The organism is Endozoicomonas acroporae (genome assembly GCF_002864045.1).
Lineage (GTDB): Bacteria > Pseudomonadota > Gammaproteobacteria > Pseudomonadales > Endozoicomonadaceae > Endozoicomonas > Endozoicomonas acroporae.
Window position 1 is genome coordinate 1 of record NZ_PJPV01000061.1, and the last position, 57,671, is coordinate 57,671.

General features: G+C 49.3%; 61 protein-coding genes (1 of these 61 running past the window's edge). 15 read left to right on the forward strand and 46 right to left on the reverse strand.

The window, feature by feature from the left end; all coding sequences use genetic code 11:
- Together CX664_RS26995 and CX664_RS27000 are read left to right on the forward strand one after the other, a co-directional pair.
- Positions 1-551 (forward strand): IS1/IS1595 family N-terminal zinc-binding domain-containing protein (locus tag CX664_RS26995; RefSeq protein WP_219622167.1); only part of this gene is annotated, 551 nt, incomplete at its 5' end.
- Positions 493-975 carry an IS1595 family transposase gene (locus CX664_RS27000; protein ID WP_219622168.1) on the forward strand — a complete coding sequence of 161 codons (483 nt, stop codon included), beginning with the start codon at positions 493-495 and terminating at the stop codon, positions 973-975. The genes CX664_RS26995 and CX664_RS27000, both read left to right, overlap by 59 nt.
- A gap of 113 nt (positions 976-1,088) precedes the next feature.
- Here the strand turns inward: CX664_RS27000 and CX664_RS10960 are convergent, their stop codons facing one another.
- The 5 genes from CX664_RS10960 to CX664_RS10985 form a co-directional block, all read right to left on the reverse strand.
- Positions 1,089-1,643, reverse strand: a complete 555-nt coding sequence (locus CX664_RS10960) for a reverse transcriptase domain-containing protein (RefSeq protein ID WP_163372259.1) — start codon at positions 1,641-1,643, stop codon at positions 1,089-1,091.
- 216 nt (positions 1,644-1,859) lie between these two features.
- Positions 1,860-2,084 (reverse strand): hypothetical protein, encoded by a 225-nt coding sequence (locus tag CX664_RS10965; RefSeq protein ID WP_101746772.1) that lies wholly within the window; start codon positions 2,082-2,084, stop codon positions 1,860-1,862.
- A gap of 885 nt (positions 2,085-2,969) precedes the next feature.
- Positions 2,970-5,171 carry a GumC family protein gene (locus tag CX664_RS10975; RefSeq protein WP_101746774.1) on the reverse strand — a complete coding sequence of 734 codons (2,202 nt, stop codon included), beginning with the start codon at positions 5,169-5,171 and terminating at the stop codon, positions 2,970-2,972.
- Between the two features lie 152 nt (positions 5,172-5,323).
- Positions 5,324-5,893, reverse strand: a complete 570-nt coding sequence (locus CX664_RS10980; protein ID WP_174783929.1) for a polysaccharide biosynthesis/export family protein — start codon at positions 5,891-5,893, stop codon at positions 5,324-5,326.
- A 173-nt stretch (positions 5,894-6,066) separates the two neighbouring features.
- Positions 6,067-7,293, reverse strand: coding sequence for an outer membrane beta-barrel protein (locus CX664_RS10985; RefSeq protein WP_101746775.1), 1,227 nt, complete (start codon positions 7,291-7,293; stop codon positions 6,067-6,069).
- A gap of 308 nt (positions 7,294-7,601) precedes the next feature.
- Here CX664_RS10985 and CX664_RS10990 point away from each other — a divergent pair, with 308 nt between their 5' ends.
- Both CX664_RS10990 and uppS read left to right on the forward strand, forming a co-directional pair.
- Positions 7,602-8,162 (forward strand): hypothetical protein, encoded by a 561-nt coding sequence (locus CX664_RS10990; RefSeq protein WP_101746776.1) that lies wholly within the window; start codon positions 7,602-7,604, stop codon positions 8,160-8,162.
- A 138-nt stretch (positions 8,163-8,300) separates the two neighbouring features.
- Positions 8,301-9,035 (forward strand): polyprenyl diphosphate synthase, encoded by a 735-nt coding sequence (gene uppS, locus CX664_RS10995; RefSeq protein ID WP_241693431.1) that lies wholly within the window; start codon positions 8,301-8,303, stop codon positions 9,033-9,035.
- Between the two features lie 11 nt (positions 9,036-9,046).
- On the opposite strand, the gene CX664_RS11000 is transcribed toward uppS, so the two are convergent.
- The 11 genes from CX664_RS11000 to CX664_RS27770 all read right to left on the reverse strand — a co-directional run bounded on the left by CX664_RS11000 (position 9,047) and on the right by CX664_RS27770 (position 19,144).
- A complete protein-coding gene (locus CX664_RS11000; RefSeq protein ID WP_145999945.1) occupies positions 9,047-9,295 on the reverse strand; it encodes an RNA-binding protein in 249 nt (82 codons plus the stop codon).
- 127 nt (positions 9,296-9,422) lie between these two features.
- Positions 9,423-10,751, reverse strand: a complete 1,329-nt coding sequence (locus CX664_RS11005) for an IS701 family transposase (RefSeq protein WP_180966457.1) — start codon at positions 10,749-10,751, stop codon at positions 9,423-9,425.
- Positions 10,752-11,331: 580 nt separating this feature from the next.
- On the reverse strand, positions 11,332-12,243 hold the full coding sequence (locus CX664_RS11010) for a flagellar motor protein MotB (RefSeq protein WP_101746779.1): 912 nt from the start codon (positions 12,241-12,243) through the stop codon (positions 11,332-11,334).
- A 21-nt stretch (positions 12,244-12,264) separates the two neighbouring features.
- A complete protein-coding gene (gene motA / locus CX664_RS11015; RefSeq protein ID WP_101746780.1) occupies positions 12,265-13,119 on the reverse strand; it encodes a flagellar motor stator protein MotA in 855 nt (284 codons plus the stop codon).
- A gap of 1 nt (position 13,120) precedes the next feature.
- Positions 13,121-13,870, reverse strand: coding sequence for a sigma-70 family RNA polymerase sigma factor (locus tag CX664_RS11020; RefSeq protein WP_101746781.1), 750 nt, complete (start codon positions 13,868-13,870; stop codon positions 13,121-13,123).
- A 12-nt stretch (positions 13,871-13,882) separates the two neighbouring features.
- Positions 13,883-14,362 carry a flagellar basal body-associated FliL family protein gene (locus CX664_RS11025; protein ID WP_101746782.1) on the reverse strand — a complete coding sequence of 160 codons (480 nt, stop codon included), beginning with the start codon at positions 14,360-14,362 and terminating at the stop codon, positions 13,883-13,885.
- Positions 14,363-14,407: 45 nt separating this feature from the next.
- A complete protein-coding gene (locus CX664_RS11030; protein WP_101746783.1) occupies positions 14,408-15,703 on the reverse strand; it encodes a flagellar hook-length control protein FliK in 1,296 nt (431 codons plus the stop codon).
- Positions 15,703-16,035 (reverse strand): hypothetical protein, encoded by a 333-nt coding sequence (locus CX664_RS11035; protein ID WP_101746784.1) that lies wholly within the window; start codon positions 16,033-16,035, stop codon positions 15,703-15,705. Before CX664_RS11035 ends, CX664_RS11030 begins: the two co-directional genes overlap by 1 nt.
- A gap of 2 nt (positions 16,036-16,037) precedes the next feature.
- Positions 16,038-16,448 (reverse strand): flagellar export chaperone FliS, encoded by a 411-nt coding sequence (gene fliS / locus CX664_RS11040; protein WP_101746785.1) that lies wholly within the window; start codon positions 16,446-16,448, stop codon positions 16,038-16,040.
- Between the two features lie 13 nt (positions 16,449-16,461).
- A complete protein-coding gene (gene fliD, locus CX664_RS11045) occupies positions 16,462-17,811 on the reverse strand; it encodes a flagellar filament capping protein FliD (protein WP_101746786.1) in 1,350 nt (449 codons plus the stop codon).
- Positions 17,812-17,929: 118 nt separating this feature from the next.
- Positions 17,930-19,144 (reverse strand): flagellin, encoded by a 1,215-nt coding sequence (locus tag CX664_RS27770; protein ID WP_101746787.1) that lies wholly within the window; start codon positions 19,142-19,144, stop codon positions 17,930-17,932.
- Between the two features lie 219 nt (positions 19,145-19,363).
- Between CX664_RS27770 and CX664_RS11055 the strand changes: the two genes are divergently transcribed.
- The 7 genes from CX664_RS11055 to fliP (CX664_RS11085) all read left to right on the forward strand — a co-directional run bounded on the left by CX664_RS11055 (position 19,364) and on the right by fliP (CX664_RS11085) (position 25,942).
- Positions 19,364-19,633: a flagellar biosynthetic protein FliQ gene (locus CX664_RS11055; RefSeq protein ID WP_101746788.1), complete on the forward strand. Its 270-nt coding sequence runs from the start codon at positions 19,364-19,366 to the stop codon at positions 19,631-19,633.
- Entirely contained in the window at positions 19,633-20,406 is a 774-nt protein-coding gene (fliR, locus tag CX664_RS11060) for a flagellar biosynthetic protein FliR (protein WP_101746789.1), read from the forward strand. Before CX664_RS11055 ends, fliR (CX664_RS11060) begins: the two co-directional genes overlap by 1 nt.
- A 16-nt stretch (positions 20,407-20,422) precedes the next feature.
- Positions 20,423-21,571: a flagellar biosynthesis protein FlhB gene (gene flhB, locus CX664_RS11065; protein ID WP_101746790.1), complete on the forward strand. Its 1,149-nt coding sequence runs from the start codon at positions 20,423-20,425 to the stop codon at positions 21,569-21,571.
- Positions 21,572-21,597: 26 nt separating this feature from the next.
- Positions 21,598-23,697: a flagellar biosynthesis protein FlhA gene (gene flhA, locus CX664_RS11070; protein ID WP_101746791.1), complete on the forward strand. Its 2,100-nt coding sequence runs from the start codon at positions 21,598-21,600 to the stop codon at positions 23,695-23,697.
- Positions 23,698-23,820: 123 nt separating this feature from the next.
- Positions 23,821-24,813: a flagellar motor switch protein FliM gene (locus CX664_RS11075; protein WP_101746792.1), complete on the forward strand. Its 993-nt coding sequence runs from the start codon at positions 23,821-23,823 to the stop codon at positions 24,811-24,813.
- Positions 24,806-25,183, forward strand: a complete 378-nt coding sequence (gene fliN / locus CX664_RS11080; RefSeq protein ID WP_101746793.1) for a flagellar motor switch protein FliN — start codon at positions 24,806-24,808, stop codon at positions 25,181-25,183. Before CX664_RS11075 ends, fliN begins: the two co-directional genes overlap by 8 nt.
- Positions 25,184-25,942 (forward strand): flagellar type III secretion system pore protein FliP, encoded by a 759-nt coding sequence (gene fliP, locus CX664_RS11085; protein WP_206679359.1) that lies wholly within the window; start codon positions 25,184-25,186, stop codon positions 25,940-25,942.
- A gap of 30 nt (positions 25,943-25,972) precedes the next feature.
- On the opposite strand, the gene CX664_RS11090 is transcribed toward fliP (CX664_RS11085), so the two are convergent.
- The 22 genes from CX664_RS11090 to flgB form a co-directional block, all read right to left on the reverse strand.
- Positions 25,973-27,778, reverse strand: a complete 1,806-nt coding sequence (locus tag CX664_RS11090) for an N-6 DNA methylase (RefSeq protein ID WP_101746794.1) — start codon at positions 27,776-27,778, stop codon at positions 25,973-25,975.
- 175 nt (positions 27,779-27,953) lie between these two features.
- Positions 27,954-28,682 carry a flagellar basal body P-ring formation chaperone FlgA gene (flgA, locus tag CX664_RS11095; RefSeq protein WP_101746795.1) on the reverse strand — a complete coding sequence of 243 codons (729 nt, stop codon included), beginning with the start codon at positions 28,680-28,682 and terminating at the stop codon, positions 27,954-27,956.
- Between the two features lie 68 nt (positions 28,683-28,750).
- On the reverse strand, positions 28,751-29,164 hold the full coding sequence (locus CX664_RS11100) for a hypothetical protein (protein ID WP_101746796.1): 414 nt from the start codon (positions 29,162-29,164) through the stop codon (positions 28,751-28,753).
- A complete protein-coding gene (locus CX664_RS11105; RefSeq protein ID WP_101746797.1) occupies positions 29,157-30,500 on the reverse strand; it encodes a FliI/YscN family ATPase in 1,344 nt (447 codons plus the stop codon). Before CX664_RS11105 ends, CX664_RS11100 begins: the two co-directional genes overlap by 8 nt.
- Positions 30,497-31,291, reverse strand: coding sequence for a FliH/SctL family protein (locus CX664_RS11110; protein WP_101746798.1), 795 nt, complete (start codon positions 31,289-31,291; stop codon positions 30,497-30,499). The genes CX664_RS11105 and CX664_RS11110 overlap by 4 nt, the downstream gene beginning before the upstream one ends.
- Before the next feature lie 15 nt (positions 31,292-31,306).
- On the reverse strand, positions 31,307-32,326 hold the full coding sequence (fliG, locus tag CX664_RS11115) for a flagellar motor switch protein FliG (protein WP_101746799.1): 1,020 nt from the start codon (positions 32,324-32,326) through the stop codon (positions 31,307-31,309).
- Positions 32,319-33,977 carry a flagellar basal-body MS-ring/collar protein FliF gene (fliF, locus tag CX664_RS11120; protein WP_101746800.1) on the reverse strand — a complete coding sequence of 553 codons (1,659 nt, stop codon included), beginning with the start codon at positions 33,975-33,977 and terminating at the stop codon, positions 32,319-32,321. The genes fliG and fliF (CX664_RS11120) overlap by 8 nt, the downstream gene beginning before the upstream one ends.
- 19 nt (positions 33,978-33,996) lie before the next feature.
- Complete coding sequence (fliE, locus tag CX664_RS11125; RefSeq protein WP_101746801.1) at positions 33,997-34,314, reverse strand: flagellar hook-basal body complex protein FliE; 318 nt, start codon at positions 34,312-34,314, stop codon at positions 33,997-33,999.
- Between the two features lie 133 nt (positions 34,315-34,447).
- Positions 34,448-35,296, reverse strand: a complete 849-nt coding sequence (locus CX664_RS11130) for a MotY family protein (protein ID WP_101746802.1) — start codon at positions 35,294-35,296, stop codon at positions 34,448-34,450.
- Positions 35,296-35,862 carry a flagellar protein FlgN gene (locus tag CX664_RS11135; protein WP_180966458.1) on the reverse strand — a complete coding sequence of 189 codons (567 nt, stop codon included), beginning with the start codon at positions 35,860-35,862 and terminating at the stop codon, positions 35,296-35,298. Before CX664_RS11135 ends, CX664_RS11130 begins: the two co-directional genes overlap by 1 nt.
- Positions 35,834-36,142 (reverse strand): flagellar biosynthesis anti-sigma factor FlgM, encoded by a 309-nt coding sequence (gene flgM / locus CX664_RS11140; RefSeq protein WP_145999946.1) that lies wholly within the window; start codon positions 36,140-36,142, stop codon positions 35,834-35,836. Before flgM ends, CX664_RS11135 begins: the two co-directional genes overlap by 29 nt.
- Positions 36,143-36,250: 108 nt before the next feature.
- Positions 36,251-37,162: a flagellar hook-associated protein FlgL gene (flgL, locus tag CX664_RS11145; RefSeq protein ID WP_180966459.1), complete on the reverse strand. Its 912-nt coding sequence runs from the start codon at positions 37,160-37,162 to the stop codon at positions 36,251-36,253.
- Between the two features lie 55 nt (positions 37,163-37,217).
- The gene (gene flgK / locus CX664_RS11150) at positions 37,218-38,855 is read right to left on the reverse strand and encodes a flagellar hook-associated protein FlgK (protein ID WP_101746806.1); all 1,638 of its coding nucleotides are present in this window, start codon (positions 38,853-38,855) and stop codon (positions 37,218-37,220) included.
- Between the two features lie 262 nt (positions 38,856-39,117).
- A complete protein-coding gene (locus CX664_RS11155; RefSeq protein ID WP_101746807.1) occupies positions 39,118-39,411 on the reverse strand; it encodes a rod-binding protein in 294 nt (97 codons plus the stop codon).
- A gap of 35 nt (positions 39,412-39,446) precedes the next feature.
- The gene (locus CX664_RS11160) at positions 39,447-40,598 is read right to left on the reverse strand and encodes a flagellar basal body P-ring protein FlgI (RefSeq protein WP_101746808.1); all 1,152 of its coding nucleotides are present in this window, start codon (positions 40,596-40,598) and stop codon (positions 39,447-39,449) included.
- Positions 40,599-40,622: 24 nt separating this feature from the next.
- Positions 40,623-41,336: a flagellar basal body L-ring protein FlgH gene (locus tag CX664_RS11165; RefSeq protein ID WP_101746809.1), complete on the reverse strand. Its 714-nt coding sequence runs from the start codon at positions 41,334-41,336 to the stop codon at positions 40,623-40,625.
- Positions 41,337-41,350: 14 nt separating this feature from the next.
- On the reverse strand, positions 41,351-42,136 hold the full coding sequence (gene flgG / locus CX664_RS11170; RefSeq protein ID WP_101746810.1) for a flagellar basal-body rod protein FlgG: 786 nt from the start codon (positions 42,134-42,136) through the stop codon (positions 41,351-41,353).
- A 38-nt stretch (positions 42,137-42,174) separates the two neighbouring features.
- Positions 42,175-42,912 (reverse strand): flagellar basal body rod protein FlgF, encoded by a 738-nt coding sequence (locus CX664_RS11175; RefSeq protein ID WP_101746811.1) that lies wholly within the window; start codon positions 42,910-42,912, stop codon positions 42,175-42,177.
- 16 nt (positions 42,913-42,928) lie between these two features.
- Positions 42,929-44,170, reverse strand: coding sequence for a flagellar hook protein FlgE (gene flgE / locus CX664_RS11180; protein ID WP_101746812.1), 1,242 nt, complete (start codon positions 44,168-44,170; stop codon positions 42,929-42,931).
- Between the two features lie 65 nt (positions 44,171-44,235).
- A complete protein-coding gene (locus CX664_RS11185) occupies positions 44,236-44,874 on the reverse strand; it encodes a flagellar hook assembly protein FlgD (protein WP_101746813.1) in 639 nt (212 codons plus the stop codon).
- Positions 44,875-44,917: 43 nt separating this feature from the next.
- Positions 44,918-45,334 (reverse strand): flagellar basal body rod protein FlgC, encoded by a 417-nt coding sequence (flgC, locus tag CX664_RS11190; protein ID WP_101746814.1) that lies wholly within the window; start codon positions 45,332-45,334, stop codon positions 44,918-44,920.
- A 1-nt stretch (position 45,335) separates the two neighbouring features.
- Positions 45,336-45,797 (reverse strand): flagellar basal body rod protein FlgB, encoded by a 462-nt coding sequence (gene flgB, locus CX664_RS11195; protein ID WP_276328480.1) that lies wholly within the window; start codon positions 45,795-45,797, stop codon positions 45,336-45,338.
- A gap of 93 nt (positions 45,798-45,890) precedes the next feature.
- Between flgB and CX664_RS11200 the strand changes: the two genes are divergently transcribed.
- The gene (locus tag CX664_RS11200; protein ID WP_101746815.1) at positions 45,891-46,832 is read left to right on the forward strand and encodes an ADP-ribosylglycohydrolase family protein; all 942 of its coding nucleotides are present in this window, start codon (positions 45,891-45,893) and stop codon (positions 46,830-46,832) included.
- Positions 46,833-47,098: 266 nt separating this feature from the next.
- Here the strand turns inward: CX664_RS11200 and CX664_RS11205 are convergent, their stop codons facing one another.
- The 8 genes from CX664_RS11205 to CX664_RS11240 form a co-directional block, all read right to left on the reverse strand.
- The gene (locus CX664_RS11205; RefSeq protein WP_101746836.1) at positions 47,099-48,052 is read right to left on the reverse strand and encodes a DUF1186 domain-containing protein; all 954 of its coding nucleotides are present in this window, start codon (positions 48,050-48,052) and stop codon (positions 47,099-47,101) included.
- A gap of 163 nt (positions 48,053-48,215) precedes the next feature.
- A complete protein-coding gene (locus CX664_RS11210) occupies positions 48,216-50,351 on the reverse strand; it encodes a flagellar biosynthesis protein FlhA (RefSeq protein WP_101746816.1) in 2,136 nt (711 codons plus the stop codon).
- Positions 50,351-51,514: an EscU/YscU/HrcU family type III secretion system export apparatus switch protein gene (locus CX664_RS11215; RefSeq protein ID WP_101746817.1), complete on the reverse strand. Its 1,164-nt coding sequence runs from the start codon at positions 51,512-51,514 to the stop codon at positions 50,351-50,353. Before CX664_RS11215 ends, CX664_RS11210 begins: the two co-directional genes overlap by 1 nt.
- A 3-nt stretch (positions 51,515-51,517) precedes the next feature.
- Positions 51,518-52,279 carry a flagellar biosynthetic protein FliR gene (gene fliR, locus CX664_RS11220; protein WP_101746818.1) on the reverse strand — a complete coding sequence of 254 codons (762 nt, stop codon included), beginning with the start codon at positions 52,277-52,279 and terminating at the stop codon, positions 51,518-51,520.
- Positions 52,280-52,284: 5 nt separating this feature from the next.
- On the reverse strand, positions 52,285-52,551 hold the full coding sequence (locus CX664_RS11225; protein WP_101746819.1) for a flagellar biosynthetic protein FliQ: 267 nt from the start codon (positions 52,549-52,551) through the stop codon (positions 52,285-52,287).
- 250 nt (positions 52,552-52,801) lie between these two features.
- Complete coding sequence (fliP, locus tag CX664_RS11230) at positions 52,802-53,638, reverse strand: flagellar type III secretion system pore protein FliP (RefSeq protein ID WP_101746820.1); 837 nt, start codon at positions 53,636-53,638, stop codon at positions 52,802-52,804.
- A complete protein-coding gene (locus CX664_RS11235; RefSeq protein WP_101746821.1) occupies positions 53,610-54,185 on the reverse strand; it encodes a FliM/FliN family flagellar motor switch protein in 576 nt (191 codons plus the stop codon). Before CX664_RS11235 ends, fliP (CX664_RS11230) begins: the two co-directional genes overlap by 29 nt.
- Complete coding sequence (locus tag CX664_RS11240; protein WP_163372192.1) at positions 54,182-55,225, reverse strand: FliM/FliN family flagellar motor C-terminal domain-containing protein; 1,044 nt, start codon at positions 55,223-55,225, stop codon at positions 54,182-54,184. Before CX664_RS11240 ends, CX664_RS11235 begins: the two co-directional genes overlap by 4 nt.
- Before the next feature lie 128 nt (positions 55,226-55,353).
- Between CX664_RS11240 and CX664_RS11245 the strand changes: the two genes are divergently transcribed.
- From CX664_RS11245 to fliF (CX664_RS11255), 3 genes are all read left to right on the forward strand, one after another.
- Positions 55,354-56,403 (forward strand): MotY family protein, encoded by a 1,050-nt coding sequence (locus CX664_RS11245; protein ID WP_101746823.1) that lies wholly within the window; start codon positions 55,354-55,356, stop codon positions 56,401-56,403.
- Positions 56,404-56,529: 126 nt separating this feature from the next.
- The gene (fliE, locus tag CX664_RS11250) at positions 56,530-56,847 is read left to right on the forward strand and encodes a flagellar hook-basal body complex protein FliE (protein ID WP_101746824.1); all 318 of its coding nucleotides are present in this window, start codon (positions 56,530-56,532) and stop codon (positions 56,845-56,847) included.
- Between the two features lie 151 nt (positions 56,848-56,998).
- Positions 56,999-57,671, forward strand: partial view of a flagellar basal-body MS-ring/collar protein FliF gene (gene fliF / locus CX664_RS11255; RefSeq protein ID WP_180966460.1) — the start only. The gene runs 986 nt beyond the window's last position; 673 of the gene's 1,659 nt are visible here — the first part of the coding sequence; the start codon lies at positions 56,999-57,001; its stop codon lies off the right edge, out of view.

The window sequence follows — 57,671 nt, forward strand, 5'->3', positions numbered from 1 at the left end:
CCTTTGCTGGAAAAGTAGCAGCAGCAGGGTTATTCATGAATATAGGACGAATTTCCGATCTCATCAGCAATGAAACCTGTTATGAAATGATCCGCGAGAACCGATGGCCTGATGATATTGTTCGCTGCCCGCACTGTGATTCTGACCATATCAAAAAGAATGGACACGACAATGTACAAATAGAGTGCCAGCATTATTACTGCAAAAACTGTAAGCGTTATTTTGATGACCTGACAAACACGGTTTTCTCTGGACATCACCAGCCGCTCAAGGTCTGGGTTGCCTGCCTCTATTTAATGGGGCTGAATGTCTCCAACAATCAGATTGCTCAGGAACTCGATCTGTGCCCCAGCGATACACATCACATGACCACGGTACTACGAACAGGTGTGGTTGATCGAAAGCCTGAGGTCACTCTTGAGGGGGAGGTTGAGTTTGACGAGGTTTACATTGTTGCTGGTCACAAGGGCCACCCTGAAGCATTAAAAAAATCTGGAGCGTCCACCAAGAAAAAGGAGGCTCAAAGGCGCTCCAGGTCGTGGCACACTTGAAAAGGATAAGCCGCCAGTACTGGGCATGATTCAAAGGGGTGGCCAGGTTATTATTAACATGTTGTCGAATGTTAAGAAGGCGACTATCGAACCCTTTATCAAGAAGCACGTAGTCTTGGAAAGCCAGGTTTATACCGATGAATATAATATCTACAATGACCTTGAAACATGGGGCTACAAGCATAAAACCGTCTGTCACGGCAAAGGAGAGTACGCCCGCGATGACGACAAAGACGGTATTTACGAGGTTCATGTGAACACCATGGAGGGATTTTGGTCATTACTCCGTTCGTGGCTAAGGCCTCACAGGGGAATATCTCAGGAGGCTTTGCCCATCTACCTTGGCTTTTTTGAGTTTTTGCATAATATTGGTCGAAGAGGTAAGAGCATCCTTCAGCCCTTGGTCAATTTGCTGGTTACATAGCAGTCTGGAATCCGAAAAGAGCCTTAAAAAAACTCCGTGTCTGTCGAGTCGCCCAAGGTAACCTCCCCCTCAGGACCGGGTAGAAGGAACTGCCAATTGCAACTCCAACCCCCTCAATGAGTAAATCCAAGAAAGTAGACCGTTTCTGGCCGCTTCTTTTGCCGATGAGCAAATCGTCCGAACTCAACCAACCGGGTTTTATCCGGCTCCAGCTTCAGACCAAATTTGCCCAACCGCCTTGGCAGCACATTCATGAAACGTTCCGCATCACTGCGGTGCTGAAAGCACACCACAAAATCGTCAACATACCTGATTAACCAGGCTTCCCCTTTTAAACAGGGCTTAACCTTGCGCTCAAACCAAAGGTCGAGCACGTAATGCAGATACAGGTTACTTAAGATGACACTGACAGGCCCTCCTTGCAGCGTACCCTCCTCACTCTCATGCAGATCCCCTGTTTCCATTACTCCCGCCTTTAACCAACGACGGGTCAAGTTCAGGATTCTGGGATCACCGACCCGGTGTTCAACAAAACGAAGCAGCCATCCATGATCAAGACTTCCAAAGAAATTCTTCAGATCAGCCTCAAACACCCAACTCACTTTGCGACCTGACACCACCTCATTAAAGGTGGATAGCGCATTGTGCGCTCCTAAGTAGTTGGCCAAATGGAATCGTATATTTCTGGCTAAGTGGGCAGTTACTATGCAAGGCGCAACGTAGGGAGCATAGCCGTAGCTATGTGACCGGAGTTGCAACGCCGCAGAGTGACTGCCCACTTAGTCAGAAATATATGATTTCATTTGGTTAACTACTTATGCCCGACCTGCCTCCCATGGAACAGGGCAGAAAATCCTGTTCATAGATGGCATTCAATACATCGGCTAAGCCTGTCGATGAATAGACGTCAGCGTTTGTTCAAGCCATTGCCTGAAGCCTTTCTTTGTCTCTTCCATTGTCAGCCCATCAACGCCGGGTGATGTCTTGCCGGGAATTTTATGCAGATTCATGCAAAGACTTTCCGGTGTGATGTGATGAGCCAAACTGGTGAAGCGAAGTTTCGGATTACTCCGGGCTTTTGCTGCTACCCTTTCCAGTTTCGTTGCCATAGCTGGTTTACCTTCTCACTGTGTAGAAGACCGTAACTCCCTCTGATGTGAAGCCCATGTTTCCCTTGGAAAGGCTCAAATACCGCCAGCCGCTTTCCCATGTGACGGGCTCTCCCCGCCTCGGAGTACTATCAGCTGGTCTGACTTCCTGAACGTCATCAAACCCTCCTTGCTTTCAGGCTTGTCAGGTTTTACAGGCCTCCGCCTGAACGTTCAGGATCTCCCTTGTTCGCTTTCACTCTCAGCCACGCTTGATAAACAAGCTGTTTCGAAATTGTGAACGGTTTTGTTTCAGTCATCAGACTCATCCCGTTTTATAAACAACGCTATAAATGACGGTTGATCTGTTGCTTCAACCGGATAAGCCAGTCCTTTCGCTCCACCTCCATTACGGAGGCTTCATCACTACACCGGACTGGTCCTCCTCTGTGCTCTGTATCGGTACTCACAGCCTGTGCAGTTCAGCTGCTTGGCTGGCTCCCTTAACACCAGAACGACAGATTCCCACGTTCCACAAAAGAGCCTGAAATCAGTTCATGCCACCTATATCCCGGACACCGCTCAGGCAGTAACTGGCTATCCCCTGAACTGGAGCAACACAACCCTCCATTTTCGATGCCATCGGACCACGTTTCGAGACGTCATCAGTTGTTTACTTGCGTTCATCTCCTGATTTCACACCTGACGCAGTCAAGCTGCGCCTTTTCCGTAACGCTCACCACGTCGGCTCTTTACCTGCGCAGCTTACGGTGGTTTGGTGGCTGCTTCCAGAAGCCGCCACCGGAGGGCCTGCCTCCATCTCAATTGCAGTTGCGAGCAGACCGACTCTGCTCTCGTGTCACACCTGTGTCTCCGTGGCAAATTTTTATCGAGCCAGTATCAATGCTATGTCGTAGAAGAGTAGTAACCGGTAGCATCGTAATACCCCTGGTTATACCCATAGGCATCTTTCTGATTCGGGTTGATTTTGTTCAATACCGCGCCGGTCACTGGAGCTCCTGCCTGCAATAATCGACCCACGGCAACCTGAACCGCATTGGTTTGCATGCGCCCGGCCTCAACCACATAGACCAGTCCATCGCAATGACGGGAGACCATCAGTACATCGCTGACACTCTGCACCGGCGGACAGTCCAGCACCACGTAGTCATACTGCTCTTTGAGCTTTTTGACCAGGGTTCCGAACTGCTCAGCAGATAGCAGCTCCTGTGGATTCGGTGGCACCAGGCCGCAGGGGATAACATCAATATCCTCAAGCTTATGCACCGCATCACTGACATTGGCCGTACCCGCCAACAGGTTCGCCAACCCGGCAGAACCGCCTTTAATATGGAAGTTTTTACCCACCACCGGACGACGCAGGTCGCAGTCCACCAACAGGGTTTTACCCAGCTGCCCAAGAGCCAGTGCCAGGTTGGAGGCCGTGGAGGATTTACCTTCGCCGGGCACGGTGGAGGTAACGGCAAATACCCGATGCTCCTTATCCATGGCGGTCAGGTTAATACTGGTGCGAATGGTGCGTACCGCCTCACCAAAACCGTGCTGTTCCTTGTCATTAAACAGGTTGAACACATGGTCGGCGAGTTTTTTGTCGGTGAGTTTGGGTAATACACCCAGCACTGGCAGATTCAGCTTCTCTTCAACGTCTTTCGTCGTACGAATGGTGTTGTTGAGCATTTCCAGCAGGAAGGCAATACCACAGGACACCATCAATCCCAACAGCGCAGCAATACCAACAATCAGCTTCTTCTTGGGCTTCACCGGAATTTCAGGGGTAAACGCCTGATCCACAATACGGGCATTGGCGGTTTGCAGGTCGCTGGTAGCCGATGTCTCCTGAATCCGTTTAAAGAAAGCGTCGTACAGGTCTTTATTGGTCTGGACTTCCCGCTCAAGGGAACGCAGGCGGAACTGTTTGCGGTTGATCTCCTGAACCGTGGCCTTCACTTTGTCTACAGCAATCTGCAGGCTTTTCTCGTTGGCTTTATCAATTTCATAGTCCCGCTCAACCCCTTCCACAATATTGCGGATTTGCATAGTCAGGTTCTGGCGGATGCTTTCCAGCTCCGAGTGGGCGGAGATCATTTTCGGGTGCTTTGGTCCGTATCGGCGGGAAAGCTCCAGCACCTGGCGTTCCAGCTTGGATTCATCCTGCTTCAGGTCCTGAATTAACGGATGTTGCAATACTGCCTGCAGGGATTGGTTATCACCTTTCTTCATCTCCCCGGAGCGTATCCGCTTATAGATGTTCTCGGAAACGGCCAGTTTGTTGCGCACCTGAACCAGGGAGTCGGTCAGTGCTTTCAATTCATTGCTGGAGACGGTCAGCACGCCTTGCAGGTCGATTAACTGTTCCTGCTCACGGTAGTCCTGCAGCTCCTGTTCGGCAATTTTCAGTTTTTCGGACAGTTCACCCAGACGACCCTGCATCCAATCGGTGGCATTGAGCGTGAGGGATAGTTTCGATTCCATATAGGATTCGATATAGGCATTGGCAATGGCGTTGGCGATTTTGGCGGCCAGTTGTGGGTTTTCAGACTCGGCATGAATTTTTACGATCTGGGTTTTACGCACCGGTTCAATGGTGACATGTTCGCTCAGCACATTGATGGTGTCCCGCATAATGAGGGTGGCATCGTCGGCTTCTTCCGGCTCCTGCAGGCCAAACCAGCTGCGCCAGTCCAGCAATCCTGAGTACCAGGGAGCTTCCCGCAGACGGCCATTGAATTCCGGATTGTTAACCAGGTTCAGTTTATTAACCACCTTTTCCAGTACACCACGGGATTTCAATACTTCAAACTGGGTGTTCAAGTAGCTGTCATTCCCGCCTTCAATGCCGTAGATCTCTTCAATGGAGACGACTTTGGCCTGTTCCTGTTCAATCTGTAAGACTGATGTCGCCTGATAGATGGGGGTCATGGAGAACACCACCAGGATGGCAACCAGGGTTACGGCAAAAGTAAAACCGAGAATGGCCCAGCGGTGGCTGTTCAGGACATGGAATATCTGGCGCAGGTCTATAATATCATCATCTTGCAACGCTCTGGCCTGCGACGGGGGCGATGCGGGTTTGGTTTCTGTAGTCATGTTAGTGGTTAGTACCGGCAGGGTGGCAGCGTTCGTTAGATGGTGTTTTTTGGCCCCAGAGACACGGAGGCACGGAGGAAAAGATTAATTCTTTTCTCCGTGCCTTCGTGTCTCCGTGGCTACCAAAAAGAGTATTCAGTACAGAGGCCATATCAGAAGAAGCTTTCATTGATAACAATAATGTCACCGGGTAAAACGGAGTCATTCAGCGACAGTTCTCGCTCAATGGCTTTTCCATTCTCTTCACGGGTGACCATAATGCCTTTTTTGGAAGCACGCTGGGTAAATCCTCCCGCCAGGGCAACGGCTTTCTCCAGGGTCAAACCGGGTTCAAAGGAAAAACCTCCGGGGGATTTCACCTCGCCACTGACAAAAAATTTGCGATATTCCTTAATCGATACGCTGACTCGTGGATCAATAAAATAACCCTGCTTCAGTCGTTTGGTAATCAGTGCTTCCAGCTGGCCGACAGTGAGCCCCTTGGCTTTGAATTCTCCCAGGAACGGATAGGAAATGGTGCCGGCATCGGTCAGGATCAGCTCTTTCTCCATATCTTCTTCGCCGTAGACCGAAATGCTGATTTTGTCGCCGGAACCTAGCTCATAGCGGGACAGGCTCATGGGCTCGGCGGCAGACAGGAAGCCACTGAAGCTTATGATCAGGGCGAATGCCAGGAGTTCCTTCAAACGTAAAAAAGGGTTATTCAAATGGGCGGATTTCATTATCAAAACCTAACTGGCAAGTTTCCATTGAGTTGTCTTTGGCGACCCCCTGGCCATTTTGTTTCTCAGGGCTGTCTGGAAATGGGTGAAAAAAAACAGGCTGGATTTTACACCAGCCTGTCGGATATAAAAAACATTTGACGTTTTTTCAGTAAAAAAACGACCAGAATGTATTAGAGGGCGATCGTGCCTGTGAGCATGTAGGCATTACGCTTGTAGCTTTCTGCGCCGCCGTTGGCCACTTTATTGGATTCATCACGGTCGGTGAGATCATAAGAGAGTGATACGGTAGCGTTACGCATTACCTTCCAGTCAGCAGAAATGCCGAACTGGTTAATAGTACGATCTTTCTGGGTAGCGCCATCACCATCGACGATATCTTCTTTGGTAAGGCTGTATTTCGCATTCGTGCTGATTTTGCTGGTCCACTGATGGTTCCAGTTAAGAGAGCTGGTAATCCCGTCAGTGAAAAGCGGGTTGGTTGCACTTGGGTCTTCAGAGTCAAAGCCGTAGTCTTTGCTGGTGCTCAGCTGGAATACTGAGTGATCAACAGGCATGTAACTGACACCTACTTCCCAGCCGCTGGAGCTGTCTGAAGAGGTGTTAGCATTTTTGCTGTCTCGCTCACGGCGACCCACTTTAACATAGCCAGAGGTTTTGGCAGTGGCTTCCCAGTTTAAACCGACCAGATAGCTGGTGACGTCGTAGCCGTCTTTGTCGGCATCTGTGTAGTCAAGCTCACGCTGTTTGATTTCAATCAGAGCGTCGGTCTTTGGCATAAAGCGGTAGTAGCCGGTAGCACCGTATTCTGTGCTCTTGCGGTTATTACCTTCTGGATCGCCATTGGTTTCCTGGTATTTCTGCTTGCTGTAGTTACCAAACAGATCTGTGCGGAACATCGCTTCCATGGAGCCGAAGCCGTATTTCAAACCACCTTTGGTGCGGGTATATTCCGGAGCTTCTTTATTGATTGTGCTAATGGTTGAGCCGTCATCGTGGTATCGACCCAGGTCAAAATCCACATCAAGACGGTTGCGGCTGTTAAAGTCCTGGTGAATCTTACCAGTCATGCCATAGTCGATATAGTTAGCGTCGGACTCACTGGAGAAGCTGGTGTTTTTGGCTGCCAGGGTTGCTTCGTAAGTGCTCAGTCCCTGTTGAGCTTTGAATGCGGCAGAAGCATCCAGCTTATAAACGGCAGAGCCTTTATTAGCATTCGCTTTGTCACCGCCTTCACGGAAGACGTTGTCGTCATAACCCATACCCAGTGTTGCCATCGGGGTCATTTCCACCGGACCAAGATTGATATGTCCGGCATCTTCAACGGCTGCAACCGCACTGACACCATAACCCGCCAGCGCAACCGCCAGTGTGAGTTTACTTAACTGTAACCCCTTCATTTATATTACCCTGTTGTCCTGTAATGACCGCCGATAGTGGCATTTGCATAATGTATTCAGGTCGCACAGTGTGGCACCAACGGCCAGACAGCACTGTTACTAAGCATCAGGGCGATAAACGAACCCTGCCCACTATACGACACGGATTGTATTATAAAGATAATATCAATATAATTTCCAGCTGGTTATTGTACGTTTCTACGATTTTTAAAAGAACGGCAGGCCAGTACTTATCACGGCAATACTGTTTATCGGGTTTTCCTGCGGTATGGCCTACTCCTGACTCGATTGGAATCGAAAGGATATTCATGAAAAAACAATTTGTTGCAGCCACCATACTGGCGCTGTCAGCAATGACAGGAGTGGCCCGGGCGGACCTGGCCACAGACCTTACCCGTATGCCTGCTGCTGATGCGCTGGCCAAAGCCGTGCAAACCCAGGGTGTTTCTATTGATTCCCTGATTGCCGATGCGGCGGCACAGCTGGCTAATAATCCTCAGCTGCTGAGTGCCCTGGTGAGTGAAGCGATCAGAGCTTACCCTGAGCAGGCGGCACAGATCGTTTATGTTGCGGTACAGGCTGCGCCAGCTCAAAAAGCATCCATTACCAGCGCTGCAACAGCTCAGCTGGCAAATAACCCGGCTGCCCAGCAGGCCGTTCAGCAAGCTGCTGAAACTGCCGAACAGCAGGTTGCCCAGAGTGGCTATACGGGTACCAATATCCAGGCTGAGTCTGAAGCTGAAGCGGAACTGAGTGAAGCTCCAGCTGAGACGCCTGCACAGGCTCCGGCTGCGACCACACCTCCGCCTCCACCGCCTCCAGCTTCTGGCGGTTCCAGCGACAAGCCACCGGCAGTCAGCCCGAACTGATTTGTTTTTTGCTCCCGGGCTCCCGGGGGCAATCTTTGTTTTGCCTGCCAAACCCTTCTGTTAGTCTTGCATCGTTTGTTTCTTGCTACACTTCTTTTTCCCTTCCTGATAAATCATCCGTGATGATGATCTTTTGTAATGCTCTCGCTTATGGCTATTGCTGACTCTACTCTTAGACTGCCTGAACATATTGCCATTATCATGGATGGTAATAACCGCTGGGCCCGGCATAAGTTGTTACCAAGCCTGTCCGGACATCGGGCTGCATTGAATACGGTACGAGAGGTGATCAAACGGTGTCGGGAGTTGGGCATTCCATATCTTACACTTTTTGCCTTTTCCAGCGAGAACTGGCGAAGGCCCGAAGCGGAAGTGACCGGCTTGATGCAGATGCTTCTGAATGCGCTGAAGAAGGAAGCCCTGAAGCTGACGGAATATGATATCCGCCTGAAGATTATTGGTGATGTTTCGGCGCTAAGTCCGCAAATTCAAACAGCTATTCAGCAGTGCGAAACAGCGACACAGCATTGTCGTGCCATGACCCTGATGGTAGCTGTGAATTATGGAGGTCATTGGGATATTACCAGGGCATTTCGACAGCTGGCGGCCACGGTAAAAGCGCAGGACCTTGATCCGTTTTCGATTCAGTCGGAACAGATTGAAGAGAGCCTGGCCACTGGGTCAGCACCGCCGGTGGATTTGCTGATTCGCACCAGTGGCGAACAGCGGATCAGTAACTTTCTGTTGTGGCAGTGTGCGTATGCAGAGCTCTATTTCTGCGATACCCTATGGCCGGATTTCACGGCGCAGGATCTGGATGCCGCCATTGCCGATTTTCAGAAACGTAACCGCCGGTTTGGGCGCAGTGATTGAAAGGTTGTTGCCTACCCTTTAAAGCCCCCCGCTTCAGGAGATTTGATCTTTATTTCTGCACTTTGGTAATAGCTGTTTTCAAACCATTCCAGGGCTTTCTGAAAAGCTTCTTCTCCATATCTGGCAAAACTGAAACGTCGGGTATGAACTGTGCCAACGGGGTTAGCTTCGGTTGCCTGCAGTTTCGGCTTTGTCGCTGAAAAACTCACCTGCCAACCGGTCTGGCCATCTTTGAGCGTGTATTTTTCGATTCCGATCATATTGCTCGACTTTAGACTTTGCATGACACGAAAGACTGACCAGGTTTCAATAAAATAACAAGCCGACATCAGCGAACAATTTTTTCAGGTTCGCTTTTATTGCCGGTTTTTCTCTAAATGGCTGTATTTATGCAGCCTCTGCTTTATCTGTCTTCAACTGGCCGGGCAGTTCATCGAAATTGAACTCATATTTTTGATGATATCTATCCCAGCCCTTACGAATAGGGAACCTTGGAATAATTCGTGACAGGGCAATTCTCATCATGCCTGCGGTTGTTGTATCCGGAGATCTCCAGGGTATCCGGGAAATCTTCAGGCATGGCTGATTTTTGCAGACGGTCAACAACTGTAATAATGCATAACCTGCCATTTTCAAATGCATCCAGCGCAGAAGTGTTCTCAATTTTTGCTGCCACAGATGACAGCAGCCAAATGCATGTTTGAGCTGGTGAAACATAGGCTCAACTGGCCACCGCTTTGCATAGCCCCGAAGTACATCAAGCCCTTCGTGTTCTGTATTGGTTGAGATGAAAATTCTTTTTTCAGTCAGCCCCTTATCATTCTCAAAACAGCTCCAGACAACCCGAATTTCTCGCCCTTTGAGGAATTTTGCCCGACAAATCAGAGTACGATATCGTACGGTGCGAAACTTGCTATACATCCATACTACGGCTTTGTGCTCAGGGAGTTTTTCTACCTTCTCAGCAGTCATCCTGGTGCCGTATTTTCTGGGACGTCCCGGTTTTTTGACTGCGGGTAATGTCGGTAATGCATAAAGGGCCCGGTTCGATGGTATTTGACCGGGGCGGCCTTCCGCAATGACTTCTATATCCATTTCCAGTGCTGGCTGCATCAGCGTCCGATTCATGTACCAGCAGTCCGTTACCAGCCGTAGTGCCCGATCCTGTACTTCCTTGCGTACAACCTTGAGCATGGCAACAGCGATTTTGAGTTTGCTGGCGTTACCTGAAGCAGGGGCCGGAAATGAAATAATAGGGATGCCGGTGAAAACCTCGTCTGCTACCCGTTCGAATATGACGGCCAGTGACACCCAGCATTGCCCCCAAATGTACTGAGGTCGATTAGTCTTTTTGCTGTGTTGATGGTGGGTACGACAAGCAGGGGCATTGTCAGAAAACCGTTCTATCACCCAGTCATCAAGAGCAAGAGTAATCGGCTCATCTGGCGGTGCCTTTGAACAGACCAGTCGGATCAAGCGACACGCCAGGTGCTTCCATCGCCATTTACCCTGTGAGATCCAGTGGTGGTAACTGCTCCACACACAATGGAAATCAATGGATAAAAGTGCCTGTGTAACAAAGCCATCGGTTGAAAGCATACAGCCGAACAGTAGTTCGCAGAACGTTGGTACTGCGGTTGGTGATAGCGCTCCGGCAAGAAAGGTTGTATATAAAGCGAGCTCCTGAAGGATTACTCGATGATCTGATGTGAGCATGGCAACCATCTCAAATTTCATCGTTGGGGATGGTTGCTATTAATAGTTAATTAAATTTTTGTTGAACTATTGTGCTTTGAGAACTCTAAAGTCGAGATAAAAAGTCAGGTTTATATCTTCTGTAATTAAATGCAATAAACGATAGCTTTAAAATTATTTATTCGTTAATTTAGGAAAATATTCAGCACCTATGTTTTGTAAAGAAAGACAGTACATATTGAACACTCAATCTCAACCGGAAAGACTGCTGAAAAACCGATCCAGATTTCAAAAAACTAGATTTTATTAAAAATGAATTTTTTATAGCTTATTTGCCGTGACCGTTACGGCCACGGGCAAACGTGGCAGCGGCAGGGTGGGGAGGTTTCAACCACTCGATAAGTAGTTGGCCAAATGGAATCGTATATTTCTGGCTAAGTGGGCAGTTACTATGCAAGGCGCAACGTAGGGAGCATAGCCGTAGCTATGTGACCGGAGTTGCAACGCCGCAGAGTGACTGGCCACTTAGCCAGAAATATATGATTTCATTTGGTTAACTACTTACAAATCGCCCCCTTAATATCCGCACCATTTAAAACATTCAAAACCCGGGATAATCAAACTGATTTCGTTCTGCCCGCTCAAAAGCATCATGCATTTCATTGCTGTGAGTTGGATGATGCTCATGACCTTCTTCATCAATAGGCGCAAACATACGTTCAACCTGTCGTTCCATATAATCAGCCAGAACCATGATTTCAATTCTACGGTTGGCACTGGACTCAGGATGCTTTGGGTCTCGGGGCACACGGTCAGCCATGCCAAGCACCATGAGAACTTTTTCTTCAAATAGACCACCAAACAGTAACGTTTTACGAGCCACTTGTGCCCTGGCAGCAGACAACTCCCAGTTACCATAATCAGAGCGTTGAAAACCTGAGCTATCGGTATGGCCGCTGATCATCAGGCGATTATCGATATTATTAATAATTGGTGCCAGCTCAAGTAACAAGTCCTGAAAGAAAGGGTTCATTCGGGAACTTCCCCTTTCAAACATGTTGCGCTTGTTATTGTCCAGAATGACAATGCGCAAGCCTTCCTCCAGCTGCTCAAGGTAGATGAAGTCTTCGTACTTGCCTGCGGCATCATCTCCCCCAATCATTCGCTGGAGTTCATCCATAAGGTCTTTGAAGTCCGGATTTTCATTCAACGTTTCTGCATTACCATCGCCAATGATTTCAGGCCCTTCCCGACCTCGCATACTCGGGCCCGGATTAGGGACTCTTACCAGTGAATCCTGCCCACCGAAGTCAATTGGGTTCAGGCTGCTTTTATGGCGAAAAGCACCAGGGTCTTCAAAATAAGCGGCAATAGCGGACTTGGTATCATCATCGGTAGCATTCATGATCCAAAGCAACAGGAAAAGCGCCATCATGGCGATAGCAAAGTCGGCCAGGGCTACCTTCCATGACCCGCCATGATGCCCGCCTCCTCCTACACGTTTGGCTTTCACGTCAAAAGGCTCCCATATCCATTAAGCCTGGCCTTCCAGCATTTTTTCCAGCTCACCAAAGCTAGGACGACAATCGTCGTAGAGTATTTTGCGCCCCGCATCCACCGATACGATGGGTGGAAATCCGGATTTATAACTGGCTAACGAGACACGAATACAATCAAACGCCTGAAGTTCATTATTTATCGAGTGACCAATAGCCGTGGCTGCCGGACCAACCAGACCGTAGGCAAAGAAGACGCCGAGAAAGGTGCCTGTCAATGCAGCGGCAATACTGGCACCGATCTGATCCATAGGGCCATTGATGGCACTCATGGTAATGACTATTCCCAGTACCGCAGCCAGAATGCCGAACCCTGGTAAAGCATCAGAAACATTCTGAAGCGCCACAGCAGGACGCATCATCTCATGCTCTTTTGTTCCTATTTCCTGCTCAATAATTCGCTCGTATTCATGAGCCGAGATACCGTCAACTAACGACAGCCGAAGGTTTTCCACAATAAAGCCGTAGATATGTGGCGTTTTCAGAATAAGAGGAAATTTCTTAAAGATGTCACTGGTATCCGGTGATTCGATATGCTCCTCAAGAACCTTGTTCCCCCCCTTTTTTCTGGCCATCTCAAACAGGGTGTGCAACAGCATTAACAACTCATCAAAGTAGGCCCGGTTAAAGCCGGTTCCTTTGGCCATATAGGCCATATGACGTCCGGTGGCACGGACGATGACCATAGGGTTGGCGATCAGGAACGCACCAAAGGCACCGCCGGCAATTATCAGGATTTCCGCCGGTTGCCAGACTGAAATCAACTTCCCGCCGGCAATCATAAAACCGCCAAAAATACTTCCCAGCATGGCCAGCAGACCAACAGTTTTCATATCAGGGCTCCCTGCTCCACTCTTCCATAAATGAGCGCAATCTCAATAATGCCTGCTGATGGAGTTGAGAAATTCTGGCTTCAGTCAGCTCCAGTATCTGGCCAATCTCTTTCATATTGAACTCATGAACGTAATACAGGTTCATCAGTTGCTGTTCTCTCTCGGGCAACGCTTTCAGGGCTTTTGTCAGTGCTTTATTACACTCATCACCTTCCGTAATGATCTGTATGGAATCGTCATCGCTGACTTCGATGACACTGGCACTGGCTTCGCCCTGAGTGAGCGCATCCAGGCTTAACAAGGTGCCAGAGCTTCCGCCCTGCAACATCCGGTGATAACGCTCCACACTGACACCCAGTTCTGCTGCGATTTCCTGTTCTGAAGGCGACCGCCCCAGCCGGTTTTGCAACGCCTGAATGGCATCCCGAATATTGTGGCTATGTTCACGGTCGGTGCGGCTGCGCCAGTCCCAGTGTCGAAGCTCATCGATCACCGCTCCTCTGATCCGGATTCGGGCATACTGCTCAAACGGGATGTTCTTCCCCGGCTCAAAACGGCTCGCAGCATCCAGCAGGCCCATCATCCCTGCCTGCAACAGGTCATCTTTTGGCACATCGCCCCCCAATGCTCCGGCGATATGTAGCGCAACTTTTTTCACCAGTCCCAGATGCTCCCGAACAAGTTCGTCCCGGGAAGCCATTCCACTCTGTTTCTGGTAGGCATTCAGCCCTTTGCGTTGCTGTAGTGACATAGGGTCAGAACACTATTGAATTACCAGATCGGTAATAATCAGATCATCCATGGTGACCTCAACCTGCTCTTTAACCAAAAGGTCATTAACCCTGGAAATGGTCTCTGTGCGGATAGCATCAGGCGCTTCTGGCTTTAATACATCCATATATTTCAACGTATTCAAATACCGGATAATTTCATTGCGGATCATAGGGCGGTAGGTTTCCAACTGTTTCAATGCCTCAGGATCCCGGCTCATCAATGACAATTTAATCTGCAGGTAATGGGGACGGTTTTCACTCTTGAGCGAGATGATAAATGGTTCCATTTGCATGAAGTGAGGTACTGCCAATTCGTCGGGATCTTCACTCTTCTGTTGCATGAACATCCAGGCGGCTCCCCCGCCAACCGCAATCAGCAAGAGGACCAAAAAGATAAGAATGATGATAAGACCCTTGCCTGATTTCTTTTCCACTGCCGCTTCCGCCTGCTCCGTCTCTTCAGCCATCATGCCTCCCTGCCACCATTAAGCCCCTGGGATAAAAAGCAAGGGCGATTAAACAAAATGATCCAGCAGTCGCCCTCCCCCGGAGCGAAACAGCTGAGCACCTGATAAATACTCCACATTGTCACTCCCCCAATCGGCTTGCAGCAGGGTTTCTGAAGCGGCCATGTTTGCCGCTTGATGCCTCCCGGCCTGCCCTCCCCGGCCGGAATGAACATCGACTGATAATTCTGATAAATCCACATTGTGTTCGGCTAAAACCTGTCTCAGTCGTTCAGACTGGTTTAGTAGCAGGTCCCGGGTAGTGGCTGAAGACGCGGTCACCTGAAGGGAGAGCGATTCTGCATCCAGGGAGACAGACAGCGATAGACGTCCAAGTTCTGGTGGATCAAGCCGGATTTCCAGCCCGGTCTCGCCTTTTCTGAGCATCTGGATCAGTTCAGTGCCCAGGCGTTGAGGAGATAGTGACTGAGGGAAAATGACTTCCCTGTGAGAATTGGCAATGGCCTTCTGTTGCAGAGTCTCGGTATTGGCTTCAACCGAAGCTGGCACATGCAGTTTTCCCCCTTGAGAAACCTGACTCCCATGAATGGGTTCAGCTTCTGAGAGCGGAGTCAGATTGAAACGTACCTGCTCTCGAATCTTTACCTGGTCGATAAAAGGATGAACTTCTGGCAAAAAGGGATCAGCTGCCTTAGTCACAATACCCTGCGGCTGTTCAGTTTGGCTGAAAGCATCAGTCGGCAGAGCTGTGCCCTGGCCATGGATACCATTTAGCGTTTTTGAATCACCGGTAAAGAGCGTTCTATCAATGGATAATGACTCACTTCCAGAGCTTCTCAATTGTGCTTGAGACAGCTGCTTTGAGCTATTGCCTGGCAACATCGTTTGATTGCTGATGTCCGATACCGTCCGGAGTCGTTCATTTCGGCCATCCGCCAATTCTGCGACCTCTGGAGATACAGGGTATTGGTTTACCGCACCTGCACGAACAGAATCAGACCCTTGCAAACTCATTTGTGTTGAAAATGCCCGACCAATATCTGACGAAGCAAGGTCAGAATAGGATGCCTTGCCAAGATGCATTATCGCAGGAGTGAAAGAACCTGCTGACAAGGCGGGCTGTCCCCCATAAGGTTCTAACGGTTGTTCAAGCTCCCCATTCCGGGACATCAGCTGCTCTGGAAAGGCAGGCAGGACGTCTGTCAACCCATTGTTATTTCCAGAAGCATCAATTTCCTGATAAATCCGATGAAACAAAAAATGTTGGTCACCAGAAGGAGCCTGTTGCTGCGGCATTGCTGGCACCGGGAGGTTCGTAACGGGCAAATGCTGAATTGCTTCCATTACAACCTTCGGAAATTACTGGCTCGCTGATAGCTGGAAAGTGCCAAACTATCCTTGCGAGTTTTTTTGATCACGGACAGGCTATCAGCCCGGTGTCGGGTACATACCTGCATCAGGGCGCTGCACAAAACCTGTACTCTGGCGAGGGCCCCCTGAACCGGAGGCTGATTGGTTACACCGGCATCCGACATCTGTTGAAAAAATCCCTGCAAATCCTGATTAACAGCTATCATCCGATCCCAATCTTTTGATTCCAGAGATGCTTCAAGATCCAGTTCAAAGGATCTCAGCTTATCAACATAATCAGTCACGGAGAGGCTATGATCTTTCATTTTTAACCTGCGCTGGCTACCGCACTGTCCTCAACAGTACCGTTAACAACCGACTGCCACCCCTCTCTGATCTCTCCCATCAATCCGGCGACTTCATCAATCATGGTCACATCATTACTGGCATTGGCTTCGGTCAGTCGTTTGATGCAGTACTGATAAAGTGCCTGCAAATTACCCGCCAGTTCACCGCCTTTCTCATGGTCAAGGGATTGTTCCAGCGCCAGCAGGATATCTATGGATAAATTAATTCGGTCAACCTTTTTACCCAGGTCTTGTTCTTCCATGTAGTGACGGGCTTTTGCCAGTGTCTCCATCAACTTATTAAACAGTGTTGCTACCAGCTGCTCGGGCTTTGCCACTTCCACTGAAGCCCGCTGCTGCTGTTGATAGGCGCTGATCCCTGGCCGCTTCATACATGCTCCGTATTTACTGGTTATTGTTGTTGATGGACGTCAGATTGTTGGTCAGCCACTGACTGGTACCGCTTAACGAGGCCAGCAGGTTTTCCATGGCAAGGAATTGTTGCTCGTAGTAGGACTGTATCCGTTCCAGACGAAGTTCAAGATCTTCCCGGTCATCACTGATGTCGTTGACCGCCTCATTAATTCGATCTTCCCTGGCAGCCAGAGAACCATCACTGCCAAGGTAGCTATCCAACCGCTGGTTCAGCCGGGACATCAGGCCATTATCACCAGCCAGCACCACAGCCAGCTCGTCAAAATGGTTGTTCAGCGCTTTATCCAGACGACTGGCATCGACTTCCAGTTCTCCGGTACGGGTAGTTTTTAAACCCATGTCACTGAGGGTACGAAATACATCGCCGTCTTCGCCGACCAGACTACTGAGTTCTTTACGCAACCGGGATTCGAGCAGTCGTGTCTGGGCATCGCCAGTCAATGTACCGGCATTCACACCGTTAACGTCAGTCAATTGATCAAAGGTGGACTTCAGGCTATTCCAGGTGGACACAAAGGATTCGATTGACGATCTGACATCAGCCTTATCCAGAGAAATATCCAAAGTGACCGGTGTAGTTGAAACGGATTTAACATTGACCGAAACGCCATCCACCAGGTTTTCAAAGGTGTTATCGGCAGAAGTGATAATGATAGCGGATGCACCACTACCAAATCGAATGCTGGCATTCTGAGCGGCCTGAAGCTCAGTCATTGCCCCAAGGGCAACGGTGCCACCGGTCAAGCCACTGAAATCCGCATTGATCACATAATCAGCACCACTTTCACGGCTGGCCAGCATCAATCTCTGCTGACCATTATCATTGATCAACGTCGCCTGAACGGCGGTATTATCGGTTGTGTTGTTAATGGCATCCCGTAAATCGGTCAGTGTGTCATTACCAGCATCCAGGGTAATGGCAAAGGTTTCACCATTAACGGTAAAACTGGCGGTACCCGTGCCAATGGTTTCACCCTCAGCAATGGCAGCGGAGCTTAACTGATGGCGACTGGCCAGTTGATCCACGGTGAAAGTATAAATACCTTCTGGGGCAACGCTGGTAACAGAAGCGCCGATCACCGAATCATCACTGATATTGGCAGAACGTGGACTGAAACCTTCCACTGAATTCAGTTTTTCCAATTCCGTTTGAAATGACTGCAGTGATGATTTCAGCTGGGCTACTGCCGTTAACTCCACGGTATAAGCCTGTTCACTCCGGTTCAGCCGGGCCTCAGTCGGTGCCCGCTCAGCATTCACCAGCGCGTTCACCAAGGAGTTCACATCCAGCCCGGAATAAAGACCTGAGACACTGAACATAATCAGCCTCTGATTAATTCTTCATCTGGTTCGTATCGGCTTGCCGGTTAAAAGTTAAACAGCAAAAAACGAGAGCCGAAGCTCCCGTTGATGTTTAACCGACTCTGTTGGTTTGGCCTTAACGCAGCAGTGACAGCACGTTCTGCGGAATGGCATTGGCCTGAGCCAGAACTGCAGTACCGGCTTGCTGCATAACCTGGTATTTACTCAGATTGGCCGTTTCAGCAGCAAAGTCAGTATCCAGAATACGACTCTTGGAGGCCGTTACGTTTTCTTTGATATTGGCCAGGTTGTTGATGGTGGAAGTAAGACGGTTCTGGATGGCACCGAGGTTGGCGCGCTCAGAATCAATCTCTTTCAGAGCCTGATCGATGATGCTGACAGCGTTATCAGCTCCATTAGCAGTAGTCAGGTCAATGCCATTAACATTATCAGCTGAACCATTGTCAGCACCTGCTAAGTTTGCAGAAGTAGTTGCTTCACCCATTACTCCAAGATCACCAGCTGTTGTTAAACTGGTTGCCAAGGTAAAATTAGCAGGAGTAAAGCCAGCACCTCTAACAACAGTAACACCACCTTTGGAATCAACGATGGCGGCTAAATCTCCCTCATTAATACTTCCTTGAGCAACTTCAGATTCAAAGACAGCATTCAACTTTGATGCAATTTCACTTGAAGTATCAGTAGTAGCTATATTGATGACCTGATTGTTACCATTAACAGAAACAGTCAAATTTTCCGCTGCTCTACTTCCATGCGTTATATCACCTGCATCAAGACTCGCGATTTTAGTCCCAGCAGTAACCCCACTACCACTTCCCAAATCAGCAGATGCTGCAGAAGCAATACTGAAGCTGATTTTATCGTTAGCTGAAGCGGTAGAACCCAGCTGGAAACTTCTGTTCTGAAAGCTGCCGTCCAGCAGATTTACGCCACCGAATGAGGTGGTATTGGAGATTCTATCCAGCTCAGCCTTAAGAGCAGTCACTTCCTGATTCAATGCCGCCCGCTCATCACCCTCATTTGAACCGTTAGAAGCCTGCAGAGCCAAATCCCTCATTCTCTGCAAAATCGCAGTAGACTCATTCAACGCACCTTCTGCAGTCTGCGCCAGAGAGATACCATCGTTAGCATTTCTGATCGCCACAGCAAGACCACGGGATTGAACCTCCAGACGGTTAGAAATCTGCAGACCTGCAGCATCGTCTTTCGCACTATTAATACGCACACCGGAAGAAAGTCTTTGCATGGTGGTTTGCAAGCCACTTTCAGACTTCATCAGCTGACGCTGGGCATTCAATGAAAAGGAATTAGTATTAACGGTCATTGCCATTGTTTATTTCTCCATCCATGGATATTCGCTATGAAACTTCAGCGATATTTCTGTTCTTTATAGTTTTAAGAAACGCTGAACCCCCCTATTCGGTGACCACCTGAATCCACTTAAACAAATTAATGATTTTTTTCAGTCGTTTTTAGATTAAAAAAATGATTTTATATATCTTCATATAAATAAATGGGCCAACAACCCGGAACCGAATAAGGAGAGCCCATGACACCGGAAGTTGTGGCGGACCTTTTCAAAGACGCACTGACCCTGATCGTTATCATGGTGTCAGTTATCATTCTCCCCGGCATGCTGGTGGGTCTGGTGATCAGCACCATTCAGGCCGCCACCCAGATCAATGAACAGACACTGAGCTTTCTGCCACGACTGCTGGCCACCCTGATTACCATTGGCCTGGCAGGCAACTGGCTGATTCAGGAGTTTATGGATCTGTTTATCCGACTCTATGAGCTGATCCCGGAGCTGCTGGCCTGATGATCGGGTTTACCTTCAGCGAGCTGACCGGCTGGCTTGGTCAGTACCTCTGGCCCCTGTTTCGGGTTGCCGCGCTGTTGATGACCATGCCCATGGTCAGCAGTCAGGTGGTTGCCCCCAGAATACGCCTGCTGATGGCATTGGCCATTTCCTTTCTGATAGCCCCATTACTACCCGCTGTTCCTGCCGTGGAGCCTATATCAGGAGCAGCTCTGCTGATTACCCTGCAACAATTGGCCATCGGCTTTGCCATGGGATTAATCCTGCAAATTTATTTTGCCATCTTTACCTCAGCGGGTGAGCTGGTTTCCATGCAGATGGGGCTGGGCATGTCGGTGATGATTGATCCGATCAACGGTGTTCAGATTCCTATTATCAGTCAGCTGTTTCAACTGCTGAGTTTCCTGATGTTTCTGGCCTTGGACGGGCATCTTGTGGCCATTACCATCATCATTGAAAGCTTCACCATCCTGCCAGTGGCACCGCTTGATCTCTCCCGAATTGTTTTGGAGCAATTGCCGGGGCTGGTGTCATGGATGTTTGCCAGCGCCCTGTTGATGGTGGTGCCCGCTATTATCTCCCTGCTGATTGTCTCCTTTACCTTTGGCGTGATGAACCGCTCAGCACCTCAGTTCAATATTTTCAGCCTTGGCTTCCCGCTGACCATGCTGGGCGGTCTGATTATATTAATGCTGGTCAGCAGTCAGTTCTCCGGCATATTCGTTCGATTCACTGAAGCGGGGCTGGAAGCACTCTCCAGCCTGCTGTTATAGATGAGGGTTCTCAAGAATGGCCGATGAACCCCAACAGGAAGAACGCACCGAAGAGCCTTCCGAACGAAAAATCCAGAAAAGCCGTGAAGAAGGTCAGGTTCCCCGCTCCCGGGAGCTGGTGACTACCGCACTGATTGGCGGTACCTTGCTGGCCATGTGGTTTAGCGGCAACCTGATCAGCCAGCAGTTGCAGAGCGTTATGCGCACCAGTTTCACCTTTGATAAAGCCGTGCTTCGTCAGGAAAACTGGCTGAAAAGCCATCTGATTAACAGCCTTACCGAAGGGTTCTCAGGGCTGATGCCGTTTTTCCTGCTGACCACCCTGGCCACCGTTGGCGCTTCCCTGGCACTGGGTGGCTGGCTGTTCAGCAATAAACTGCTGCAGTTTAAAGGTGAACGCATCAGTCCTCTGAAAGGGCTGCAACGGATGTTTTCGGCCCGCTCACTGATGGAAGTGGTCAAATCCATTGCCAAACTGCTTCTGCTTGGCTTTTGTCTCTGGCTCACTGCCCAGTGGTTTTTTGCCGAGTTAATGACCATTAACCAGTTATCTATTACCAGTGCCCTTTACCTGGGAGCAGGTTACCTAGTTAAGGCGGTCGCGATTATGACCCTGGCGCTGGTGATTATCTGCATCATCGATATTCCATTTCAGCAATGGAGCCATTTACGCAAGTTACGCATGACACATAAGGAAATGCGTGATGAAATGAAAGAGCTGGAGGGGCAGCCTGAAGTTCGTTCCCGGTTAAAAGAGAAGCAGCAGGAAATTGCCGGTCGACGTATGATGCAGGCGGTGCCGGGAGCCGATGTGATCATCACCAACCCGACACACTTTGCCGTGGCCATTCGCTACGACCAGAACCGGGCCAAAGCGCCCTATCTGGTGGCCAAAGGCGTTGATCAGGTTGCCCTGAGAATGTGCGCAGTGGCCAGGGAATATAACCGCCCGGTGATTCAATCACCGGTGCTGGCCCGGGTGGTTTATCATACGACAGCACTCAACCAGGAAATAGCCGACGAGCTGTACATAGCTGTTGCCCAGATATTGGCTTACATCAAGCACCTGAATGACTATCAGGCTGGAAGAATGCCCGCAAGACCAGAAATGCCGGAACCGGAGGTTCCCCGGGCTTTTCAGGAAAAGTGGGATAAGCAGGGATAACCAGGCTTTATCACAAGGACCAGACAATGATCAGGGAAGCTCAACGTCTGCTGGGAGAATTATCGGGCAAAACCAATGGACTGCGTATTGGTATTCCATTAATCGTACTGATGACCCTCGGCATGGTCACACTGCCCATGCCACCTTTTATGCTGGATGCCTTTTTCACCTTTAACATAGCCCTCTCCCTGCTGGTTTTACTGGTGAGTGTGTACACACTAAAACCGCTGGATTTTGCCGTTTTCCCAACCATTCTGCTGGTCTCTACTCTGCTTCGTCTGGCACTGAATGTTGCCTCAACCCGTGTCGTTTTGCTCAACGGTCATACCGGCCCGGATGCTGCCGGTAAAGTGATTCAATCCTTTGGTGAAGTGGTTATTGGCAACAACTATGTGGTCGGCCTGGTGGTCTTTGCCATTCTGGTCATTATCAACTTTGTCGTGGTCACCAAAGGGGCTGGCCGAATATCAGAAGTCACCGCCCGTTTCACTCTGGATGCGCTTCCGGGCAAGCAGATGGCCATTGATGCTGATTTGAATGCCGGCATCATTGACCAGCAAAAAGCCCATGACCGACGGGAGAGTGTACGACGGGAGGCAGATTTCTACGGTTCCATGGACGGTGCCAGTAAATTTGTCCGTGGCGATGCGGTGGCAGGCCTGCTGATTCTGGCCATCAATATTATTGGCGGTATGCTGATCGGTACGCTTGGCCATGGGCTAAGTGCCGGTGAGGCCTTTACTGTCTATTCACTACTGACCATTGGTGATGGCCTGGTAGCCCAGATCCCGTCACTGTTACTGTCAACCGCTGCCGCCATGATGGTCACCCGGGTTTCAGAATCCGCCGATATGGGGGACCAGGTATCGGAGCAGATGCTGTCATCCCCCAAAGCCATGATGCTGACCGGTGTTATCCTGATCGTTATGGGGCTGGTTCCCGGCATGCCATTTATTCCTTTTGTTGGCCTGGGTGCATTGGTCTTACTGGTATTCTGGTGGCTCAATAAAAACTCAACACCTGCTGAACAGGACGATACCAGGGAGCAGCAGGATCAAAGCTCACCGGAGACTTCCTGGTCATGGGGGGATATTCCGCCGGTAGATACCTTGAAAATGGAACTGGGCTTCCGGCTGATTACCCTGGCTGACGAAAAACAGGGTGGGCAATTGTTAACCCAGATCAAGGGAATCCGCAAAAGCCAGTCCCGCCAGCTGGGCTTTCTGGTTCCCAGTGTGCATATCAAAGACAATTTAAGCCTGAAACCTGATAGCTATACCATCGAATTAAAGGGAGTCACCGTCGCTGAAGGGCAGGTTGACCCGGGAAAGTTATTAGCCATCAACCCTGGTGAGGTATTTGGGGAGCTTAATGGTACCCCAACCAAAGATCCTGCTTACCAGCTGGATGCACTGTGGATTGAACCATCCGACAGAGATCATGCATCAGGACTGGGGTATACCGTCGTTGATCCCGCCAGTGTCATGGCAACGCACTTGAATAAAATCATTGATGAACATGCCAGTGAACTGCTTGGTCACGATGAAGTCGAACAACTGGTGGATAAGCTGCGCCATTACTCCCCGAAACTGGCCGATGAGTTAATTCCGAAAAAAATTTCCATCAGCATTTTTTCAAAAGTCCTCCGGGAGTTATTGGTGGAAGATGTCCCGGTCAGTGATATTCGTACCATTGGCTCTACGCTGTTGGAGTCCTCGGAAAATAACAAGGAAACCTGGCAGCTCACTGCCGAAGTCCGGGTCGCCCTGCGCCGGGCCATTGTGCAGAACCTGATCGGTCATCAGCAGACACTGCCTGCGGTTACCATGAGCCCAGAGCTGGAACAGGTCATCATGAAGAGCTTTCAACAGGCGGTAAAAAACAGTCATTTCTCACCAGACTCCCTGCCACTGGAGCCGGGTATTGCTGAACAGCTTCAGCAGCAGTTACCCGTTGTTGCTGATAAATTGATCGCTGAAGGAAAGCCGCCAATCATGCTGGTCAACGATACCATTCGCCCGGCTATGGCCCGCTATGCAAGACTGTGCACTGATGGCATGCACGTACTGTCGTTTAATGAAATACCTGAAAATAAAGAAGTCATTGTCGTAGGCAAAGTCGGGTAAACCCCATAAAAGAAAAGTTGTTTGTTTTTAAGGCTTGATGACGGTATCGTGAAAATAGCTATTTCAACTTCATAAAGAAAGCTGGCAAATTTCGCTTCGTGTTCCCTTCGGGCAGGTATTTCCATGGACAGGAAATCAAAATCATCACTGAACAGCCGGGAGCTGTCAGGTTCTGAAAAAGTACAGAAGGTACACTCTTCTTCTGAATTTAAAGATCTTGAAACTTATGATCTGACCAACCCGGATTATAAGATTCATGACCTGCTACCTACGCTGGAGCTGATCAACCAGCGTTTCTCACAACTGTTCAGACATGCCATCAGCAGTCTGTTCAGGCATAACATTGATGTGCAGTTTGACAGTGTTGATTCATTACAAGTGGGCGATTACCTTGCCAATGACACAACCCCCGATATCAAACATATCTATAAATCAACCACGCTAAAGTGTTCTGGATTTATGGCGATTGAATCTCCGATGCTTTTTACTCTGGTGGATATTTTTTTTAGTGGATCCGGAGATAGTGTAAATCCAAAACGCAACGAACTGACAACCGCTGAAATCAGAATATTGCTGAGAGTTCTCAAAGCTGCTGCAGATAAACAGACAGAAGCCTGGGGAAGTATACTCTCGTTTAAAATCAAACTGGCGGATAATTACAACAGTCCGGTTTCAACACTGTTTCGATCGGACACCGAAATCATTCTGCTTAGCCAATTTACGCTACAGCTGGGCAGTCAATCCTGCGCATTCCATATCGTCATGCCCTATCAGGCACTGGAACCCGTGAGAGAAAAGCTCCAGGCCTTTAAATTTGCTGAGCAGGACCCTCAATGGCAACGCAATATGCTGTTGGGATTGATGCAGGCCCCGCTGGAAGTATCCTCACGGCTCTGTGAAGTTGATATCAGCCTCAGAGATGTGATGAGACTGAAGCCCGGTCAGATCATCCAGGCCGATGTCCCCCCCAATGTTACCGTCAAAGTTGCAGGCGTACCCTGCTTTAAAGCCTCGGTATGCACGGTACAGAACAGTCTGGCCATCAAGATCACCAAAAAATTGCATAGCGAAGAAGTAGAGGTGTACCAGCACGAGGAGAAGGAAATCCATGAGTAATGAACAAGACGACAGCGTTACCCCAAACGACAGCATGAGCTTTCAGGACAGCCTGGAATCTGAACAATCCACCCAGCCTGTTGAAGAGACAGCAAATCTCCCCCAGGCCATGAGTGACCTGGGGATGATCCTGGATATTCCCGTCACCCTTTCGCTGGAACTGGGCAGCACTAAAATTAATATCGGTGATTTAATGCGCCTGAACAAAGGCTCTATTGTTGAACTGGAAAAAGAGGCATCAGAGCCGTTGGAAGTGATGGTGAATGGCAAACTCATTGCCTATGCCGAAGTCGTGGTTATTCATGATAAATACGGCATTCGTTTCCTGGATGTGGTCAGTGAATCAGAAAGACTGAAGCATATTTCCTGAATGAAAAACCCGAACAATAAATACCGGCTGATGATGTGCGCATTATCAGCCTTCTTCTGCTTTTTTGCTGTTGACAGTTTTGCCGAGTCAGGCCTGCCACTGATCACGGTAACCAGCAACGGGGATGCAACGGAGTACAGTGCCAGTCTTCAGATCCTGATTCTGATGACGTTACTCAGTTTTATCCCGGCAGCGTTATTGATGATGACGTCGTTTACCCGCATCATCATCGTTCTGGCCATTCTCAGGCAGGCGCTGGGTTTACAACAAACGCCGCCTAACCAGGTGTTGCTGGGTATTACGCTGGCGCTGACCATACTGATCATGACGCCACTATTTGAAGACATTTATGCCCTGGCAGTGGTCCCCTACCTGGAAGATAGCCAGACTTTACTGGAAGCACTGACACAGGCCAGCTTGCCAGTGAAAGACTTTATGTTGAAACAGACCAGGGAAACGGATCTTGAACTGTTCTTCAGTATCGCCAAACAGGACATACCCGTAAATGTGACGGATACGCCCTTATCAATCGCGATACCTGCTTTTGTAACCAGCGAACTGAAAACCGCTTTCCAGATCGGTTTTATTATTTATATTCCCTTTCTGGTCATTGACCTTGTGGTGGCCAGTGTTTTGATGGCAATGGGCATGATTATGCTGTCACCACAGATGATCTCTCTGCCATTTAAATTAATGCTGTTTGTTCTGGTGGATGGCTGGGCAATGATTATGGGAACCATGGCATCCAGCTTTTTTTGAACAAACGTTAAAAAACGGACGCCAGAATAATCAGGCTTCTTTCAGTATTGCCCGCTCAATCAGCTCAGCCTTTTCCCGGAAAAATTTCATCCTGGCATAGAGTTTTAACACTTCCTCGTGGGCCTGACAGGCCTGCTCCTGCTCAAGATCTGACCAGCAAGGTACCGGTAACTGTTTTAAATCCTGACTGTGGATAAATGGCACATTATTATCTGTACGTATGGAATCAATCAGTTTCCGACCCGTCTCAGACTTCAGAAATCGAAACAGGACAACCGGGCTATGGAGCCCATTACCAGGCTTTTGTCGTAAGATGACAAAGGACTGGCCAGCGACCCAGTTATTGCCACATAATTCCGGAACCAGTGCCAGTTTTCCCGCCTGCCCCTTTATCGCCAGCAATATATCGCCAGCTTGTAATGTCTGTCCTTTGGCTCTCTTCAACCTGTCGGGGCCAATCTGCACAATACGCTTGGGTGCTTCAACCAATCCGGCATCGTTTATATCATTGACAGTCACTTCCATAAATACCCGAATATCCTGCTCATACTCCGCACCTCTCAACGCCTGGGCACGAATAATCTCAAACCCATCGTCCAATACTGAAACCGCTCCGGTGGAACGAAAAACCACGGAACGATTGGCTCCCAAATAATGGCCCGGATCCAATGGGAAATGGGTATCGCCAGCGCTCAATAAATCAGTGCAATTTACCTGATAACTGGCTCTGGTATTTCGGGGGTCCCGGATTTCTTCGACAATCACATCCGGGTTATTTAATCGATACTTTGCTTCCCCACGCTTTTTCACGGCGACTGACTTAAAATAATCGTTATCACTGTTAACAAAGCGGATGGTATTGGACGTATCACCAGCAAAAATAAGCACAAACAGAGGCTGTGCTCGTCCTGGCAATAAACCGGCAGGTAACCGGATAACCCCGGAAAGACGTCCATCCTGAATCAGCTTTTTCCGGAAGTGACGGCTTTCAGCGGTATTTTTCAGGAGAAAACGACCAGGGATCACCAGGACCATTGAACCACTGCATTGGTGAAGCATATGAGTAACAAACAATATCTCCTTATGACGTATGCTCGAAGAAAATCGGCCAAACAGATCCCTGACTTCATTCACTTTATAGCTGTGATCACGCAATAAAACTCCGACACCATAAGCAAACTGTCTAAGCCTGCCATGTTGGAAAAACGACGGATTCAACACTGGGTCTCCTTCTCGCAGAACCACCTGGCTACTCAGCAAAGCGATAAGAGAGTGCATGGTCTCAGGCTGAGGGTGTTCAGAGAACAGCTGAATATTTTTGCCGGTCAGTAAAGGCATGAAGCCAAAGGCACCATCACCAGAAAGATAAACAGGATGCTGAAGGTCTTTTGGTAACAGGTTGACCACCAGATCCCTGACTTCCGAGGGCAGAGCTGGCCGCACTTGTAGATATTTACCATAAAGCATATCCGGCAGCTCATGATACCGGATAAGCCCATGTCGCCTCGCGGTAGCAAGAGAAGTCGTCAGTCGTTCAAGCTCTGGCGCAGGAATAGCCTGAAGATAATGCTGGTAATTTGACCACGCTAAATTCCAGACGGGATCACTTCTAAAGGCAGAAATACCTGACAGACCTGCGGACAATATTTCTGCTATCAATGAGTGGTCAGCAGTCTGGTAGATATCCCCGTTAAATCGTATCTCTTCATTGAGCAGATTATGCTCACTCAAGTAACACCAGGTTAATAACTGCCCCATTAGATGAAGGTAATCCGGATACCAGCTGTTTTTTCTAAGCTGATCCGGTACCAGTGCATTTACTATCTCTCTTCCCATTATCTATCCCTGGTCATTAGAAGAAAATAAACAGCAGATGAACGTAGTCAATGCAGCGTATAGTTAATCATCTGCTGATTCGATATTTCGCTGCAGAAAAAGCTAATCAGCAGATGATTAACCATTTCATGTGTGGATTTTTCCTGGTGACAGACTGAAAAAGCCTTCAAATAAATTACAACCCGGTCTGGACTTTATTTTTTGCAATCACTTGAGCATCCACCACCTTTCCTGAGGAGCGATTGCGAACCCGGATAGTCTCAGACATTAAGCCGCTTTCCAGCGCAATACCGGCCATGGCAACATACAGATTGTCCCCTCCAGCCAGTATGGTGACCACTTGTCCTTTCTGAACCAGATAATCAGGCACCAGGGCGCTCCCTGCAACCAGGCTACCTATTGCAAGTGCACGCCTCAGCTGTCGCCCGGTGACCTGTTCAGGCTTCTGGAAAAAATCACCTCGCAATTTGTCCCAGGAAACACTTATCAACTGCAAAGCATCCTCAGTAAGAACATCCCCCCGGGATAACGCCTTGCGAACATGAACCGCAGGAACCTGAACGTCTACATCGGCAGTCACATAATGTCGCCATTGCCCGGTGCACTCAACGTTCAGCCTTACCTGGCCAACAGGGGGACGATGATCAGACCGTCTGGAAACCCTCAGAGCCTGCTGACAATGTCCGGGGATCTTTTTTAATGGTCTTACCGTTATGGATTGGCTGGCATCAGGGTAGGCTTGCAGGAAGTCGCCAAGAGACTTATCTAAATAGTTGGCAACCCGATTATTAATGGTCTCTTCAATCGACGGCTGGGCGGCAAAAAGAGGCGTGCTGCCAGGCAGCAATGAGGCAAAAAGTAGTGAGGCGAAAACACCGGACAGAAGTGGTTTGCTGAATGACATGTGCGATCCCTGCTTTTGCTCATTCAGCAATCAGGCTATCACAATCGTCTATTATGGGAAAACCGGTATCAATATCGTTGCAGGACTTCTTCCAACTCACGTTTCATCAGTTGATCTGCTCGTTTTCTGTTCCTGGTGTGTGCCTTATGGGAAAGGTGCTCCAGGCCGTGAGTTTTTTTCTTCTGCTCTTCAAGGTTGGCTGCCAGCTGCTCAAGGCTCTGCTGCCGAGCGGTGAGTTTCTGATCCAGTAATAATAAAACGTCGTTAATTAAAGTGGAGAACTGATTTCGATTCCAGCATGACAAGGCATTAACGGTATGGCCAAAATTCAGGGCGCTGCTGTCTTGAGAGCCAGTGATCAACTGTTTCTGCTGATCAAGCGCCAATACTTCGGATTGTGCCACCGCAACCTGTTGTTGCAGCCGCCTGGTTTGGCAATCCATCGCTTTGCAGAGGCTCTTAAGCTGCTGCTCATCAGCCATGGGTCAACACTTCCTGTCTTACCATCATGCGATTAAGCAGCTGGGTGCTGTCTTCCGGATTCACCTGTTCAAAGCGGCTCTGTTGCAGAAACTGCTCCATGGACGGCCGCAGCTCAATGGCACGATCCAGCTCAAGATCAGCACCCGCCTGATAGCCACCAATGGCCATAAGCTCCTGAAATTGATTATACCTGGCATAGTAGCGACGAAAGTGACCGGCATTTTCCCGGTGACGTTCATCCACCACCTGGGGCATCACCCGGCTTATCGATTTGTCCAGATCAATGGCCGGGTAATGCCCTTTCTCGGCAAGCTCCCGACTCAAGACAATATGCCCATCCAGTACCGAACGAGCACTGTCTACTATAGGATCCATCAGGTCATCGCCATCTGCCAGAACGGTATAGACGGCAGTAATAGCACCATTGCCTGTCCCGGTTCCGGAACGCTCCAGCAGAATGGGAATTTTACTGAATACTGAAGGAGGAAATCCCCGTGAGGCAGGTGCTTCTCCCATGGCCAGTGCCACCTCTCGATGCGCCTGGGCATACCGGGTTAATGAGTCCATCAGCAGTAAGACTGATTTCCCCTGATCCCTGAAGTACTCTGCAATGCGATGACAATAGGAGGCTGCACGAGTTCTTCTGACCGGAGATTCATCACCCGGTGCAGCAACGACAATGGTTCGGGCCATCCCCTCTGCTCCCAGAGTAGTCTCAACAAACTCTTTCACTTCCCTGGAACGCTCACCAATAAGCCCAACCACCGTTACATCCGCCTGAGTGTTCCTGGTCATCATGCCAAGTAATGTACTCTTACCGACACCGCTCCCCGCCAACAGGCCAATTCTCTGCCCCTGCCCCAGGGTTAGCAGTCCATCAATGGCCCTGATCCCGACATACTGTGGCGTATCAACTGCTCTTCTGTGCATAGGGTTTATGGGATGAGGCAAAACCGGTATACGCTCGTTGACAACCAGTGGCTGGTTATCCAATGGTTGTCCCATAGCGTCTATTACACGGCCAATAAGTCCACTGTCTATCGGTACACTTTTATTGGTCGCTGCCGGAATAATCAGATCGCCCGGAGCCAGGCCCTCCTGATGAGTAGACAGTGACATAAGAAAGGACTGCTTTTTATTAAACCCAACCACTTCTGCATCGAACTCCCCAGCCGATCGTGAGCGAATGCGACACAACTGGCCAACTGGCAATTTGATACCCGTCGCCTCAAGCAGTAAGCCGTTAATCGATGCGACCCGGCCAGTCACTGTGGCCACGGGGACAGAACGTAAGCGATTGATCAGGGTATCACCCTCCATCGTCGGCCCCGTCATGAAGTGACCGCCTCCAGATTTGCCGGCAGGGATTCCCGAATAATATCCAGACATTGCATCAGCCTGCTCTCCAAACGGGCATCAGCCTCTCCATCACTGGCAACAATACGACAGTCTCCGGGAGTCAACTCCTGGCTTACTGACAGTTGCCATGGAATACCAAAATCCGGTTTCACTTCTCTGAGAAGCTCTGCATCCTGCTCACAAACATGAATCGAGTACTCATCACTTTCCGGTATAAGATCCAGAGTCTGGCGAATAATCTCGACAATTTGCCCCTGTTGTGTACTGACTTCCGTACGAACCACCTGGCGGCATACTTCTTCCACAACCTGTCCCAGCCAGATCGACAGTTGTTCACGATTTTTCAGGTGTTCTGTCTGTAGTGATGCCAGCTCCTTATGAAGGCTCTCAAAAAAGGCTTTATGTTGTTCAGAAACCTGCTGCGCCTGACTGGCTACTTTACCGGAGGCTTCCTCAAATCCCAGACGCCTGCCTTCTTCATAGCCCCGTTGATAGCTTTGCTTCTCAACCTTTTGCATCTGTGCAGCATGGTTTTCTGCCCGCACTTTTTCCGCAGCGTCAAAGCTCTGCAGGTTATTTGAATTCGGGACAGCGGGCTCTGGCTTGATGGAGTGCGTCTGGTAACTTTTTTCTTTAAACAGGTCTGCTTCGTTTTCAGTGGATGCAGCACCAGTGCGCTCCTGAATAGACTCACGATCATGCACGGGAAACTGAAACCGTTTATAGGCCGCTGTCTCAGGCTGCCAGATCCTGTTTCTGTTTTTCATGGTAGCCTCTTGGAATTACTCGATCATCTCTTCATCATCATTGAAACTCAGCTCAATCTCTCCACTGGCCGCCAGCTGCCGGGCAATGCGCAGAACATCATTTCTCGCACCCTGCACCTGGCTGGCACGGACAGAACCGAGGTTTTCAATATCTTCCTGAAGAAACTTTGCCGTACGTTTGGTCATGGTAGCCAGAATGGCATCCATCACCTCTTGAGCCACGCCTTTGAGCGCCAACGCCAGAATATCCTGACTGACTTCACTGATAATTCTGCGCAATACATCCTCATCCAGACGGACAATATGCTCAAAGACGAACATCTGTTGTTCAATTTTTTCCGCCAGCTTCTTATCCTGCTCTTTAAAGAAGCCCAGAACATTTTTAACAGTGGTTTCACCCATCCGATTCATAATATCGGCAACCTGCCTAAGACCACTGACCGTGGTGTTATGGCTGGTGCCCAGTCGGCCAATATTGTCATCAAACATCCGGTTCAGTTCTTGCAGAATGGAAGGATGGAGTTCTTCAAGTCTTGCGACCCTGGATAAGAGGTCTTGATGAGAGGCGACCGGCAATCGCTGCAATACTTCAGCGGCCTGCTCAGGTTCAAGATAGGTCAAAACGACAGCCTGCAGCTGAGGATGTTCACCTGCAATCAACTCGGTGATGGTTGCTGAGTCCATCAACTTCATGGTTTCCAGAGAGTTATCCTCATCACCAAAAATGGAGTCCATCACCCCCTTTGCCTCTTTATCTCCCAGGGCCAGCTTCAGCGTCTTATCCAGATACCCCCGGGATGAACCGGTTAAACCACTGTCATAACGATAGGTGTGGAAGAAAAGTTCCAGAACTTCCTGCACCTGGTCACGTTTCAGGGGTGCCATGGCGGCCATGGAGGCACTGATCTGACGAACCTCTCTCTGGCTGAGATGCCCCATTACCTTGGCGGCACCTTTCTCACCAAGGCTCAGCAGTAAAATAGCAATATCCCTGGTCGTCGGCTGTCGTAAAGCCAGTGCTGTCCCATCAGTCATAGCTGCTCATCCATAATTTAATGACCTGGGCAACCCGCTCAGGCTGCTTGGTCGACAGTTTTCTCATATGAGTAATCTGGGTTTCAAAGTCTGCCAGTTCAGGAGGGAGCAAATTGAACGTTTCGTCAAACAGAACACGCCGTTCATTTTCTTCTCCTTCCTGACTGTCCTGCGCGCCACCTTCAACCAGTGCCGGTAAAGACTCTTTTGGGGGCTCCAGATTAACGGTCACCTGCTTCATTAATGGACGGATAAGAAACATCAGCACCATAACCGCCAGTAACGTGCCGCTACCATATTTGACGTAGTACAAAGCCTGAGGTTGCTGCCACCAGGCAAGCGGTTCTGGAGCAACACTGGCAACCGGCACGAACGGTGCCGTGTGAATACTGATCTGATCGCCTCTTGCCTGATCCAAACCGGTAGCATCAATGATCAACTGACGGATACTGTCCAGTCTGGCCTGATCCCAACTCACCGCTCCCAGCGCCTGATCGGGCTGCTCATTAAAAACCACCGCGATACTGAGCTTGTCGATCCGACCCTGCTGATTGGACACCTGTCGTACCACCTTGTCGACCTCATAATTGCGCACAAACTCAGACTGGGTACTGGTTTCAGTATCCCCCTCAGGGTCTGCCTCTTCCGGTGGCTGATTGCTCAACGTGCCGGGAATACCTCTTGCCTGGCCACCGGTATTGACCCGCTCTTTACCCTGTTCACTGCGCAACACGGTGGTGCCGGGGTCAAACTGTTCAACGGTCTGAATCACTTTTTCAAAGTCAACGCTGGCCGTTACCTGGGCCCGATAATTTCCCGGGCCTACCAGTGGTTCCAGCAAATGACTGATTCTTTCCTGGTAACGGGATTCCACCTGTTGTTTGAAATCAAACTGCCTTGAGACTTCTCCCAAAGCACTGTTGTTGAGCAGCACCTCGGAGGAGAGCAACTTGCCACTCTGGTCAATGACCGACACATCCTCTCTATTCATATTGGCAACACTGGTAGCCACCAGGTTGATAATGCCTTCTACCTGTTCTGGGCTGAGCCGGTAGCCCGCCAACAGGCTGATAAAAACCGATGCCGATGGTTTTTCCTGACGCCGGATAAAACTGCTCCGCTTGGGAATGGCCAAATGCACTCGGGCATTTTTGACCGGCTTCAGACTGATAATGGTTTGGGCAAGCTCACCCTCCAGCCCCCTGAGGTATCGAACCCCCTCAACGAACTGGCTGGTGCCAAGTTCCTGTTGATTCAGAGAATCAAGGCCTTCAGGGGATCTTGCCTGAATGCCCGCGACAGAAAGCTTCATTCGGGCTTCACTGAGTCGGCCTGCATCAACCAATACCTGACCAGACTCCGGGTGAAGCTTATATTCCATACCTTCACGGTCGAGGACTTCAACAATACTGGCAACATCGTATAATTCCTGATTACCGTACAGAGGCTGGTAATCCGCAGACTGAGACCAGAGCCAGAAAACCACCAGCAACGCTATACCGGCCGCCAGCATCACCATCATGATGGCCTGATAACCACGATTATCCTGAATAAATAATCGTGCTTTTTCCAGATATACCTGCCAGGATGCTTTGACCTGCTCTTCCTGATCAGAGGCCTCCGAAGAACTATCGGCTACCGTTTCTGCCATGGCTTATCCTGCCTTCGGGTTAAATTTGCATACGCATGATTTCTTCATAGGCTGCTACTGCCTTGTTTCTGACTTGTAACAGTGCCTGGAAAGAGATACTGGCCTTTTGGGTAGAAATCATGGTGCCTAGAAGATCCTGAGACGCACCGGTATCCACCTCATGCATTTTCACAGAGGCGGACTGTTGCAGTTCATTGACTTTATCCATGGCCGTTGTCAATACCCGGGAGAAATCCGGTAGTTCACTGCCAGAGGCATGCCCTGAAGGTAGCACTGACTGTGTACGGTCAGTCAGCACAGGGCTGATAACATCAGAGGGTAATCCTTTGATATCCATGTGCATTCCCTTGCCCATTTTTTACAACCACAGCTGGAACCAGGCTGAAAGAGCCCACATATAAACTACGATTCCAGAATATTTAGGATATCGACGGAGTATTGACAGAGTTTAGGAAGGTTGTAATCAGGATTTATCGCTTTAACCAAATCTCGACACGCCTGTTTTTATCACGACCGGCTTTTGTCCGGTTATCTGCCACAGGATATCGTTCGCCATGAAAGCGCATTAAGATCTTATCCCCGGGAATCCCCATCTGCTTCAGGCTTGCGGCAACAGCCTCGCTTCTTTTTTTAGACAACGCCCGGTTAGCCAGTTCATGACCATAAGAGTCCGTATGCGCATCAATGGTGATTTGCTGAACAGACGGGTCGGCCATCACATATTCGGCAATATGAGTGAGCAGTTCACGCTGTCCGGAATCCAGGCGCAGCTTCCCCGAGGAGTAGTAGAAGGTATTATGCTCAGCCTGGTCAAAGCTGAGCAAAAGTAAATCATCCATACAGCGATAAAACTGCTCAGCAACCTGCTGAATCTCCAGCGGAGTAACCTGAATAACAACATCTTTGCTGGCCTCTGTGGTAATCTGCAATTTCAGCTGCTTTCCCTGCTGAAAAGCTTTCATCAGGGCCAATGTATTGAGATGAATGCTAAGCGGGTCACCCTCATAAAGTCGGGTACGGGCAACCACCCGATCATCCGTTATCGCCTGCCAGGGTGACGATGCCAGTGAAACAGTGACTTGCCTGTCATTATCCGAGAATGGGTCAGGAACCAGAGAAAGCGTTTCCCTGTCGCCTGCTTCAGCGGTCAAACTGACATCACCCAAGCCGGGCACTTGGTTTTTCAGCAAACAGAAGAAGCGGTTACCGGAATGATGCCACCGGGTATCAGAAAGATCATGAGGGTACAGATCATCAGCGAGAATAAAAAAAGCCTGAAAGAGCAGGCTTAACACAATCCCATGTACGATATACTGCATTATTCAGCCATTGAATTCACAGTCAGGCCATTCTGATCATAAGTAGCGGCTGTCTGCCCGGAAAAAGTTAGCGCAATGATTTTTCTTGTACTTGCTGACAACCTGGCCAGTAAACGTCCATTAGCGCTGTTGATCTGCTGACAACGATTCGCAGCTCCCTCTAATTGGACCCAGTATTTATTCAGGGCCTGTCGATTAACCGTTGACGCATTTACCGGTTGCTGATTTACAAGAGAGAAGAAGTGTGACATACCCTGCTGATCAGGGCTGAGTCCCAAAGGTTTGAGATAGTGCTCCCGAAGAGCCCCGTTCATTTGCAGCATATTCAGTAGTTGAATCTGTGTTTCCAGAGAGTGTTCAAGGGCGGTAATATTACGTTCCAGCATTTTCTGATGAACTGACTCCAGAACTCGCTCCAGCTTTCTCGATAACGCCAGGGCATCCTGAATATTACCCAGCATTTTCTGACCAAGGTCTTCTAATCCACCATCAACACCTGCTGGCTGGCGAGCTGAGGCATCACCCGCGTTTTTTGCATCAGTCGTCATTCTCTGAGTTGAGCTCATCAGAAAGTTCCAGAATTTTGTCAGCGAGCCGCTGATAATCAATGGGAAAGTTGCCCTTTTTAATCGACTCACGAACACTTTTGACTCTGGCTGCATTGACATCTTCCAGGTCAGCCAGTTGCTGAAAAAGTTCATCAATTTGCTGGGCCGAGGCGCTTACATTTAAACGGTCTTCGGCTACCCGGGGAGAACGGTCTACAGCAGCACTTTTTTCTACACGAACCTTTGAGCTGTTGACTGTTCCCGTCTTTTTTCCACCTGGGCCTTTTATGCTGGACATAACTGCACTCTCCCGAAAACGTTCTGTACAAACATCGGCAAGAGTATTCAAAATCTTAAATGACCAGAGACTATCACCTCTGGATTAACTCCGGTTTAGCGAAGGCGATCAGGTTAAGTAGTTGAATAGAGATAGCTGCTTGATACTGGCATAAACCTGCTGGCTGGCAGTAAGAATCAACTGCTGCTGATTTAACCGGGTCGTCGCTTCAACCATATCAATATCTTCAAGGTTTGATTTCAACTGTTCGGCAAAAAGGCGAATATCAGCGTGACTTTCTGAAATTCGATCCAACAGGTTCAGGTCACTGCCGCTGCGGGTTTGTGCAGTGCCAATACGCTCCATGGTTGCATCAACCCAGGTAATGGTATCGGCAAGAACCGTTGACAGATTGACTGGATTATTCAGCTCAGACACTGCAGTCGTTAACGCATCAAAAATACTGTCCAGAGGAGGTGTAGCAGAGTTATCAAAGAATAGTTCGTTGCCGGGCTGAGTAATCTGAACCTGTGCAGAGCCACTGATGGCCACCTGGCGGAACTGGTTGTTGCCGTTGTAGGCATAATCTCCAACGGCTTGAACCACCGGTTGCTGGTTTGTGGTCGTACCAGAAAACAGATACTGACCATCTGCCGTCTGATAATTGGCAAGGCTAAGCAGCGATTCATTCAAAGAGCTTAACTCTGTTGCCAGTGACTTAAGGTCAGCACCGCTCTGTGTGCCATTGGCAGCTTGTAACAGGAGATCCCGTGCTCTTAACAGTAAATCATTCATGCCGCTGTAAAGCGCATCCTGCTGCTGCAGCCAGCCAGTAGCGGAGCTGATATTATTTTCAAACTGACCGATGGCTGTCAGTTCATTATTCAGTTGCAAGACCTTTACGGTATCAATGGCATCATCTGAAGGCTGAAGAATTCGCTTACCTGTTGACAGCTGATCTGAAGTTTTTGCCAGGTCCGCCATAGTATGCTGCATGACCTGCAGCATCACTCTATTAAAGTTACCGGTACTTATCCTCATGGTTCCTTCTCCCTGGAACGGTTTTCTCCAGTCTTTGTTTTTTAATGCGCAAAGCTTAGAACATGGCCAGCAAAGCATCAAAGGTGGTGCGAGCCACCGATATCACTCTGGCATTAGCGCTGTAAAGCTGCTGGAAGCGAAGAATACTGGCCGCTTCTTCATCCAGATTAACGCCACTGTAGGTACTGACGGCAGCTTCCGCCTGACTTAACAACGCCTGTCCACCATCAGCCTCTGTTTTTATCCGAGCGGTTTGCACAGCGATATCGCCCACAAATCCTGAATAAGCAGTCATCAATGTGCTCTGGCCATTATTGAGCAACCCTTTGGACTGAATGGCCACCAGTTCCAGCAGGTTACTGTTATCCCCCACGCCACTGCCAGGAGCAGAAAATGCCAGGGCAGCAGGGTCCGTCAGGGCAGTCTGGATCTCTCTGGCACCGAAGCGTACCGGTGATAAACGATAAAGCTGGTCTGTTGCGGTACCGTCCACACGGATTTCAACACCATCAAAAGCAATAGTATCAGTGCCTGAGCCAGTCAAGACACCAGCAGCAACCTGAGCACCGTCGGACCTGCGCACCAGACTGTAATTACCGGAATTATCTACCCGGAAATCATATTCACTGGCCTGTAACTGATTGGTATTAACCACCGTTAATGCAGAAACCGCGGTCGATGACATATCCAGCGCCATGACAGCACCAACCGGTGTCGTCAGGTCATTAAATAATGCTGCTCCCGGATTACCATTCAAGTCTTCTCCAGCCTGCAACTGGTCATTAATTTCACTGGTAATCATTACCGCCAGACGTCCCAGCTCATTGCGGGCCTTAACAAGCTCTTCCGACTGGTAAGTCATCAGGCCGCCTATGACACCTCCGGGATCACCCGTAATCGGAATTTCAGAATTGCCGGTATTGAGCTGTAATTGAAACCCATTGGCTGCATCTACCTGACCATTGACGCTAAGTGCATTGAATTGATTACCGAGAATAAGCGGCTGGCCAGACTTCATATACAGACTGTATGAGCCATCCGACTGTTCCAGTACATTAACCGATACCAACTCAGACAGGTCACGAATGGCCTGGTCTCTCTGATCCAATATTTCATTGGCAGGCTGGTTGCCTGTGGATAAAGAACGCAGCTGATCATTAAATGCCGCAATGTTAGCCAGCAAACCATTGGCCTGATCCGCTGCCGCATTCAGTTGCTGGCCAACCATGGTCGCCTGCCCCTGTAACTGGGCATACAGGGTGTTAAAGCGTTCAGCGAGCCCGACACTCTCGGCTATTACCACCTGTCGTGCACTTACAGCATAAGGGTCAACAGAACTGCCATTCAGTGCTGAAAAAAATTGCTCAAAACCTTTCGATAACGACGTATTCTCATTACCCAGCCATTGATCAAGATCGTTCAGGTACTGAGCATGGATATTACTTTCACTGGCCAGGGACTGACTCTCCCACATCTGGGCAGTCAGAAAGCTGCTGGTAATACGATTAACGGCACTGGTATTCACGCCCGTACCCAGAGCGCCGGATCCGGGGTATAACGTATAGGTAGGGCTGTATTGAACCGTCTGTCGGCTATATCCTTCAGTCTCGGCATTCGCGATATTATTACTGGCAACATTCAGTGCTTTCTGACTGGCCAGTAATCCTGAGGTCGCAATTTGAGTCAAACTCATGGTGGCTTCCGGAATTTTGTCTTCTGCTCTGGGAGGCTGTCGACCAGTGAAAGTGGGTTCTTGAACACCTTTACCTTCTCGGATAGGCTCCTAGGAGGCTGACCGAGAATAGACTGCCCTACTGCGGTGGCAGCAAATTGGTCTAAAAAGTCGGAATTTTTTAGCAAATAGAACCACTATTCACTAAAAATTTCCGACTTTTTATCCTCAATTTTCTGCCATCCTCGCTACGGGCGCTATTCTCGGTCAGCCTCCTAGGCTCTCAATCACCCAGCTGCCTGATCAGGGCCTGGGCAATACCAAGCCCGCCGCTGGCGCTCAAATGTTCTGCTAACTGAGAATCAAACATGGAGTGGAAGAACTGAGTGTCTTTACTCATCATGGGCAGCTCACTGCCTGCCATCATGGCTTCATTCGCTTTACGCATACTTTTCAGCAATTCATTAACAAACAAGGATTCAAACGCCCTGGCGGCAGACTCGATATCCTCAACCTTTTCAGCGGGCGAATTGGCAGATACAGACATATCAAACGTTGGATTAATACCTGAGAGCATTTGAGTTCCTTCTCTAATATTGCCGCTGGTAAGGCTTAAATCACGATTAACTCTGCTTCCAGAGCGCCCGCCGCCTTTAAAGCCTCCAGAATGGACATCAGGTCTGTTGGTGTCGCGCCAACACCATTAATCGCCGATACCACTTCTGATAACGACACGCCTTCTGGTACCAGGTAGATTGCCGATGCTTCTTCCTCAAGAGAAACATCACTGTTTAGAATGACTTCGGTGGAACCGCCCTCAGCGAATGCCCCGGGCTGGCTCGCGGTTGCCGTCTGCCTGACACGAACCACCAGATTGCCATGGCTTACCGCAGCAGGTCGGACCCGAACGTTTTCACCCATCACCACGGTGCCTGTCCGTGAGTTAAACACGATCCGGGCGGCCGGGCTGGCAGACTCCACATTGATCTGTTCCAGCATGGACATAAAAGCAACGCGCTGGCTACTGTCCACAGGGGCGGATACTTTTATCGATACGCCATTGGTAGCGGCAGCGACACCCGGTCCGAAATAATTGTTGATGGCTTTGACAATACGTCGTGCCGAGGTGAATCCGGGCTCCTTCAGGTTAAGCACCAGATGATTACCATAATTAAAGGGTGTCTGAACCGCTTTCTCGATTAATGCTCCGCCGGGGATACGGCCGGCATTTGTACTGTTGATTTGAACTTTACTCCCTGCCCCGGGATTATCCGCACGCCCTGACAAACCTTCGGCAGACACACCCCCGACAATCAGGCTGCCCTGGGCAATGGCGTAAATCTGGTTATCAGCGCCTTTCAGTGGGGTAAATAGTAAGGTTCCCCCTCTGAGACTCTTGGCATCGCCGATGGATGAGACGGTGACATTCAGCTTCTGTCCCGGACGGGAAAAGGCTGGCAGGGTTGCATGCACCGTCACCGCAGCCACATTTTTTGAATTAACATCTACGGCAGAGATCGTCAGACCAAACTCCCGGAGCATATTCACCAGGGATTGTTTGGTAAAGGCTGACTTATCCCCGGTGCCGTCAAGACCAACCACCAGGCCATAGCCGATCAGCTGATTACTACGGACACCTTCAACATCAACCATATCCAGTAGCCGACGACCATGGGCTGATGGAGAAGTCCCCATAACCGTAATAGTCAGGCATAGAAAAAAGAAGACGCTGCTCACATAGTCATGACGTTTGTTCCCTGTCATACCGCCTCCCTGAAATGGCCGCCCTTAAAACGGAAAGAAAGGACTGTTCAGCATTTTTGTGAACCATCCTGGCTCATGGGCATTGGCATTATCGCCTAAAGCAATGTAGTCGACTCTGGCCTCCGCTATACGTTCAGAAGAGACTTTGTTATCCGTGCTGATATCTTCCGGACGGACCAGTCCGCTGATTCGTATCTGCTCCCGGCCTGAATTAATCGTCAGCCACTTATTCCCTTCGATACGTAAGGTGCCATTGTGCAGCACTTCAACCACTTTAACGGCCACACTGCCTTCCAGGCGGTTATTTCTACTGGAGCTCGTGGTACCACCATACTCTCTTGCTGGTTGAATATCCGAAGCCAATGACCAGCCACTGCCAAGAATGGAGGCACTGCTTCGTCCCAGCAATGTTGGGTCAGGAATGGAAATCGTCGTACTTTTATTGGTGCTGCTTCCGCCCCCCATACTGATATTGGTGGTTCCTTCCAGCTCAATGGTCAGAATATCGCCAAGACGATAGGCCCTTCGGTCAGAAACCATAAGGCTGCTGTAACGGGCATTGAACAGGCTGCCAGTTGGTGGAATTTCAGGTTGAGGTAACGCTTCCCTGGTAGCCGTCGTGTTTTCCTTGGGAATGTGCCTGCTTACCGCCGTCTTTTCCGGACTGATGGGTGGTTTTACAGGCTGAAGCTGGCAGCCAGCCAGAATCAGAGACAGTAATAGTAACCACCCTTTCATAACAGCCTCCCGGATCAGAGTGTCTGATTAACAAACTGCATCATTTCATCGGCCGCAGCGATGACTTTTGAGTTCATCTCATAGGCCCGTTGCACTGAAATCATATTCACCAGCTCTTCCACGGTGCTGACATTGGACGTTTCCAGGGTAAATTGCTTCAACAAACCCAGGCCTTCCTGACCAGGCAATGCCTCTATGGGGTCACCGCTGGCGGTAGTCTGTTGATACAGGTTGCCACCCTGGGCCAGCAGCCCTGCCGGATTGACAAAGTTAACCAACGTTATCTGGCCGACTTCCAGGGGATCTATCACACCCTGTTGTTTCACCATCACAATGCCGTCGTCACTGATGGTGATACCGGTAGCATCGGCAGGTATGGTGATACCCGGCTCCAGGGGCAAGCCATTACCATTAACGATCTGACCATCGGCATCGATCTGAAACTGTCCATTCCTTGAGTACACAGGGGTTCCATCCGGCTGCACAAATTGAAAGAAGCCATTGCCCACAATGGCCAGATCGAGAGCCTGGCTGGTTGTCTCATAATTGCCCGGGGTAAATACTTTCTGAGTTCCGGTCATTTTGACGCCAGTACCGACCTGCAAACCGGAAGGCAGCTCATTATCCTGATCATTCAGCGCTCCTGGCTGACGCTGAATGTGATAAAAAAGATCCTCAAATGTCGCTCTGTCCCTTTTAAACCCGACAGTATTCACATTGGCCAGGTTATTGGAAATGATCGACATCTGCTTTTCCTGGGCTGCCAGCCCGGTTTTACTGACCCATAATGATGGATTCATTTCAGATTTCCCTATCCTGTCTTTTATGTATCAGACGACTATTGATCTCTGACCAAACGGTCACCTGAGGAGGCCATATCCCCAGCAGCCTTCATGATTTTCATCTGCGCTTCAAACTGGCGGCTCAATGACAGAAACGACACCATTTCATTGAGCGCATTAACATTACTCGATTCCAGGTAGCCTGTTCTGAGACGGACATCAGGGTCTGCATCCAGTTCATCCCCCGCAGTGGCAACAAACAACCCATCTGCGGACTTCTGCAGTTCGCCCGGCTCCGGGTTAACCAGCTTCAGCCGACCGACTTCAACGGGCTCATTGGCCTCTCCGGGAGGAATTATGGTAATTGTGCCGTCTATACCAATGTCGATAGATTGAAACTCCGGCAGCTGTATCGCACCCGCTTCTCCCACCACAGCTAACCCTCCGGCAATGACCAGCTGTCCATCCGAAGTAACCTGAAGCTGCCCTGAACGGGTATAGGCCTCGGTACCCGCTGCGGTTTCGACACTTAGCCAGCCATCCCCGTTAATGGCGACATCCAGATTTCTGCCGGTGGTTTCCATAATGCCCGCATCAAAACTGCTGCCAAGACCACGGGCAACAGGCATTACCCGGCTACCCAGGCCATCGCCCTGAAGCTCAACAGCAAGACTGCTGACAAAGTCACGTCGAAAACCGGGTGTACTGCTATTGGCGAGATTATTGGCATGAACCTGCTGGGCCCGCATGGCCAGGTTTGCCCCTGCCGAGCTGATATAAAGCACCTTATCCATAGGCTATCAATGTCCGTCAGATGATATTCATCAAGGTCTGAGTCAGGTTATTGCTGGTTTCAATAGTTTTAGCATTGGCCTGATAATTACTCTGGGCTTCAATCAGTCTGACCAGCTGTGAAGATATATCCACATTGGACTGTTCCAAAGCACCGGATTCCAGAGAGCCCATAATGCCTGAGCCCGGAGTTCCAACCAATGGATTACCTGATGCGAAGCTGGACTGCCATAAGCTATCCCCCTCGGGAATAAGTCCACTGTCGTTAGGAAAGTCAGCCAGTACAACCTGCCCCTGCGTCTGGGTCTGACCATTGGAGTACAACGCCTGTAAGATACCTTTCTGAGTAATCTGAATGCCGGTCAATGAGCCGGGGGGAAAGCCATTCTGCGCGACCTGGTTTACTGAGAAGTCAGCGCCCAGTTGGGAAAACCGGGAAATATCGATATCCATATTTATTTCGTCTGCTCCCGCCAGTCTGGCATTCCCGGCAGGAATATTCAGAGACAGAATATTTTCAGTACCCCCACCAGGTAACGGAGTTACAGGTGTCGCCAGCGTACCGTCAGAATTAAAGGTCATGGTCTGGCTCAGATCAGCCGTTGCAGCATCATCAAAATATAAATCTACTTTCCAGGTATTATCCGCCGTTTTGGCAAAATAAAGACTGACGGTATGTGACGCACCAAGACTGTCATTCACATCAAACGCCATGGTTGAGTTAAACGTACCGGGATCACTGGTATCAATCGTTCCGGTAAGCACTGATGCCCGTGCATCAAGGTTTGCTGCGCTACTCACCTGACTGGTTGCCTGGGCTGGCATGGTACTTTGGGCAATTCTTAAATCCGTCTGGGTTCCTGCCAGAATATTGCCTGAAGCATCTGCTGAATAACCCTGCAGGTTCATTCCCTGGTTATTGACCAGATAGTTATTGGCATCCAGAGAGAAATAACCCGCTCTCGAATAGGAAAGCTCCCCATTGTCACTCACCATGAAAAAGCCCTGACCGTTAATAGCCATATCCAGGGCATTCTCAGTATACGTAATACTTCCCTGGGCAAACTGTTGACTGATGTCTGCCACCTGAACACCCGCAACCTGACTGTTGCCACCGGCTACCGAAGAAGCATAAACATCAGCGAACTCTGCCCTGGAGCTTTTAAATCCGACAGTATTGGTGTTGGCAATATTATTGCTGACAACCTGAAGATCCTGCTGGGCAGCATTGAGTCCACTGAGCCCTATTTTAAAAGACATGTTTATCCTCCCTGATCGTTGCTTCCTTAAATGGTTTCAACATCTCCATTGTTGAGTAGCGCTATTTATTCCGAGATGGCCTGAACCGATGACAGTGGATAGGTACCAAGGTTAGCCAGTTTCAAATAGGTTCCTGCGCCAGTGGCTTCAACACCAGATACGCGCCCACCAAGCGTGACGCCTGCTGCATAAGCCTCGTCACCACTGACCGCCGTGGCGGTTATGGTGTGTTGTCCCGGGCTGATATCATCAAGGGTAAAGTTAACTTTCCCAGTGCCATGGGCTCCCAGGGACTTTGAGGCAACCTGCACACCATTGATATCATAGGCCCGGATCAATACATCACTGGCCGCTACCGGTATTTGCGCTTCACCCGTTACACTACCTGATTCGTCAAGCTCAACTCGATTGGTATTGACTTTTATATCTTTACCCACCAGCTGTGAGGCCCCTAACATTTGTGACTGCTGGAGTGAGCTGATGAGCCCATCAATACGATCATCAATGGAGTTAAGGCTCTCTACCGACGATATCTGAGAGAGCTGTGTCAGCATCTGGTTGGTATCCAGGGGCGCTAAAGGGTCCTGATTATTCAGCTGGGCGACAAAGAGTTCGATGAACTGATTCTGGTCCACCTGCAGGGAGCTTGAAGAGGGTTGAGCTGAGGAACTGGAAGCATTATTTACCGGACTGATCCCTGTCACATATCACCTTTAGTGCTTATCCATGGGGTATCTGAATCATTCGTTACTCGGCCAGTGACAGCAGCTTTTGCTGCAACTTTCTGGCGCTGACCATCACTTCCATACTGCTCTGATAACTGCGCGTAGCAGATAACATATCTGCCATTTCCTGAATGACATTAACGTCCGGGTAATACACATAGCCAGACTCATCCGCCAAAGGACTGCCTGGCTCATAACGGCGATTCTTGTCACTGGGGGGCATTCTGAACACGTCGTCTATGGTAACCCGGGCAGACTGCCCTTCACCCTGAAGCTGGTCATAGACCGTAGAAAAAACCGGTCGCAATGGGCGGTATGCGGTTTCTGGAGAGCTGCCGGCACTGGACATATTGGCCAGATTGCTGGCGATACTATTCAACCTGACCGTTTGCGCATTAAGCGCTGAACCGGAAATTGCGTAGAGATTATTCAGTGACATATTACATACCTCCCCTGATCGCCAGCTCAAGCCCACTCAGCTTTTTTCTGACAAATGTCAGGCTGGTTTGAAAATCCAGGGAGTTACGGGCAAAGGATGACTGCTCGACCCCAAGCTCAACGGTATTGCCATCACTGCTTTGCTGGTGAGGAATTCTATACATCAACGACTGGGTATCCGCCGTCAGTTTTAAGGCCCGTTGAGCCGCTTCGGCACCTTCTGGCTGATTCAATTGATGATTCAACACCGCAGAAAATTCAATATCCCGAGCCTTGAACCCCGGCGTATCAACATTGGCAAGATTACCGGCCAGCACCTCCGCCCTTAGTCCTCTGAATGCCAACGCCTGTGGATGAATACCCAACACTTTGTCAAAACTGATGGCCATATCAAGCCTGCCCTGTAAATTGTTTCCTTGCTGCACCAGTGCAAAATGAAATAATGATACCGAAGCACCAAACATATCAGGTTATCTGTAAAGCGCTGCGATACTTTATCAATTAAGTCATATGCTAAAAATTCAGACAGGCATATAACGTGACAGAGAGGTATTACAATGAATGAACGACACAGAGCCTATGAATCAATTATGGGCGCATTGGTCGCTGACGCGGCCGCCATGGGGTTTCACTGGTTGTACGATCAGGCTCTGATTGCAAAGTACGGAGGTGAAAGTCCCGAGTTTCATACGCCTGCCCGGGCAGAATACCAGGACAAGGGATACTTTGCCCATGAAGGAAAACAGGCCGGTGAGTTTTCCCATTACGGCGCTCAGTTGCTGGCGATGCAGGATGCCATCATAGCCAACAGCCATTATTCAGAGCAGAGTTACATAGAATCTTTCCAAAAATGGTTTGACTTTGGTGGTCAGTGGCAAGGTTATACGGATCATCCAACCAGGCAAACCCTGCTCAACCTCCATCAAAGAAAGAGCAATGACGAACCTCTTGCTGCCTGCGGTGCTGACGATACCCAGAATCCGGCATTATCAAAGCTACCACCTCTGATTGCTGTCCATGGCCAGGACCAGGACTTGATGGAAAAGGTAGAATCAGCAGTGCGTGTCACCAATAATAACGACACTGCCGTTAGCTACGCCAAAGCCGTTGCCCTGATGATAAAAAGTGCTCATGAGGGCCTTTCACCTGAGCAGTGTGTGAAAAAGGCAAAAGAAGTAAGCGAAGACATTACCAAGGCAATCAAAATCGCTGAATCAATGCTCAAGCGCAGCCCAAAAGAGGTTGCACAGGAAGTGGGAATGCACTGCGGTCTTGACGCCTCATTTATAGTGATTACCCATCTTCTGCTGCAGGCCGAGAACTATGAAAAAACAGTGAGAGAAAATATTTACTGCGGCGGTGACAGTTGTGGCAGGGCTATTCCATTAGGTGCAATTTTGTCTGCATGCTTCTTCGGTTCTGATAAAGCAATGCCAACCTCCTGGATTGCACGGACCTCATTACCCGGTTCTGTGTTGTTCCCTGAATGTCAAGCTTGATAAGACCAATACTCAGAGTTATCCCATTATTTATCCCAAACAACTGAACTCGATTTTTTAGAAGATTAAATTCAAGAATTTACGATAAATAACAGAAACCGTTACGGGCAAATGTGGCAGTGGCAGGGTGGGGAGGTTTTATCCCCTTCTCTGATACCCTGCATTTTCCCGGATTTTCAACCAGCTATAGGGCGTACCATCATCCCAGGAGGCTGACCAAGCTGTATAACCCTGAAATCCTCTCTGCATGGGAACAAGCCTGGTTATCAGTGCAAACAACACTTCTTGAATTTTTTGCCGCTGCCACAGGGGCAGGGATCATTTCTGCCGACACCAGCGAATGATGAAGTAAACGTCGATGCTCGCTGAGACTGTTCACCCTGCTTTGGTGCCGTCTGATTGATCACCATATTCTCCAAGTTGGTTAACAGCTCGTTGCCCTCTCCGGAATAGCAGCTCAACTGCCTTAATGCCGCCACAGCATCCTCCAGATAGCAGTAGAACTCACCCTCCTGCTTCATCACCGACTGATTAATCACTTCCGGCGCAACACCGCAGCGTAATTTCAGTTCGTCCAGGGTGATGTAATAGGTATCCGCCCACTCTTTTTCGTAGAGGTCTTTCAGGGCCACCATAAAAGACTCGGGCTGGGTGTTGTAGCAGGCCTGAACCCAGGCATTCCACACCTGATTTTTTTCCTGCTCAAGACCGTACTCATACAGCTGATGCAGATAGGTCGTCAACACCTGAAGCTCCAGGTCTCCCTGTTGATAACGGACCACCAGGGCTCCCAGTGCGGCATCCCGGACGTATTCATCAATGCTGGTGTTTTCAATAATGGACTGCAGTGGGCGAATATCGCCGGGACATACGGTGGCAAAAATCTGGCTCAGGCGATCACAAACCACTTCGTCAAAGTCATCACCAATCGCCACATTCTGTTCAGAACTCATGGAACTGAACAGATCAACGACAATGGGCCACGCCGCTGGCTCACGAAACTGCGTTAACAGATAAAGGGCATGAAGTGCCAGACGGCTTTTTGCCGATGAGCTGCTGCGCTGGCCACGTATTTTCACTGCTTCCAGCGCCTGCAGGAGCATGGGAGTGATTTCCTGCCGATGCTCTGTGGCTTCTCTTAAGGCTGAAAGAGGCAACTCACTGGAAACCCGGGAGAGGCTTTGTTTCAGTCTGGAGAGATCCTCGGTAGAAAGGGGCATAACCAGTTAATCCAACGTATTCAATAAATTGGCCGCTAGGATAGACCTTCACGGCGTTAAGATACAGCCCTTGAAGGGTTTGCCCGATTATTCCTGATGGCGGCTTCCCATAAGCCTTTTTTTGATGGACCCTCCGGATTTTTTTAATGCTCCCAACATCATCTCACCCCAGCTGTCCGATAATTTCCACCTGAAGGTCATCAGGAATCTCCTGAAACGACAATATTGTTAATGACCGGTATTGCGCGATGCGGCTGTATCGGGAAAGCAAAGGCCAGAGCTGGGGTGAGACCAGCAGTACGGGCTCCACCTGTTGGTTATGGGCCTGACTGACCAACTCTGGAATATTATTCTGCAATTGCATCGACAGGCCGGGCTCGATAACGAAAGACTCTTCTGAAAACTGCGAATCTCGTCTGGCCTGCTCTCTGGCCAGCAACAACATTTTTTCCAGTTCGTGCGACAGGGTAAATACCGAAAGCTGTTCCGGCAGTGACTGATGATTGATCAGTGGGTCGATAATCTGTCGTCGTAAGGTGATACGAACCAGACTCAGCAGGGTCAGAATATCCTGCTGTGGCCCTGAAGCAGCCAGTAATGTAGCGGCAATGCGTGGGCTGTCAGCAATCGAAATATTATCAGCCAGCAGTCGCTTGAGAACCTGCATCAATAGGCCCGGAGGCAGTTTATCCGGAACCAGTTCGTCGCATAGCTTCGGTGAGATTTGTCGGAGATGGGTCAGCCACCCCTGAGTCTCTTCGAACCCGAAGAGATCGTCGATATGATTTTCGATCATCCTGCCGACATGGGTGGTAATCACGGTGGCACAATCAACCACGGTATAGCCGGCCTGTAATGATGCCTCCCGTTCAGTCACTGGAATCCAGTAAGACGTCAACCCATAACAGGGGTCTTTGACCGGAGGTGCAAAAGACAGAGGCCGGGCATTTTCCAGGGCAATGGCCAGTAGTTGATCCAGGTGCAGTTTAAAATGGTCAACGGTAACGTTATGCAGCTGAATAGAATAACTGTCCGGGTCCAGATTCAGGTTATCACGTATATGAATCATGGGTATGAGAAAGCCGTATTTTTCCGACAACTCCCTTCTCAGGTGCCTGATCTGACTGGCCAGCTCACCATTGGTTACGTGACTGGTCACATGATTCCCGGGGTTTTGACTGAGCAGTGATATGACACGATAGCCAATATTCAGGCCAATGGGGTCAACGACCGATATATCTTGCCATGTCAGTCGCTCCTTTGATGCCACGCTGCTTTCATCACCTTTGCCAGCCAGTATACTCTTCTGTTCAGTAATTCTTTCCAGTGATATACGTCGATAGACAAACGACAACATCAATAAGCCCGGTATAACAAAGGCCACATGGGGCATACCCGGTACCAGACCAATCACAACCAGTACCGCAGCGGCGACCATCAACGCCCTGGGTTGTCCGATAATTTCCTGTCGAACCTGCTGGTTCATGTCCACAGCCCCGGATATACGGGTCACCATAATGGCGGCCGCGGTGGATAACAGCAGGGAAGGGATCTGGGCCACCAACCCGTCACCAATAGTCATCAGGCCATAAAGCTGTACGGCTTCGGTACCACTCATGTCATATTGCCAGACGCCAATGCTCACACCGCCCAGAATATTGATGAGCAAAATCATCAACCCGGCAATGGCATCACCACGGACAAATTTGCTGGCACCGTCCATAGCCCCATAAAAATCCGCTTCACGGGTAATATCTTCCCGTTTTATCCTGGCCTCATTGTGGTCAATCACGCCGGAGTTCAGATCAGCATCAATGGCCATTTGCTTGCCTGGCATCGAATCAAGCACAAAACGGGCAGTCACTTCCGATATACGACTACCACCTTTGGTAATAACCACAAAGTTGACGATCACCAGAATCAGAAAAACCAGTAAACCAACAAAATAATTACCGGCAATCACCACGCTGCCAAATGCCTCAATCACCTTGCCTGCCGCATAGGGTCCGTTATGACCATTGATCAGCACCACCCTTGTTGAGGCAATATTCAGGGCCAGCCGCAGCAAAGTGGCGACCAGCAACAGTGTCGGGAACAGGGAAAAATCCAGGGGGCGGTTAATGTAAATGGTAAGAATCAGCAGAATCAACGACAGGGTAATATTAAAACTGAACAGGAAGTCCAGTAGAAATGGCGGAATAGGCAACATTAGCATGGCCAGAACCACCAGCAATAACAGCGGTGTCGCCAATAAGGAAGCCTTTGAAGAGGTCGGCAGGAGCAAGCCGGTACTGCTCATTACGGATTTCCTGTGCCTGATGAATGCTGGTATTTTTCAGGTATCTGTATATTCGGTGAGCTGGGACAGAAGGTACTTTGGTGAGTGCGATAACGATCAAGTTGATAAAGGTAGACCATGATTTTTGCCACCGCCTGATACAAATCCGGGGCAATTTCCTGATCAATGTCAGTATGATAATACAGGGCCCGGGTCAGCATGGGCTGAATCAGTACCGGCTTGCCCGCCGAGCGCCCGATACTGATAATCAGTTCTGCCATATGGTCTACCCCGCGGGCCACCAGCACCGGAGCCCGATCACTGTCCGGCTGGTATTTCAATACCACCGCAAAATGGCCCGGATTGGTCAGCACAAGATCTGCACCGGGGATAGCATCCAGCATTTTTTTGCGAGTCACTGCCGCCAGTTTTTGCCGTGTCTGTCGAATCCTCTGCCGGGTTTGTGGTGAGCCATCTTCGTTCTTCAGATTGTCTTTGACTTGTTGTCGTGTAAGAAGCTGTTGTTTCCGAAGCCGGTGTTTTTGCCACACAACATCACCAGCGGCAATGACCATAAGTACACAGGATAATACCAGTCCGGTGGACAATAACAGCGTTAATGCCCGGGTTGCGGCCATCGGCACAGGGTAGTTACGCAGTGCCATGACTTCTGGCAGTCGGTAGCGGATAATCAAAAAAAGCGCCACGGCCAATAACAGAGTTTTTAATGATGCCCGTACCACCTCAGCCAGCCCCTGAACAGAACAGATCCGCTTTAACCCCGCCACCGGATTTATCCGCCGGGCTTTTGCTGCCACGATGGTCACACTGAAGATAAAGGGGCCGGAAATCAGGGCACCAGCGGTGACACTGAAAACAATCACCAGGGACATGGTGATCATGACTGCCGGAAATACGGAAAATGCCGTCTGCAGTCTGTCCATAATCGATGCATGGGAAGCATCATTCAGTGGTGCGTCAACCTGTGCCAGCATGGCCATAACGGTGTCGATCTGATCAAAATAACGGGAATGGCCAAGCAGTAAAAAAATGGCCAGGCTCTGCATGGCAATCATCAGATCTCTTGACCGGGAGACCTGCCCCTCTTGCAGGGCTTTCTTTTTCTGCCGCTCACTGGGTTGCTCCGTGGGCTCACTGCCCTGTTCTTGCTGTTCGGAATTCATCACTTAACCGGACAAGAGAAACCCAAGAGTCTTCAATGCATAGTGGATGTGCTGTTCGACCGCATAAGGCACCTGCAGTATATTGAGGCTCAACAGTACTATTCCGACCAGAACAATCATGGGGAAACCGAGGGTTAACAGATTCATCTGTGGTGCTGATCGTGTCATGAAACCAAAGGTGAGATTGACAATCAGCAGACAGACAATGGCGGGAAGAGCAATAAGCAACCCGGCTCCGAACATCCAGCCAGTCATGGTGATCAGGGCTGGTACTCTGTCGCTAATCATCAGAAAATGCCCGATGGGTAATGCATGAAAGCTGTTAATAACCACCATAAAGAACAGCAGGTGGCCATTGATCAGAACAAAAAGAAGCTGAGCCATAACCTGATAGATACGGGCAATCACGGTAACACTGATACCATTGGCAGGGTCGTTCAGTTCTGCAAATCCCAACGCCATCTGTAGGCCGGTTAAATGCCCTGCGAGGGTAAACACGCTGAAATAGATCAGTAATACCGCGCCAAATAACAGTCCGGTAATAAACTCAGAACAGGCCGCAAGGACAAGGCTCAGTGACAGATCGGTAGTCATTGCAGATGACAGTTGCAACATGACGGCCACAGACAGTGCTAAAGCCAGCAGTAAGCGTGCTGAGAGAGGTAACCACTCCCGGGTCAGCGGACAGGTCATGACAAATCCGGAAATACGACAGAACACCAGCAAATAAAGCACAATCTGATGTGACAGTTCAGAGAGTGCCATACTGTTCACTGGCTATTCACAATGGCAACAAAAAAGTCATTAAAGATGGCACTTAATTCCTGAACCAGCCAATGCATTGACAGTGACAGCGTTAACAATGTGATAAGTAACCGGGGCAGAAAGCTCAGGGTTTGTTCGGTTACCTGGGTTGCCGCCTGGATGATGCTGATCAGCAGGCCCACCAGAAGACCGGGAGCAATCAGCACCAGAGCCATCCAGGAAACACTCCGCAAGGCATTGGCAAACATGTAGACCGCATCGTCAGGCGACATTTATATATCCCGCGTCGTAAAAAACATTTTGTAAGGAACTGCCCTGAAATAACTTCCTCTTTTTGCCACGGAGGCACGGAGCCACGGAGAAAAGATTTTTTTTCTATTTTTTCTCCGTGTCTCCGTGTCTCCGTGGCAAGGTTTTTCTTTACTGGGTAACATCGAAGAAATTAATTCAGGGCAGTTGCTAATGCTAATGTGGCTAAATGGGTGCCGAGAGGCTGTTCGAGAATAGCCGTCTATTCGCTTCTCAGGTAGAAAAGCTCCTGATGGTGCCTGCCATAATAAGACCCCAGCCATCCACCAGAACGAACAGCAACAGTTTAAAGGGCAGAGAGATCAACATCGGCGAGAGCATAATCATGCCCAGTGCCATAAGAATACTGGCAACCAGCAGGTCAATAACCAGAAATGGCAGCAGGATCATCAGCCCCATTTGCAGGCTGGTTTTAATTTCACTACTTAAAAAAGCCGGCATCAGTAAGGAAAACGGAATATTCTCGGGCACCACATCCGGTTTACCGCCACCGTCGTCGACAGGAGAAATTTCACCGGATAACACCAAAAATTGTTCCATATCCACCTTTCGGGTTTGCTTCAGCATAAACTGGTGCAGTGGTAGTCCTGCGACTTCTATCGCCTCTCTGAATGGCATTCGCTCTTCCAGGTAAGGTTCGACCGCCTGTTCCCGGATCTCGTTAAATACCGGTTTCATAATGAATACTGTCAGGATCAGTGCCGAAGCAATCAGCACCCGGGTGGGTGGTGTTTGCTGCAACCCAAGTGCCTGGCGAAGTATGGCCAGTACGATCAATACCCGGGTAAAGCTGGTGGTTACCATCAGCAGACCGGGGAGAAAAGCCAACACCGTCAATATTAAAAAAATCTGCAGGTTAACCGTGTAATCCTGCTGGTTATCACCGGAGGTGACGGATAACAACGGCAACTGAAGGGATGCCTCAGATAATGTGGGTAAAATCAGCAGCAAGGCCGTAACGGGTATCCGCAAACCACGGGCATAGACGACAATACGCGAAACACCTGACAAGACATCAATATCAGAGGATTTCCAGAATGCGCAGGCCATAATAATCCCCTGTCCGAACCACTTCGCCACGAGCAAACAATACCCCATTTATCATGACATCCAGTGGGTCATGTTCCCGACGGTTCAGACAGACGACAGAACCTGTGTGCAGGTTGAGAATATCGGTAATGGCCATACGTTTGCTACCGACATTCAGGGTCATAGTGACTTCTAAAGCCCCGACAAGGCCCAGGTTTGACGAAGTAAGCCTGGCCTGGGGCTCTTCATCAGGATCCTTATACGAATCAGGCTCTGCATCGTCCGTTGTCGCTGGTTCCAAACTATCATATTCTACTGACCCTGACGTATGATGCTCTGCTTCATTATCAAGCTCTTCAGGAACGCCTGCTGATTTATCGTCCGTCATCCCATTCACGGGCTGTACATCAGAGCCCATCAACACTGGTTGATCAGAAGAGTCATGCTGAACGTATTCCTTCGTAATGTCCGATGCTTCCGGATTAATTACCGTTGTATGCTCATCATCAACTGAAGGCTCATCCTCAACTGAAGGCTTATCATCAACTGAAGGTCGTGAGTCGTTCACTGACTGTCCTCTCCTCTTAAACAGTTATTGATTACCACTGTAAGGTGCCCTCCATGTTGCCCTGTCGTTCCTCGAAACAAGAGAGCATTCTCAACTCTTATATGTGATTTTCCGGGATGGGGTATCGATAGAACGTCACCAACGTTCAGATCACATAATTTGCTCACCGGCAAAGACAGTGGCTCAAGATCAACGGTAACATCGACCTCGATTTTGCCAAGAACCCCCAGAATGCGATCCCGGCACCCCTGCTTTGAACCTGTTTCGTCAACCATTCCCTGCTCTACCATGGCACTGGTAAAAGCATTGACCGGGGTATAGAAGCAAACAGGGACTAACCATGGTGAGTCAGCGTATGCCGGATCACGAAACTCAAGATCAAACTGATTCAGCAGGCAGTCATCTGCGAATGAAGCAGGGGTTATCAGTGCCCCCCCCATCCATTGGGCCAAAGAAGAGAAGCCAGTGTCTGATACTGAGCAATAAGGCGAACAAATTGTTGTTCTCCAAACCTCTGACAGGGCTCTGGCAACCTGATCCATCAGTTGTTTACCAATCCTTGTCAGCTTTCTTGTAACAGCAGGGGGAGAGCTGTCTGTCGAAGAGTCATCTGGTGCTGAATCCTCAGCCCCGGCAACCAGCGAAGACAGGCTGCCACCGAAACAGAGGACCGTCAGAAAGTCAGGTAGTTGCTGATCTAACAGTAAAAATCCAAAGCTGGGTTCATGGCAGATTTCCGAAGAAAAATGCTGATCGTCAAACGGGAGTTGAAAACGATAGAGAGATTGTTTTGGCAGCTGCTGTAATTGGCTAATCGTCGTATAAATATCATCCTTTAAATGACAACGGGCACCCATCATCGGGCTTTCAATAATCTTCTTCAGAGCCTTCAGCAACTTATCAGGAAACGACAATGAAAGCGTCTCCAACTTCTTTGTCATATGCAATACTGATGGGGACATCTGATGCAGATAACCACGCTGTATATGCCCTGAATCATTGCTGCCATCAGTCCTGCTATGTACCAAATTGTGATCCACAACCCCCCCCGGGGAACTAAACTCTGTAGAAGGCATTCGATACTTCCCGTCAGTAGCCTCCTGAAAAAGTAGTTCATACTGTTTTTTTTTCCATCCTGCCGGACAGAACCCTGTGCTAAGAATGTGCTATGAAACAGCTGAGTTTTTTACTGTCAGTAAGACTTACTAACCCTTTTATCTTCATGGCATTATTATCAATCCTCTGCCATTCGCCAGTCTCTGCCAGCCTCTATGATGTGGTTATGGATGATATTGACTGGCAACTGCATGAAAAAAAACACTTTGAGTGTCGTTTATATCAGAAAGTACCATTATTTGGTGGCGTTTCTATTATCGCTGAAGCAGGACACCAACAGTCTATTGAATTAGAGACCTCGCTCTACCCAACACGGCCGGAATCAGTACAGGTATGGATCATGCCCCAGCCATGGGGGCACTATTCAAAAGGTTCATTCGAAAGAGCATCAGAAATTTATCGACCGGGCCGGCACGGCCAACGACTGCTGATCACTGATTATTTTTTGTCCGATAATTTTCAGGTGAAAGGTCTTCAGGTGGCACTGAAAATGCCTGTCAGGCAATTGCTTGACCGGCTTGATAGTCGCAGTTATTTGTCTGTCTATACTGTTGAAAAAATGTCACAAAACAGCAGTCCTGCCAGTAACACCATTGAAGTCAGAATTCCCACGGTGGGTATGTTGCCAGCGATGAAAAAAATGTCAGAGTGCATTGCCCGCTTACTGCCAAGAAACTTCCGACAGCTGCATCAATACAACCTTCATTATGCCCTGGGACAGTTTTTGTTAAATAACCATCAACGACAGTGGTTATTAGATACTGTGCGCTATGTAGCGGTGGATAAAAACATCCGCGAAATTACCATTGACGGTAATACTGATAATACGCCCTTCAGTGACAGCTATGAAACCATTGACCGGTTACAAAATCTGGAACTGTCAAAAAAGCGGGCTGATGCTGTGCGCAACCAGTTGGAACAATACCTGAAGGAAGCCAAAATTGGCCGACCTGTCAACGTCACTGCCCGCCATCATGGCGAACGTTACCCTGTGGCCAGTAATGCGACCGCTGCCGGACGATATAAAAACAGACGAGTTGAGGTTACATTGTTGCACGATGCCAACAAGAGCCCGATGGAAGAGTCTGAAGACCCACATTAACTCACTGCCTCATAAATCATGGCAACTACCGGTAAACAATCTATCTTTAAAAAGATTCAAACATTATGTAAACGTTGAGTGTATTGAAGTAATAAGCGACTGCTTAAGTATGCGAGTAAATTACTAATGCCCGATCCAGCAATGATATTGCCTCCAGACAGTACATTCCAGGTGCAGTCACCATCGGAGTTATTGCCAACCCCCGTCAGTGGTAACGCTCATCAACCTGAGCCTTTTTCCCGTGTCTTTGCCACCCTGTTGAATCATATCAACAGTACCCAGCTGCGGGCAGAACAGCACATGGCTGAACTGGAAGCGGGGCAGGATAATTTGATTGAAACGGTGATGTCGATTCAGAAAGCGAGTCAGACCATGAATATGCTGATACAGGTCAGAAACCACATTGTTGAAGGGTATCATGAAACGTTTAACCAGCAGGTTTAGTAAAAATCGCCGTCTATTAATAGTAAATTAAGTCGTCAGAACTGTTCGATTCCGTTTGATTTCACCTCCTCCCCTGAACCGGCCAGGTTGTCGTAAAAAACCAGGCCCGGGTCTGAATTGAATCACTGATGGACAAAAGGTGGGCAAAACGGTGGATAAAAACACCTCCCTGCAATCGTCAGAGGTTATCAGTGCGGCATCTAAAAAATACTGGCACAAGTTGCATGGCTGGTTTGCGGCAATATTGAAAGGAACGCCTGAAGGCTCCGGAACTAACCAGAGACTGCTGATACTGCTGGTGGTCAGTGCCTTGCTGATTGCCGTGCTGATTAATACGGCCCTCTGGTGGCATGACCGTGACTTTCGCTCGTTGTATGGCTATGGCGAAAACTACAATATGGCAGCAATCATCGACATTCTGGATAAACAGGGAATTGGCTACCGAATCAACCCGGACGATGGGCAGCTACTGGTTCACGCTAACCAGCTTTCAGAGGCGCGCATGGCTATGGCCGCCGGAGGAATTATCGCTCCTGGCTCAAAACCATGGATGCCAGAGGCATCAGCTATGGGCAGTAGTCGTTTTGTTGAGCAAATGCAGTTTCTGGGTTCGCTGGAAATGTCGTTATCCGAAACGATCAGTGGTATCAATGCGGTTCGCTATGCCCGCGTACACTTATCAGTCCCTGAGCAGAGTGTCTTTTTCAGGAGCCGCCCTGCGGCCAAGGCGTCGGTGTATCTGGAACTCTACAGTGGCATGCGGCTTCAACCGGACCAGGTTGAAGGTATTATGCGTCTGGTGAGCGGCAGTATTGCCACACTTA

Coding starts and splice junctions, on each gene's coding strand:
- flgL (WP_180966459.1), bottom strand. CDS start 37,162: ATGAGGATAAGTACCGGTAACTTTAATAGAGTGATGCTGCAGGTCATG.
- CX664_RS11110 (WP_101746798.1), bottom strand. CDS start 31,291: ATGAAAAACAGAAACAGGATCTGGCAGCCTGAGACAGCGGCCTATAAA.
- CX664_RS11210 (WP_101746816.1), bottom strand. CDS start 50,351: ATGAGCAGTACCGGCTTGCTCCTGCCGACCTCTTCAAAGGCTTCCTTA.
- fliP (WP_206679359.1), top strand. CDS start 25,184: ATGAAAAACCCGAACAATAAATACCGGCTGATGATGTGCGCATTATCA.
- flgE (WP_101746812.1), bottom strand. CDS start 44,170: ATGTCTTTTAAAATAGGGCTCAGTGGACTCAATGCTGCCCAGCAGGAT.
- flhA (WP_101746791.1), top strand. CDS start 21,598: ATGATCAGGGAAGCTCAACGTCTGCTGGGAGAATTATCGGGCAAAACC.
- fliE (WP_101746824.1), top strand. CDS start 56,530: ATGCCCGATCCAGCAATGATATTGCCTCCAGACAGTACATTCCAGGTG.
- fliR (WP_101746789.1), top strand. CDS start 19,633: ATGATCGGGTTTACCTTCAGCGAGCTGACCGGCTGGCTTGGTCAGTAC.
- CX664_RS11245 (WP_101746823.1), top strand. CDS start 55,354: ATGAAACAGCTGAGTTTTTTACTGTCAGTAAGACTTACTAACCCTTTT.
- CX664_RS10975 (WP_101746774.1), bottom strand. CDS start 5,171: ATGACTACAGAAACCAAACCCGCATCGCCCCCGTCGCAGGCCAGAGCG.
- fliS (WP_101746785.1), bottom strand. CDS start 16,448: ATGAAGCGGCCAGGGATCAGCGCCTATCAACAGCAGCAGCGGGCTTCA.
- CX664_RS10990 (WP_101746776.1), top strand. CDS start 7,602: ATGAAAAAACAATTTGTTGCAGCCACCATACTGGCGCTGTCAGCAATG.
- CX664_RS11105 (WP_101746797.1), bottom strand. CDS start 30,500: ATGACGGGGCCGACGATGGAGGGTGATACCCTGATCAATCGCTTACGT.
- flhB (WP_101746790.1), top strand. CDS start 20,423: ATGGCCGATGAACCCCAACAGGAAGAACGCACCGAAGAGCCTTCCGAA.
- flgK (WP_101746806.1), bottom strand. CDS start 38,855: ATGAGTTTGACTCAAATTGCGACCTCAGGATTACTGGCCAGTCAGAAA.
- CX664_RS11160 (WP_101746808.1), bottom strand. CDS start 40,598: ATGACAGGGAACAAACGTCATGACTATGTGAGCAGCGTCTTCTTTTTT.
- CX664_RS11005 (WP_180966457.1), bottom strand. CDS start 10,751: ATGCTCACATCAGATCATCGAGTAATCCTTCAGGAGCTCGCTTTATAT.
- CX664_RS11100 (WP_101746796.1), bottom strand. CDS start 29,164: ATGGCTGATGAGCAGCAGCTTAAGAGCCTCTGCAAAGCGATGGATTGC.
- fliR (WP_101746818.1), bottom strand. CDS start 52,279: ATGGCACTCTCTGAACTGTCACATCAGATTGTGCTTTATTTGCTGGTG.
- fliP (WP_101746820.1), bottom strand. CDS start 53,638: ATGGCCTGCGCATTCTGGAAATCCTCTGATATTGATGTCTTGTCAGGT.
- CX664_RS11020 (WP_101746781.1), bottom strand. CDS start 13,870: ATGTCACTACAGCAACGCAAAGGGCTGAATGCCTACCAGAAACAGAGT.
- flgC (WP_101746814.1), bottom strand. CDS start 45,334: ATGTCACTGAATAATCTCTACGCAATTTCCGGTTCAGCGCTTAATGCG.
- uppS (WP_241693431.1), top strand. CDS start 8,301: ATGCTCTCGCTTATGGCTATTGCTGACTCTACTCTTAGACTGCCTGAA.
- CX664_RS11200 (WP_101746815.1), top strand. CDS start 45,891: ATGAATGAACGACACAGAGCCTATGAATCAATTATGGGCGCATTGGTC.
- motA (WP_101746780.1), bottom strand. CDS start 13,119: ATGAAAACTGTTGGTCTGCTGGCCATGCTGGGAAGTATTTTTGGCGGT.
- CX664_RS11155 (WP_101746807.1), bottom strand. CDS start 39,411: ATGCTCTCAGGTATTAATCCAACGTTTGATATGTCTGTATCTGCCAAT.
- CX664_RS11090 (WP_101746794.1), bottom strand. CDS start 27,778: ATGGGAAGAGAGATAGTAAATGCACTGGTACCGGATCAGCTTAGAAAA.
- CX664_RS27770 (WP_101746787.1), bottom strand. CDS start 19,144: ATGGCAATGACCGTTAATACTAATTCCTTTTCATTGAATGCCCAGCGT.
- CX664_RS11035 (WP_101746784.1), bottom strand. CDS start 16,035: ATGAAAGATCATAGCCTCTCCGTGACTGATTATGTTGATAAGCTGAGA.
- CX664_RS11135 (WP_180966458.1), bottom strand. CDS start 35,862: ATGAGCTCAACTCAGAGAATGACGACTGATGCAAAAAACGCGGGTGAT.
- CX664_RS11175 (WP_101746811.1), bottom strand. CDS start 42,912: ATGGATAAGGTGCTTTATATCAGCTCGGCAGGGGCAAACCTGGCCATG.
- CX664_RS11055 (WP_101746788.1), top strand. CDS start 19,364: ATGACACCGGAAGTTGTGGCGGACCTTTTCAAAGACGCACTGACCCTG.
- CX664_RS10980 (WP_174783929.1), bottom strand. CDS start 5,893: ATGAAATCCGCCCATTTGAATAACCCTTTTTTACGTTTGAAGGAACTC.
- CX664_RS11075 (WP_101746792.1), top strand. CDS start 23,821: ATGGACAGGAAATCAAAATCATCACTGAACAGCCGGGAGCTGTCAGGT.
- flgG (WP_101746810.1), bottom strand. CDS start 42,136: ATGAATCCATCATTATGGGTCAGTAAAACCGGGCTGGCAGCCCAGGAA.
- CX664_RS11225 (WP_101746819.1), bottom strand. CDS start 52,551: ATGTCGCCTGACGATGCGGTCTACATGTTTGCCAATGCCTTGCGGAGT.
- CX664_RS11025 (WP_101746782.1), bottom strand. CDS start 14,362: ATGATGGCTGAAGAGACGGAGCAGGCGGAAGCGGCAGTGGAAAAGAAA.
- fliN (WP_101746793.1), top strand. CDS start 24,806: ATGAGTAATGAACAAGACGACAGCGTTACCCCAAACGACAGCATGAGC.
- CX664_RS11030 (WP_101746783.1), bottom strand. CDS start 15,703: ATGGAAGCAATTCAGCATTTGCCCGTTACGAACCTCCCGGTGCCAGCA.
- CX664_RS10985 (WP_101746775.1), bottom strand. CDS start 7,293: ATGAAGGGGTTACAGTTAAGTAAACTCACACTGGCGGTTGCGCTGGCG.
- fliD (WP_101746786.1), bottom strand. CDS start 17,811: ATGTTCAGTGTCTCAGGTCTTTATTCCGGGCTGGATGTGAACTCCTTG.
- CX664_RS11215 (WP_101746817.1), bottom strand. CDS start 51,514: ATGAATTCCGAACAGCAAGAACAGGGCAGTGAGCCCACGGAGCAACCC.
- CX664_RS10965 (WP_101746772.1), bottom strand. CDS start 2,084: ATGGCAACGAAACTGGAAAGGGTAGCAGCAAAAGCCCGGAGTAATCCG.
- CX664_RS11000 (WP_145999945.1), bottom strand. CDS start 9,295: ATGATCGGAATCGAAAAATACACGCTCAAAGATGGCCAGACCGGTTGG.
- fliG (WP_101746799.1), bottom strand. CDS start 32,326: ATGACTGATGGGACAGCACTGGCTTTACGACAGCCGACGACCAGGGAT.
- flgM (WP_145999946.1), bottom strand. CDS start 36,142: ATGTCCAGCATAAAAGGCCCAGGTGGAAAAAAGACGGGAACAGTCAAC.
- CX664_RS11130 (WP_101746802.1), bottom strand. CDS start 35,296: ATGCAGTATATCGTACATGGGATTGTGTTAAGCCTGCTCTTTCAGGCT.
- CX664_RS11205 (WP_101746836.1), bottom strand. CDS start 48,052: ATGCCCCTTTCTACCGAGGATCTCTCCAGACTGAAACAAAGCCTCTCC.
- flgA (WP_101746795.1), bottom strand. CDS start 28,682: ATGTCATTCAGCAAACCACTTCTGTCCGGTGTTTTCGCCTCACTACTT.
- fliF (WP_101746800.1), bottom strand. CDS start 33,977: ATGGCAGAAACGGTAGCCGATAGTTCTTCGGAGGCCTCTGATCAGGAA.
- CX664_RS11165 (WP_101746809.1), bottom strand. CDS start 41,336: ATGAAAGGGTGGTTACTATTACTGTCTCTGATTCTGGCTGGCTGCCAG.
- flgB (WP_276328480.1), bottom strand. CDS start 45,797: ATGTTTGGTGCTTCGGTATCATTATTTCATTTTGCACTGGTGCAGCAA.
- fliE (WP_101746801.1), bottom strand. CDS start 34,314: ATGGATATCAAAGGATTACCCTCTGATGTTATCAGCCCTGTGCTGACT.